This is a genomic window from Paraburkholderia nemoris (assembly GCF_905221015.1).
GTDB lineage: Bacteria > Pseudomonadota > Gammaproteobacteria > Burkholderiales > Burkholderiaceae > Paraburkholderia > Paraburkholderia nemoris.
Window position 1 is genome coordinate 227350 of the sequence record NZ_CAJNBO010000012.1, and the last position, 56564, is coordinate 283913.

The following is a 56564-nucleotide window of genomic DNA, read 5'->3' on the forward strand; positions in this document are numbered from 1 at the left end:
ACCGGACGGTGCTTCAGGTTCGAGTTACGCGCCTTGGCGACCGCGTAGTAATTGATGTCGATCACGTTGTCGAGCATGCGCATCGCGACGCTGACGGTGCGCTTCAGCTTGTCGTGGTCGAGCGCCAGGGTGCCGTCGGCCTGCTCCTTCAGGTGAGCGACGAGGTTCACGGAGCCCAGGTTACAGACGGCGATTTCGGCGTCGCTGGTGTTCAGCGTGATTTCCGTGCACAGGTTCGACGAGTGGACGACACCGACGTGCTGTTGCGGCGAACGCACATTGCACGGATCCTTGAACGTGATCCACGGGTGGCCGGTTTCGAACAGCATGCCCAGCATCTTGCGCCACAGTTGCGCCGCCGGGATCTTCTTGAACAGCTTGATCTCGCCGCGCGCGACCTTGTCTTCGTAAGCCGTGTAAGCCGTTTCGAATTCGGCGCCGAACTTGTCGTGCAGGTCCGGGCAAGTGGACGGCGAGAACAGCGTCCAGTCGCCGCCTTCGTGCACACGCTTCATGAACAGGTCGGGAATCCAGTTCGCCGTGTTCATGTCGTGGGTGCGGCGACGGTCGTCGCCGGTGTTCTTACGCAGCTCGAGGAATTCTTCGATGTCCAGGTGCCACGTTTCCAGGTACGCGCAGACCGCGCCCTTGCGCTTGCCGCCCTGGTTCACAGCGACAGCCGTGTCGTTGACGACCTTCAGGAACGGCACGACGCCTTGCGACTTGCCATTGGTGCCCTTGATGTGCGAACCCAGAGCGCGCACGCGCGTCCAGTCGTTGCCCAGACCGCCGGCGAATTTCGACAGCAGCGCGTTTTCCTTCAGCGCTTCGTAGATGCCGTCGAGGTCGTCGTCGACCGTGGTCAGGTAGCACGACGACAGTTGCGAGCGATGCGTGCCCGAGTTGAACAGCGTCGGCGTGGACGACATGAAGTCGAAGCTCGACAGGATGTTGTAGAACTCGATGGCGCGCGCTTCGCGGTCGATCTCGTTCAGCGACAGGCCCATTGCGACACGCATAAAGAATGCCTGCGGCATTTCGATGCGCACGCCGTCGTGATGCAGGAAGTAGCGGTCATACAGCGTTTGCAGACCGAGGTAGCCGAACTGCAGGTCGCGGCTGTTGTCGAGCGCGGCGCCCAAGCGCTTCAGGTCGAACTGCTGGAGCTTGTCGTCGAGCAGGCCGGCGCCGATGCCGCGCTTGATGAATTGCGGGAAGTACTCGGCATAGCGGTCGGCCATTTCCGTCTGCGTGACTTCCTCTTCGAGGATCTCGCGGCGGATCGTGTGTAGCAGGATGCGTGCGGTGACCTGGCTATAAGCCGGATCCTTTTCGATCATCGTGCGGGCAGCCAGAATTGCCGAGTCGTAGACCTGGCTCATCGGCACGCCGTCGTACAGATTCTTCACCGTTTCCGCGATGATCGGATCGGCATTCACGGCGTCGCCGAGGTTCGAGCAAGCCAGTTCGATGATGCCGCGCAGCGCAGCCATGTCGAGCGGACGCGTCACGCCGTTGTCGGTGACGTTCAGACCCGGCGTGTTGGCGACGATCTGGTCGTCATGACCGCGCGCCTGGGTGCGCTTCTCGCGATACAGCACGTACGCACGCGCGACGTTGTGCTCGCCGCCGCGCATCAGCGCGAGTTCAACCTGATCCTGGATGTCTTCGATATGGAACGTGCCGCCGTTCGGACGGCTGCGCACGAGTGCGCGCACCACGTTCTGCGTGAGTTGCTCGACCAGTTCGCGCACGCGAGCCGACGCCGCGCCTTGACCACCGTTGACGGCCAGAAATGCCTTCGTCACGGCGATGGCGATTTTCGACGGCTCGAACGACACCACGCTGCCGTTACGACGGATCACCTTGTAGTCGGCGTAGGTCACTTGCGGCGCGAGCGCCTGGGCGCCTTGTGTCTGGCCGAAGGTCTGGCCAGCCGGTGAACCCTCGTACCGGGTCGTCGCGTTGTCGGTGGTTTGCATGTGCAAAGCTCCTGGTCTTGGAAATGTTGCGGAGATAGCCGCGGATTAAAACGAACGCTGCGCCGCCGCGTGCGCAAGCGATGGGGTGCAGGAAAAAGGCCGGCTGAGCCGGGTGGCGGGATGCGACAGCGGTGAAGCCTGATTCGAATTGATAACGGTCTTCACCATGTGTGTCGCGATCACTTGCTATGCCCTTTTCCTGAATGTTTCTGGACGCTGCCGCTTCTCTCGACCGGCCACGCCGCAGGAATTTTTATCGCTGCCCGGAATGCTTGCGGCGCCGTGCTCGGGGAGCGGGGCGCCGCAGACTTATGCACTCAGTTATGCACAGAGTTATACACACCGAACACAAGATATAGTGCGAAACTGAATTTCTGGCACCAAGTATAGTGTAGTTTCAAGACAGGTCAAATCGTTTTATTTGCTTTCAAAGGCTTGACTTTTGCATAGCGCGACGCGAAGCCGACTCCCCGGAGAACAAGGCAGCGCCTTGTTCTCCTCGCATCACGCGAGGTTGCGCGAAGGGTCGTTACAGCGTTTTGGAAAACTTGAGATAGGGGAAGTACTGATCCGCCAACGCGGTATCGCGCTGCAGACGCTGCCACTCGAAATGCGGCCCTGGATCGGTCTTGCGACCGGGGGCGATGTCCGAGTGACCGGCGAGGCCCTCGACCGGATAGCGGGCCTTGAGCGCCGTCACAAGTGCACCGAGCGTGCGGTATTGCGCCGCTTCGAAAGCAGTCGTATCACTGCCCTCCAGCTCGATGCCGATCGAGAAATCGTTGCAGCGCTCGCGGCCGAAAAAATTCGACGGTCCGGCGTGCCATGCCCGCTCGTTGCAGGACACAAATTGCTCGAGCGCTCCGTCGCGATGAATCACGAAATGCGCCGACACCCGCACGCCGCGCAGATGCGTGTCGTAGTACGGGTGAGCGTCGCAGTCGAGGGTATTCAGGAACAGTTCGGCGATCGCCGTGCCGCCAAACTCATTGGGCGGCAGGCTGATGTTGTGGACGACGATGAGCGTCGGCACGGCCCCTTCGGGCCGCGCTTCGAAATTCGGCGATGGCAGCTTGTGTGCTGCGGTGACCCAACCGTCGGCGTCGACGGTGAACTCGACGCTCATCGAGCGTCGCGGCCCGAGGGACGCGCGCCATGACGCTGCGCGTGCGCGGTGCTGCAGAAAGGCTGCCCCGCCACCACCACGGAGTCGCTCTTCGGCGCGTGCACGCCGCACTCGGCGCAACGGATCATCGGCTCGGCGAGCTGGGGCTGCGCTTGCGGCGCATCGGGCCCACGCGCGCCGCCATTCGGACCGCTCTGGCCTCTTGCACCGCCGGCGCCCGCGGCGCCAGTGCGTTGCGACGCTTGCGCGTCGTGACGACGCAGCGCCTTGACCAGCCATTGGCCAACGATGAACAACAGGATCAGCAGAAAAATTTGTCGCATAGCAGGACACTCACACTACAGCACGGTGCAACAGCACCTCGAATACGAAACGGCTGCCGACGTACGCCAGCAACAGCGCGACGAACGACGCCAGCACCCAGCGCAATGCCGCACGGCCGCGCCAGCCGGAAACCTTGCGCGCGGTCAGCAGCGCGCCGAACATCACCCAGGAAAGAATCGCGAACACGGTCTTGTGATCGAGCCGCAAGGCGCGGTCCACCAGTTGCTCGCTGAACAGGATGCCCGATACCAGCGTCAGCGTGAGCAGCACGAAGCCGGCGCCGATCAGACGGAACAGCAGCTTTTCAAGTGTCAGCAGCGGCGGCAAGGTGTCGAGCCAGCTCGACAGCCAGCCGTTGCCCGCCGCAGCCGCGTTGCGTTGCGACATGCCGCCGCGCATGGCATGCAGACGCCGCTCGACCAGCAGCATCAGAACCGCGTGCAGCGCCGCGATCGCGAACAGGCCGTACGCGATATTGGCGATCAGGAAGTGCAGCTTGAACATCGGCGCGGCTGAATACGGCAGCACGCGCACGCCATTGAACGCCAGCGGCAATAAAGATGCGACGCAGGCGAGCGGCAACACCAGCAGGCGCAAGCCGTCGAGCGGAAAGAAAAAGCTCTCGATCCAGTAGATGCCGGCGCCGAGCCAGAACATCGCCGACAGCGCGAACGCGAAACCGAACACCATCGCGTTCTGGGGAAAGATGGTGGTGTGCAGCAGCACGCCGTGGGCCAGCAGCGCGACAAACAGCAGCGCGCGGCCCGAGCTGCTCATGCCCGAAGCGGCCGATGAGGCCGGGATGCCCGCGGAGACGGGCACCGGCGGCACACTCTCGAGCATGGGGCGCAAGGCGGCGTGCCGGTGCGAGCGCCAGCCGGCCACGGCTAGACCGCCGTAGAGGAGCGCAGTGAGGGCATACAGTACAATATCCATATTCGAAGTTTACACTAGGCCCCTGCTCCGCGACGTCTCCCGCTTCGCGCCCCGCTCCGGCCGCACAGTTCATCGCTCCCCATGCTCGACAATCTGACTCAACGGATGGCGCGCGTCGTCAAGACGCTGCGCGGCGAAGCCCGGCTCACCGAGGCGAACACCCAGGAAATGCTGCGCGAAGTGCGCCTCGCGCTCCTCGAGGCGGACGTGGCGCTGCCCGTCGTGCGCGAGTTCATCGCCAAGGTGAAGGAAAAAGCGCTCGGCGAGGAGGTGATCAGCAGCCTGTCCCCGGGTCAGGCGCTGGTCGGCGTGGTGCAGCGCGAGCTGACCGCGATCATCGGCGGCGACTATGAGGGCAAGGCGGTCGAGCTGAATCTCGCCGTCACGCCGCCGGCCGTCATCCTGATGGCGGGTCTGCAAGGCGCCGGTAAGACGACCACGGTCGGCAAGCTCGCCAAACTCCTGCGCGAGAAATACAAGAAGAAGGTCCTCACCGTTTCGTGCGACGTCTACCGCCCGGCTGCTATTGCGCAGTTGAAGACGGTGACCGAGCAGGTCGGCGCGGATTTCTTCCCGTCGGAACCGGATCAGAAGCCGGTGGATATCGCGATCGCCGCAGTGGATTGGGCCAAGCGCCACTACCACGACGTGCTGCTGGTCGACACGGCCGGCCGTCTGGGTATCGACGAAGCGATGATGGCCGAAATCGCCGCGCTGCACAGCACGCTGAAACCGGCGGAAACGCTATTCGTCGTCGACGCGATGCTCGGCCAGGATGCGGTCAACACCGCGAAGGCCTTTAGCGACGCATTGCCGCTCACCGGCGTCGTCCTCACCAAGCTCGACGGCGATTCACGCGGCGGCGCGGCGCTCTCCGTGCGTCACGTGACGGGCAAGCCGATCAAGTTCGTCGGCGTCGCCGAAAAGCTCGATGGCCTCGAAATTTTCTACCCGGATCGCATGGCGAACCGGATTCTCGGCATGGGCGACATTCTCGCCCTCGTCGAAGAAGCGCAGCGCGGCGTGGACGTTCAGGCCGCGCAGAAGCTCGCCGACAAGGTCAAGAAAGGCGGCGACTTCGACCTCAACGATTTCCGCGCGCAGCTCACCCAGATGAAGGGCATGGGCGGCCTGTCGTCGCTGATGGACAAACTGCCGGCTCAGTTCCAGCAGGCCGCCGCCGGCGCTGACATGGGCCAGGCCGAAAAGCAGATGCGCCGCATGGAAGGCATCATCAACTCGATGACGCCGCTCGAGCGCGCCAAGCCCGATCTGATCAAGGCCACCCGGAAGCGCCGCATTGCCGCGGGCGCAGGCGTGCAGGTGCAGGAAGTCAACCGCATGCTGAATCAGTACGACCAGATGCGCACGATGATGAAAAAGCTGAAGGGCGGCAATCTGCAAAAGATGATGCGCGGCATGAAGGGCATGATGCCCGGCATGCGCTAAGCTTTAGCAAGACGGCGGCGCGCGTGCTTCCGTGCATAAACAACGGCACGCGCGGCTGACTCGGAATTTGTGCGGGTTTATTCTGTACCGCACGCCGTCGTTCTCACCCACACTATGTATACAGTTACCGTCCGTCAGACGTCATGAACCGCGAAGAAGCTCTCCATATTTTTAGCCACTCCGAAGAAATCGTTTCGGCCGACGACGTCAACGCGTCGATCAGCGGCATGGCTGCCGCCATCCGCAACGAGATGAGCAAGGACTTCCCGCTCGTACTGTCGGTGATGGGCGGCGCGGCGGTGTTCACCGGCATGCTGCTGCCGCACCTCGATTTCCCGCTCGAGTTCGATTACATCCACCTGACCCGCTATCGCAACACCACCAAGGGTGGCAACGAGATGCAGTGGCGCGTAGCGCCGGCTGAGTCGGTGAAGGATCGCGTCGTGCTGGTGCTCGACGACATCCTCGACGAAGGCGAGACGATGGCCGCGATCCGCGACCGCATCCTCGCGATGGGCGCGAAGCGCTTCCTGAGCGCGGTGCTGTGCGAGAAGATCATTCCGAAGGCCAAGCCGCTGCGCCCGGATTACTGTGGTTTCGAAGTGCCGGACCGCTACGTGTTCGGTTGCGGAATGGACGCCAAGGGCTACTGGCGCAACCTGCCGACCATTCGGGCGTTGACCGAAGGGGCTTAACTTAAACCCAGGTTGTTTTGGCGGCGCCATTTACGGCGCGCACCGGCGTAAAAAAAGCGGCCCACGGGCCGCTTTTTGTTTGTCAGGCTGGTGATAGCGCTGCCGCGCTACTGTGCTGAAGCCCGCACCGGACCTCACTCAGAGTTGATGCACAAAAGAGCGGATACCGCCGAGCATCATTTCGACTGAGATCGCCACCAGCACCAATCCCATCAGCCGTTCAAAGGCCATCATCGCGCGCTCGCCGAGCCACGCCTGAATGCGCTCCGCCAGCATCAGCACGATCGCGCAGACGATCATCGTGACGGTCAGCGCACCGATCCACTCGAACATCTTGCCGGGCGCCTGCGACGTCAGCAGCATCACTGTGGCCAGCGCCGACGGGCCCGCCAGTGCCGGAATGGCGAGCGGCACGATGAGCGGCTCACCGCCGCGCGTATCGCCGCCGAACGGGCCGTCAGGATGCGGAAACACCATCCTGAGTGCAATCAGAAACAGCACAATCCCGCCACCGATGCGCAAAGACTGGTCGGTCAGACTCATCATGCGCAGGAAGCGATCGCCGACCACCATGAAGACCAGCAGGATCGCGAAGGCGATCGCCACCTCACGGAGAATGACGATCGTGCGCCGCTTGGGCGATACGCTCCGCAGGCAACTGATAAAGAGCGGAATATTGCCTAGCGGATCAGTGATCAGAATCAGCAGGACGGTCGCAGATACAAAGGTGTACTCCACCGTCCGCTCCGCTTATTGCGCCAATGCTGCGCGAACCTTGCCGATCACCGTTTGGGCGGCGTCTTCGACCGGCAGCAGCGTCGCTTCAGCGTCGCGGCGGCCTTGATACTCGAGCTTGCCGTCCTTGAGACCACGATCGCCGATCACCAGACGATGCGGCACGCCGATCAGTTCCCAGTCGGCGAACATCACGCCAGGACGTTCGCCGCGATCGTCGAGGATCACGTCGATACCGGCTTCGACCAGCTCCGCGTACAGCTTGTCGGCCTGCTCACGCACGGCTTCGCTGCGGTCGTAACCCATCGGGCACAGCACAACCTCGAACGGTGCGATCGACTCCGGCCAGATGATGCCCTTGTCGTCGAAATTCTGTTCGATCGCCGCGCCCAGAATACGCGTGATGCCGATGCCGTAGCAGCCCATTTCCATCGGCTGCGGCTTGCCGTTCTCGTCGAGACAGGTGGCGTTCATCGCTTCCGAGTATTTCTTGCCGAGCTGGAACACGTGGCCGACTTCGATGCCGCGGCAGATATCGATCACGCCCTTGCCGTCCGGCGACGGATCGCCCTTCTTCACATTGCGGATATCGGCGACAACCGGCTCCGGCAGATCGCGGCCCCAGTTCACGCCTGTGGTGTGGTAATCCACTTCGTTCGTGCCCACCACGAAGTCGCTCATGTTGGCGACCGTGCGATCCGCGATGACCTTGATCGGCTTCTTCGTGTTGATCGGACCGAGGTAACCCGGCGGCGTGCCGAAGGTCTCGATAATCTCGGCTTCAGTTGCCATGCGGAAGTCCGCCAGACCCGGCAGCTTGCTTGCCTTGATCTCGTTCAGCTCGTGATCGCCGCGCAGCATCAGCAACCAGATGGTCGGTTCGGCGCCTTCGTTTTCCGTGGCGAGGATGATCGACTTGATGGTGCGCTCGAGCGGGATATTCAGCAGCTCGGCCACGGCCTCGCACTTTGCTTTGCCCGGCGTTGCGGTCTTCTTCATCTCTTCGGTCGGCGCTGCGCGTTCGGCGTACAGCGGCAACGCTTCGGCCGCCTCAACGTTCGCGGCGAACTCCGAGGTCGGGCAATACGCGATCGCGTCTTCACCGGTGTCGGCGATCACGTGGAATTCATGCGAACCGCTGCCGCCGATCGAACCGTTGTCCGCTGCCACTGCGCGGAAATCCAGACCGAGGCGCGTGAAGATGCGCACGTACGCGTCGTACATCTTGCGATACGACTCGCGCAGGCCTTCCGCGTCTTTGTCGAACGAGTACGCGTCTTTCATGATGAATTCGCGGCCACGCATCACGCCGAAACGCGGCCGGATCTCGTCGCGGAACTTCGTCTGGACCTGATAGAAGTTCACCGGCAACTGGCGGTAGCTCTTGATCTGACCGCGCGCGATGTCCGTGACCACTTCTTCATGGGTCGGTCCGAGCACGAAATCGGATTGCTTGCGATCCTTGAAGCGCAGCAGCTCGGGGCCGTATTTTTCCCAACGGCCCGATTCCTGCCACAGTTCAGCCGGCTGCACCGAAGGCATCAACAGTTCGATCGCGCCTGCCCGGTTCATTTCCTCGCGCACGATGGCTTCCACCTTGCGGATCGAACGCAGGCCGATGGGCAGGTAGTTATAGATGCCACCGGCAACGCGGCGGATCATGCCGGCGCGCACCATGAGCTTGTGGCTGACGATCTCGGCGTCGGCGGGCGCTTCTTTCAGTGTGCCGATAAAGAAACGGGAAGCTTTCATTCAGATTTTCCAAAAGCGGCGGCTCCGGAGGGACCGCCCGAAAGGTGAAAACGGTGGGGAAACCGACACAGGCCCGGCCTCGCGCCGGCACAGACTCGCCGCATATCCGGCCAAAGTCTGACCAGAAATCCGGTTCAGACCCGGCAAACGGCCTGCGCATACCAGGCAAAACCCCGGCAAAACCGGCCCGATCGCGGCGCCGAAGCCGCCGCGCAAAGCCTTTGCAGCAAGGGATAAGGCACGGAAAGACTGACAGGCTACCGCAAACGCGGGCCTTTTGCGGCGAATCGTTCCAATCTGGTGCGAATCGGTGCGTCGGGGCCGTTATCTGTTTATAATCAAAGCAATTTTAAAGGATTCGAAGGTGGTTGTATGCTGGATCGTGAAGGCTTTCGCCCGAACGTCGGCATCATCCTCTTGAACGCGCACAACGAGGTGTTTTGGGGCAAACGGCTCCGTGAACATTCCTGGCAGTTTCCGCAAGGGGGCATCAAGTACGGAGAGACCCCCGTGCAAGCGATGTATCGGGAGTTACACGAAGAAACCGGGCTGCTTCCTGAGCACGTCAAGGTGATCGGTCGCACGCGCGACTGGTTGCGTTACGAGGTGCCTGACAAGTTCATCAAGCGCGAAGTACGCGGTCATTACCGCGGCCAGAAACAAATCTGGTTTTTGCTCCGGATGGTTGGACGCGATTGCGACATTTGCTTGCGCGCCACCGACCACCCTGAGTTCGATGCGTGGCGTTGGAACGAGTACTGGGTGCCGCTCGACTGTGTGATCGAGTTCAAGCGGGATGTGTATCAGTTGGCGCTGACGGAACTATCCCGTTTCATGCGCCGGGCTGCGCCGCGTGCGGAAAAACCTGGCGGGCACCATGGGCCGCGTTATCCCCGGATAGCGTCGTCAATGGAAAGTCCGCCGGATTCGACGATGATGACGGTCACCACCTCGGTGACCACACTCACCATCGAAACGTCGATTCACACGACGATCGCGTCTGATTGCGGTCCGGGCTCCGGGTCGGTTGCCGAAGTTGGCTCCGCGTCGGAACACGAAGACGAATCGGAGCGCGAAACCGCCGGCGCGCTGTTCCGCCCTGGCGTGCGCAATTAACAATTCTGTGCGGCTGTCCACGCCGCCTCTGCTGGTGCGGCTCGATGAGCCGCACCAGTGTTTCGAGGAAACCATATTGAAAGCACTTGCTCTCGTCGTGGCGTGCGTCGCCACTGGCGCCCTGCTGGCTGGATGTTCGAGCGCCGGCAAACCTACCAATAAAGACGACAGCGCGTTTGCCTATCTGCTGGACCGGCCGAGCAACTGGGTTGAGAACAAGGTGGACACCTTGCCGCCGCTGCCGCAAGCGTCGAATCTGCTGCCCTTCGATGTTTCCGGCAACACGCCGCTGCAGTTCGCGATCGATAAAAATTCGCTTAGCGTCGGCACCGACGGCGTGGTGCGCTACACCGTCGTCGTAACGAGCCCGAGCGGAGCGCGCAACGTGAACTACGAAGGGATTCGCTGCGATACGTATGAATGGCGCCAGTACGCCGGGCTGAACGCCGATCACGACGGCTGGGATCAAACCGTCGCCAACGACTTCAGGCGCATCGAGAATGGCGCGCTGAACGCCTATCAGGCAGCGCTGTATCAGGATTACCTGTGCGCGAACAAGATACCCACGGGCAACGCCAAGCAGATTGTCGAGAACATCCGCTACAAGCGCACGCAGACCTCACTGGTTCACTAAAGCAGTTTTCGCGAGCGGACTTCTTCGAATGTGGAAGCCGCCGCGAATGTGAAAAAGCCGTTTCAGCTCACGCTGGAACGGCTTTTTTTTGTCGTGCGAATCCTGCTCGGGAGTCAGACCAGCACAAGGTTGTCGCGGTGAATCACCTCAGGCTCCAGCATATAGCCGAGCACCGATTCAATGTCGCCACTCGGACGCCGCTGGATCAACTTGGTTTCCGCGCTGCTATAGTTCGTCAGGCCGCGCGCTACTTCGCGCCCTGCCGCGCTCAGGCAAGCAATCACTTCGCCGCGCGCAAACGCGCCCTGCACGCCGACGATGCCGATCGGCAGCAAGCTCTTGCCGCCTTCGGTCAGTTTTTGGACTGCGCCGTCGTCGATCACCACGTGGCCGCGAACCTGCAAGTGATCGGCCATCCATTGCTTGCGCGCCGCCATGCGTGCCGTGCGCGCGATCAACTGCGTGCCGATCGCCTCACCCGAGGCGAGCCGTGACAACACGTCCGCTTCTCGTCCGCTCGCGATCACCGTATTGGCGCCGCTGTGCGCCGCGCGTTTAGCGGCAAGAATCTTGGTCAGCATGCCGCCGCGGCCCAGGCTCGAACCCGCGCCGCCCGCCATTGCTTCGAGCTCCGGCGCACCGGCGTCGGCCTGCTGAACGAGCGTTGCGTTCGGATCCTTGCGCGGGTCGGCGGTGAAAAGCCCCTGCTGATCGGTGAGGATGATAAGCGCGTCGCCTTCGATCAGATTGGCGACCAGGGCGCCTAGCGTGTCGTTGTCGCCGAACTTGATTTCGTCGGTAACGACGGTGTCGTTCTCGTTGATGATCGGCACAACGCCCAGACGCAGCAGCGTCAGCAACGTGGAACGCGCATTGAGATAGCGTTCGCGGTCGGCCAGATCGGCGTGGGTCAGCAGAATCTGCGCGGTCTGGATCGAATGCTCGGCAAAGCGGCTTTCGTAGACTTGCGCGAGACCCATTTGACCGACAGCTGCGGCCGCCTGCAATTCGTCGATTTCGCGTGGCCGCTTGGTCCAGCCGAGCCGCTGCATCCCTTCGGCAATAGCGCCCGAACTGACCAGCACCACTTCCTTGCCCTGCGAGCGCAGTGCGGCAATCTGCGCGGCCCAGCGGCCGATCGCAGCATGATCGAGGCCCCGCCCGTCATTCGTAACGAGGCTCGAGCCGACTTTCACTACCAATCGCCGTGAATCTGCGATGACGGAACGCATTGTGCGCGGTCTCCCAAGATGACGCGTGATGCATGCCGGCCGCCCGTGCAGGCGCCGGCGCTCAGGCTTGTTATTACTGCGGGTCGACGCTCGAGTCGTCCGGCGCAGCGGCCGGCGCTTCCGGCTTTGCGCGGAAACGCACGTCAGCAGCGAGATCTTCGGCTTCGGCCGCGCGCTGCGCGTCCGAATGCGCGGCGATGTGGTCATACACGGCGTAGCAAAGACTTTCGCAGCCCTGACCGGTCAGCGCCGAGATTTCGAACACCGGGCCCTCCCAACCATAGCCTTCAAGGAATGCCGACACGCGCGCTTCGCGCTCGTCTTCGGGCACCATGTCGAGCTTGTTGAGTACCAGCCAGCGGGGTTTCTCATAGAGCAGCTCGTCATACTTGCGCAGCTCGTTGACAATCGCCTTGGCTTCCGCGACGGGATCAACGGCTTCGTCGAACGGTGCGAGGTCGACGATATGCAACAGCAAGCCGGTGCGCTGCAAGTGGCGCAGGAACTGGTGACCGAGGCCTGCGCCTTCCGCTGCGCCTTCGATCAGGCCAGGAATGTCGGCAATCACGAAGCTGCGGCTCGGCCCGACACGCACCACGCCGAGATTCGGCGCGAGCGTCGTGAACGGGTAATCGGCGATCTTCGGCCGCGCGTTCGACACCGATGAGATGAAGGTGGACTTGCCGGCGTTCGGCATGCCGAGCAGACCGACGTCGGCCAGCACCTTCAATTCGAGGCGCACCATGCGGCGCTCGCCGGGCTTGCCGTCGGTTTTCTGGCGCGGCGCGCGGTTCGTACTGGATTTGAAATGCAGGTTACCGAGACCGCCCGCACCGCCCTGCGCGATTTGCACACTCTGGTTGTGCTCGGTCAGATCGGCGATCATCTCGCCGGTTTCCATATCGGTGATAGTCGTGCCGACCGGCATGCGCAGCGTGATGTCGTCGCCGCCCTTGCCGTAGCAGTCCGCGCCGCGGCCGTTTTCGCCGTTGCGCGCCAAATGTTTTTTCGCGTAGCGGTAGTCGATCAGCGTGTTGATGTTGCGGTCCGCGACCGCGATCACGCTGCCGCCCCGGCCGCCGTCGCCGCCATCCGGGCCGCCGAACGGAACGAATTTCTCGCGGCGCATCGACGCGCTGCCATCCCCTCCGTCGCCGGCGATGACTTCAATCCTCGCTTCGTCAATGAACTTCATGCGTAACTCCGTCCCGTGGTGTGCTGCTACATGGTGCTGCTGGGTTAATGCTTTCAGATGCTGCTATTTTGCCGCGCTCGCCGTACGGTGGGCAATCAGCCGATCGGCTAACCGCGCCGATTTGGCAATGCAATCCGTCAATTCTTCGGACAAAAAGCGCTGCAATAAAAAAAGCCCCGCGAACTTCGCGGGGCCTTTTTCCGGTCCTGAAGCCCGTGCCTGATTAAACTCAGACTGCTGCCGGGACGACGTTGACCATGTGCTTCTTCGCTGCGCCCTTCGTCGAGAAATTGACGTGGCCGTCCGTCAGCGCGAACAAGGTGTGATCCTTGCCGATACCGACGTTTTCGCCCGGGTGCATACGCGTGCCACGTTGGCGAACGATGATGCCGCCAGCGTTGATGGCTTGACCGCCGTAGACCTTGACGCCGAGACGCTTCGATTCAGAGTCGCGGCCGTTGCGGGATGATCCGCCTGCCTTTTTGTGTGCCATTTGATTTGCTCCTTAACCGTTGCGCTTACGCGTTGATCGCGTCGATGCGCAGTTCGGTATAGTTCTGGCGGTGGCCGCCATGCTTCTGGTAGTGCTTCCGGCGACGCATCTTGAAGATGGTCACTTTTGCGTGACGACCTTGCGACACGACGGTAGCCTTGACGGAAGCCCCACTGACCAGCGGCGTACCGAACTTAATCGATTCGCCTTCGCCCACTGCGAGAACCTGGTCGAGCGTGATTTCAGCGTCAATGTCTGCCGGTATCTGTTCTACTTTAAGTTTTTCGCCGACGGCAACTTTATACTGCTTGCCACCGGTTTTTATGACCGCGTACATTGAGAACCTCACTCTGTGTTCATTTTTCCCACGCACCGCGCGCGGAAACCCGTGATTATACATAGAGTTAGCTGCTCGGTCAAAACTCATTGAGAGTCGCCGCGCGCACCGCCCGGCGCCTTGCCGTCCAGCCCCGGCACACGGCCTGGCCGTTGCCTCCGTCGCGCCGTGCCGCAGCCTGCGACCCGGAACTGTCGCGATTCGCCTTATAATTCGCGGCACTACCCAATTCAGCCATCATGTCGTCGACTGCCACCCCCTCCTCCAACGCCGCCAGCCTGCTCGCTCCGATCGCCGAAGACATGCAGCAGGTCAATCGCGTCATACGGCACCGTCTGGCGTCCGACGTGATGCTGATCAATCAGATCTCCGAGTACATCATCAGCGCTGGGGGCAAACGGCTACGGCCCGCGCTCCTGCTGCTGGTGGCGGGCGCGCTGGGCGAAACCACCGGCCATCGGCACGAACTCGCCGCGGTAGTGGAATTCATCCACACGGCCACTCTGCTGCACGACGACGTGGTCGACGAATCCGATCTGCGGCGCGGCCGCCAGACCGCCAATGCGCTGTTCGGCAACGCTGCGAGCGTGCTGGTCGGCGATTTTCTCTACTCCCGCTCGTTCCAGATGATGGTCGGCGTGGGCAAGATGCGCGTGATGGAAATTCTGTCGGAGGCGACCAACATCATCTCCGAGGGCGAAGTGCTGCAGCTGCTGAACATGCACGACGCCGACGTGGACGAAGCGCGCTACATGCAGGTGATCCGCTACAAAACCGCCAAGCTGTTCGAAGCTGCAGCCCAGCTCGGCGCGGTGCTGGCCGGTTCGGACGCGAAGACCGAAGCCGCTGCCGCGGAATTCGGCCGCCGCATCGGCACCGCGTTCCAGATCATGGACGACTGGCTCGACTACACGGGCACGGCTGAATCGATGGGCAAGAACGCCGGCGACGATCTGCGCGAAGGCAAACCCACGCTTCCGCTGATCTATCTGATCGAACGCGGCACGCCCGAGCAGTCGGCACTCGCGCGGGAAGCCATCGAGCAAGGCGGCACCGATCGGTTCGACACCATTTTCGAGGCGATCACGCGTTCCGGCGCACTGGATCACACACTCGAGTGCGCGAAGCAGGAAGCGATGGCCGCAGCTGCAGCAATTTCTTCATTTCCGGATTCCATTTTCAAAGATAGCCTGCTAGAATTATGTTCTTACTCGACGGCAAGACAGTCTTGAACGAGACTGAAACACCGTAAGAGTCCAGCAGTACAGATCGGGGTGTAGCTTAGCCTGGTAGAGCGCTACGTTCGGGACGTAGAGGCCGGAGGTTCGAATCCTCTCACCCCGACCAGATTTGCCTTGTTAGTTCAAGGCTCGAAAAACCGCCCAGCTTGCTTGGCGGTTTTTTGTTTTGGGCCGCGATTTTCTGCACCGCACCGACGCCTTACCGCTCCGTACGATTTGCCCCAAACGTCATAGACCATCCGCGGAGGCGGCTCGCCCAGCCCCTCTGCTATATTCTCTCCATCCCGTCCCCTATCCTTCACAACGCGTGGAACAACTTCCCTTATGGGCGCAGATCGGCGCCGTCTTTCTGCTGCTTATCTGCTCCAGCTTCTTTTCGATTTCCGAAACGGCGATGATGGCGATCAACCGCCATCGCCTGAAACACCTTGCCAATCAGAATGCGCTCGGTGCGAGGACCACTCAAGGCTTACTCGCGCACACCGACCAGTTGTTGAGCGTGGTCCTGATCGGCAACAATCTGTTCAACACGATCATCCCAGTGCTCACCACCTCGATCGCGCTGCACACCTTCGGCCATAACAATGTGGTGCTGTCGATCGCGACCGGCATCGTCGCGTTTCTGATTATCGTGTTCGCGGAAATCACGCCGAAGATCGTCGGCGCGACGTTCCCCGAGAAGATCGCCCTGCCGGCCAGCCTGCTGATCGCGCCGATGATGCGCATCGGCAGGCCGCTCGTCTGGTTCGTCAATCTGTTCGCGAACACGATCTTGCGCGTGCTGCATATCAATACCAAAGGCGCGCACGATCAGCGGCTTTCCACCGAAGAGCTGCGCACCATCGTGCTCGAATCAGGCAGCTTCATGCCGACCAAGCACCGCAGCATTCTGTTAAACCTGTTCGATCTCGAGAACATCTCCGTCGACGACGTGATGATCCCGCGCCGCCGCATCGAAGCGCTCGACTTCGACGCGCCGTTCGAACAGATCCTGCATCAGCTGGAAACCTGTTATCACAACAAGCTGATCGTCTATCAAGGCGACATCGACCGAGTGCTCGGCGTGCTCCACGTGCGCAAGACGCTGGCTGCGCTGCACAACCAGGAACTGGAGCGCGAGACATTGCGCGAGTTGCTGGCCGAGCCGTATTTCGTGCCGAGCGGCACACCGGTATTCCAGCAACTACAGTACTTCCAGGAAAGCCGTCACCGCACGGCGCTGGTCGTGAACGAATACGGCGAGTTGCAAGGGCTGGTCACGCCGGAAGACATCATCGAAGAACTGATCGGCGAATTCACTACATCGATTCCGCGTAGCGCCAATTCGCGCGGCGGCTGGAACGAGAATGGCGAATGTATCGTGGCGGGCAGCATGCCGCTGCGCGAACTGAACCGCTGGCTGCATCTCACGCTGCCGACCGACGGACCGAAAACGCTCAACGGCCTGATCCTCGAGATTCTCGAAGAGATTCCGGACGGCGACGTCTGCGTGCAGATCGGCGAGGTGAAACTCGAAGTGATGCGCAGCGACGACCAGGCGATCCGCACCGTCAAGCTGTTCAAACCGCCCGTTCGCACGGGCGCGAAAGCTATCAAGGCTGCCCGCGGTTAAGCCTTGCACGCCGCACAGCGTCGCACATCGGCGCAACGCGCGCCATTAGCCGATTGGCTGAATGGTGGTGCCCGCGGCCTTACCGGATGATGAAGTCGTCGTGTTCTACAGGCGGCTCATCACCGGTCTCTCATGCAAGATTCTTTTCAACGCACGGCGTCGTTGCGGCCTGTCGTCGTCGATGGCGAAAGCCCAGTCAAACTCAGGCATAACACCTTTGCAGCGAACGCCAATGCCAGTGTTAGTAGCAACCCCAGCGCGAATCTCGCCGACTCTGACAATGCTCCTGCCGTACGCCTGTTAACCGACACGTTGCTGGAGGCAACCCGCCGGAATGCGTCGGACCTGCACGTCGAACCGGCGGAGCATGGCTGGCGCGTGCGCTTGCGCATCGACGGCGTACTGCATGAAATCCCTCAGCCTCCCGCGCATCTGCGCGACGCGTTCATCACGCGTGTGAAAGTGTTGGCGCGCATGGATATCGCCGAGCGGCGCGTACCGCAAGACGGCCGGCTGCGGATTGCCACGTCGCCTGGCCGCGTCGAAGACTATCGTGTCAACTCGCTGCCTACGTTGTTCGGTGAAAAGCTGGTGCTGCGAAGGCTCGACGCGTTACCCACCGATCTGTCGCTCGACTCGCTCGGCCTCGATCCACAGCAACGTGAAGCCGTCGATGCCGCGATTCGCGCTCCGCACGGCCTCGTGCTCGTCACTGGCCCCACCGGCAGCGGCAAGACGCTGTCGCTATATTGCTTCCTGCACATGCTCAACGACGAGGCGCGCAATCTGTGCTCGGTAGAGGATCCGGCGGAGATTCAACTGGCGGGTATCAATCAGGTGAGCGTGCGCGAAAAGGCCGGCCTGACGTTCGCGGTGGCGCTGCGTGCATTTCTCCGTCAGGACCCCGATGTGATCATGGTCGGAGAAATCCGCGACGACGAAACCGCCGATGTTGCCGTGAAGGCAGCGCAAACCGGTCACCTGGTGCTGTCCACCTTGCATACGAACGACGCGCCAGCTGCCGTCGCACGCCTGATCGACATCGGCGTCGAGCCGTACAACCTGGCCGCTGCGCTAAGGATGGTGACGGCGCAACGGCTGGTGCGGCGGCTCTGCGTGGCGTGCCGCGCGCCCGCGCCGCAATCGGCAGCGGCGCTGCGAGCAGCGGGCTTCACTGACGATCACCTCGACAGTTGGCACCCTTTCGCAGCCATCGGATGCGAAGCCTGCCACGGCATCGGCTACCGCGGCCGCGTCGGGGTTCATCAGGTGATGCCTGTATCCGATGCGATGCGCGAGTTGATCGTGGCACGTGCAGGCACCCATGAACTGGCCCGGCTCGCGCAAACCGAACAGGTTGCCACCTTGCGCGACGCGGCCCTGGCGCGTGTATGCGACGGCACGACGAGCCTGGCCGAGGCGCTGGCTGCCACCGAGGTCGCATGAGCACAGCGACGACTAACCCACCGCCCGCGGCCGAGATGCGCTTCAAGTGGCGCGGCGTCGATGCCGACGGCGTACAGAAAACTGGCGCGCTCATTGCGCCGGATGTCAGCACCGCACGAGCCATACTCAAGCGCGAAAAGCTGTTCATTGTCGAACTCGCGGCACGCGGGCCAGCGCCACGCCCTCGAACGCGCACCACCGACGTCACGGTGTTCACCAGGCAGCTCGCCAGTCTGCTGCGTGCCGGCTTACCACTCGCACCCTCGCTGGAACTGCTGGCGCAAGCGGATGGTTCGCGCCGGCAAGGCATGCCGCGGATCGTCGGCGCGCTGGCACGCGATATCACCGGTGGCCTGCGCTTCTCCGCAGCGTTGCAGCGGCATCCGGCGCAGTTCAACGCGCTGTACTGTCAACTTGTCGAAGTCGGCGAAGCAGCCGGCGCGCTGCCGACCGTTCTCGCCCGGATCGCGGACGACCGCGAACGCGCCGCCGCGCAGCGTGCCAAGGTGCGCGCGGCGCTCACCTATCCGGTCGCGATCCTGTTGCTTGCTGTCGCAATAACCGCCGCATTGCTGGTGTGGGTCGTACCGACTTTCAAGCAGATCTTCGACGGCTTCGGCGCGAAACTACCCGCGCCCACGCAGTTCGTGCTGGCTTTGTCGGCGGGTGCCGCGCGCTGGAGCATTCCTCTGATCGTCATGACTTTCGCCGCGAGCTCGGCTATGACGTTTCTGCTACGACGTTCTGAAGCAGCGCGCATTCGTTTCGCGCGCATATCACTGACAATGCCGGTCGCCGGTCCGTTGCTACGCACCTTGTGCGCGGCGCGCTGGAGCCGCGCACTCGGTACCTTGCTGTCGGCCGGCACACCGCTCGCGGACGCGTTCGATTCACTGACTCACGCCACCGGCAACGCTTTCTTCGATCGCGCCACCGTGGAGATTGCCGCGCGGCTGCGGCGCGGCGAACGGCTCGCCGCCGCGATGCGCGCGGCGCACTGCTTTCCACCGGAGGTCGTGCAGCCGGTTGCGGTCGCCGAGGAGTCCGGGGCGCTCGACACGATGCTGATCGATGTGGCGTCGCTCGCCGATCGTCAGGTAGACGAAAAGATCGGCACGCTCTCGAGCCTGTGCGAACCGCTTGTCATCATCGTGCTGGGTACGCTGGTCGGTGGCCTGGTGATCGCGATGTATCTTCCCATTATTCAACTCGGCAACGTGGTGTAGCATCGCAGCCGAATCCCACCCTTTATATGCAGGCTACCCTTCCGCTCGTGTCAGATACTTCTTCCAGCCTGTTTTCGGGCCTGCTGTCCGGCCACGTCACAACCGGTCTCGGCCTCGCGTTCGGCAGCTTGCCCAGCGGCCTGCAGATTGCATTCGCGATCGTGTTCGGTCTGGTGATCGGCAGTTTCCTGAACGTGGTCGTGCATCGGGTGCCGATCATGCTGGAGCGTGCGTGGCGCGAGGAAGTCAGCGAGGCCACCGAACAGGCGCTCGAAGAGGACGGCTTGCCCGCCCGCTACAACCTGTGGGTGCCGCGCAGCGCGTGCCCTCACTGCGGCCATGTGCTCAGCGCGTGGGAGAACCTGCCGGTGCTGAGCTATCTGCTGTTGCGCGGGCGCTGCTCCGCATGCAAGACACACGTAAGCCTGCGCTACCCGCTGCTCGAAATCGCCAGCGCCGCCTTCGCGGCCGGGGCGCTCGCGCTGTATGGGCCGACCGGCATGGCGCTCGCCGCCTTCGGACTATGCGCCGCGCTGCTCGCAATGAGTGCGATCGATATCGACACCCACTTGCTCCCTGACTCCATGACACTGCCGCTCCTGTGGGCCGGCTTGATCGTCAACTTCAACGGCATGTTCGCGAGCCTGCACGATGCCGTGCTGGGCGCGATCTTCGGCTATCTGGTGCTGTGGGTCGTGCATTGGCTGTTCCGGCTGGTACGCGGCGTAGAAGGGATGGGTTATGGCGATTTCAAACTGCTGGCTGCGCTCGGCGCATGGCTCGGCTGGGCAGCGCTGCCGCAGATCGTGTTAATCGCGGCGGTCGCTGGCGCGGTGGTGGGGCTCGCGGCGACGTGGCGCGGCCGCATGCGCTTCTCTGAGCCGCTGCCGTTCGGGCCGTTTCTCGCAGCGGGCGGTGCTGTTACGCTGTTTCTCGGCACACCGCTTTATCTGGCGTTGGGAGGCTGAAGCATGTTTGCTGTGGGACTGACCGGCGGCATCGGCAGCGGCAAATCGACCGTGGCTGACCTGTTCGCCGCGCACGGCGTGCCGCTGGTCGACACGGACCTGATTGCGCACCGCATCACGGCGCCGCACGGCATCGCAATGCCGCAGATCGCCGCCGAGTTCGGCGCTTCGTTCATCGCGGCAGACGGCTCGCTCGACCGCGCCCGCATGCGCACGCTGGTGTTCAGCGACGACGGCGCGCGCAAACGCCTCGAAGGCATCACGCATCCATTGATTCGTGCGGAGACCGAACGCGAGCAGCGCGAGGCGCAAGGGCCGTACGTGATCATCGTGGTACCGCTGCTGGTGGAGTCGGGCAGTTGGAAGACTCGCGTGAATCGTGTGCTGACGGTCGATTGCAGCGTCGAGACGCAAATCTCGCGAGTGATGAGCCGCAACGGCTTTAGCCGCGAACAGGTGCTGGCGATCATCGCCCGCCAGGCAACGCGCGAAGCACGCCTCGCCGCAGCGGACGACATCATCGACAACGACAACGCGCCGGTCAACGCACTCAAGGCGCAGGTCGAAGCGCAACATCGCGTCTATCTGTCCCTAGCGGGCGCGTGAGAATACGCTGAACGTGGCTTGCTGCCAGGTTTGCTCAGCCATGCCGTGACAGGCACACGCAAAGCACGCGCCAAACCGCCTGAAACATGTGAAAAAAGTTGCGAAAGCGCGCTGAAAAAGTGCGTGATTGCTAGGGTAGTCTCACGGCATTAGAATGTTCTGCATTCCCGTCACCGACCACGCCCGAGGCGAGCCCGCTTGATCCTTTACGAGTATCCCTTCAACGAGCGAATCCGGACGCTATTGCGCCTCGAAGATCTGTTCGAGCGCTTCACGTTCTTTCTGACTCAGGAAGACGCCAGGGAACATCACGTCGCACTGACAACGTTGTTCGAAATCTCAGAGGTTGCGGGTCGCGCGGATCTGAAGTCCGATCTGATGAAGGAGCTCGAGCGCCAGCGGCAAACCCTGGCGCCGTTCCGCGGCAATCCGGGGATCGAGCAGAACGCGCTGGAATCCGTGCTAGGGGAAATCGAGCAAACCTTGTCGGGGCTTTCGCAGATGCAGGGCAAGACCGGCCAGCATCTGGCAGACAACGAGTGGCTCGCCAGCATCCGCAGCCGCGCGATCATCCCAGGCGGCACCTGCAAGTTTGATTTGCCCTCGTACTACGCGTGGCAGCAGATCCATCCCGATCAGCGTCGGCAGGATATCGCCAAATGGGTCACGCCGCTGCTGCCGTTGCGCGATGCGGCAACCATCGTGCTGCGCCTCGCGCGCGAATCGGGTCAGGCGTCCAAGGTCATGGCAATGCAGGGCAGCTATCAGCAGATGCTGTCAGGCCGTTCATATCAGTTGATGCAGGTACGGGTGGCGCCTGAATTGCGGGTGATCCCCGAGGCTAGCGCCAACAAGTACATGCTCTGGGTGCGATTCACAGTGCAGGACGGCGATTTGCGTCCGCGCGCGGTGGATGTCGACGTGCCGTTCCAGCTCACGCTTTGCAGCCTGTAACGCCGGCCCTGCAGACCTGAATCGCGGGGCCGCGCCTTTAAAGCGGCGAAAAATGCCCCTATATTCATAACTTGTTCCGTTTCCGATTGACTGCCTGACCGTATGCCTACCGTCGTCAAATGCCCCACTTGCGGCAAGGATGTCCGCTGGACTCCAGAAAGCCGCTTCCGCCCGTTCTGCTCTGACCGCTGCAAGCAGACCGATCTCGGCGCCTGGGCCGCTGAGAAGTACAAGATAGGCGGCACAGAGGAAGAAACGCCGTCAGATGAATCGCCTGGTGGGGATTACAACCCGCATTAAGCGCTGCAAGCTGCAGACGCACACTACGGCGTGCTGCTATCAAAGCAAAACGGCGCTGCTCACGCAGCGCCGTTTAAAACCGCCGATCATTTCTCTAGTTCTTCTCAGCTGCGAGCCATTCCAGCACAGGAATCGTCGCCGGCAACAGTGGCGAGACATCCGCCGGCAGCGCCTGCCACACAAATGCCTGGCCTTCGCGGCCGTGTGGTTCGCCGGACCACTGCGTCACCTTGCAGAAGAACAGCCGCACATACGCGTGCGGGTAATCGTGTTCGAGCGTATGCCAAAGATGGCTCGCCTTGACGTCGATACCCAGCTCCTCGTGCAGCTCGCGGGCTAGCGCGGCCTCGACCGACTCGCCCGCCTCCAGCTTGCCGCCCGGAAACTCCCAGTACCCCTCGTACGGCTTGCCTGCCGGGCGCTGCGCCAGCAGATAGCGTCCGTCCGGCTGAATCAGCACGCCGACGGCGACTTCCGTCACCGGGCGGCCAGCTACGTTCTTCTGCGCATCGCTCATGCCTGGGTCTTCCGTCCTGACCAGTCGCGAGCGAATTGCCACGCGACGCGCCCCGAGCGCGACCCGCGCTCCAGTGCCCACACCAGCGCATCACCGCGCGCCGCTTCGACTTCCGCGTCGTCGCAGCCGAAATGGCGCAGCCAGTGGCCGATGATCGACAGGTAGTCGTCCTGCTTGAACGGATAGAAGCTGACCCACAGCCCGAAACGCTCGGACAGCGAGATCTTTTCTTCGACCAGTTCGCCTGGATGAATCTCGCCGTCGGACGTGTGCTTGTACGTCTCGTTGTCGCTCATGTACTCGGGCAACAGATGGCGGCGATTGGACGTTGCGTAGATCAACACGTTGTCCGACTGCGCAGCGATCGAGCCGTCGAGCGCAACCTTCAGCGCCTTGTAGCCCGACTCCCCATCTTCGAACGACAGGTCGTCGCAGAACACCACGAAGCGCTCCGGCCGCTGCGCGATCAGATCGACGATGTCGCCGAGATCGTGCAGATCGTCTTTATCCACTTCGATCAGGCGCAGGCCGTCTTTCGCATAGGCGTTCAGGCAAGCCTTGATCAGCGACGACTTGCCAGTGCCGCGCGCGCCCGTCAGCAGCACGTTGTTGGCCGGCTGCTTGCGCACGAACTGCAGCGTGTTCTGCTCGATCAACCCTTTCTGGCGATCGATGTTTTGCAGGTCGTCGAGCGTGATCGACGAAATGGCGGGAACCGGCTGCAGGTAGCCGCGCCCCTGGCGCTTGCGCCAGCGAAAGGCGACTGCCGCCGACCAGTCGATCTCCGGTGCAGCGGGCGGAAGCATTGCTTCGAGGCGGACGAGCACGGCTTCGGCCCGGGTCAGAAACTGTTCGAGTTTGTCCATGGCTGTGAGATAAGCGGCCTTAAGCGCCGCGTAATAAACCTGGTTACGAACGATAGTCGGCGTTAATGCTCACGTAATCGTGCGACAGATCGCAAGTCCAGATCGTGGCTTGCGCATTACCGCGGCCGAGTACGACACGAATGCCGATCTCGCTCTTTTTCATGACGCGCTGCCCGTCTTCTTCACGGTAGGCCGGATTGCGGCCACCGGCGGTGGCGACCAGCACGTCGTCCAGATACAGATCGATCTTGCCGACGTCGAGATCGTCCACGCCGGCATAGCCGATAGCCGCGAGAATGCGGCCGAGATTCGGATCCGATGCATAGAAGGCCGTCTTCACGAGCGGCGAGTGGCCGATCGCGTACGCGATCTGGCGGCATTCACCGACGCTCGAGCCGCCTTCAACATGCACGGTCATGAATTTGGTCGCGCCTTCGCCGTCGCGCACGATAAGTTGGGCGAGGGTCTGGGCGACTTCCGTCACCGCGTCGCGCAGCGCTGCATAAGCGGGCGAATCGGTGGACGTGATCGCCGGCAGGCTCGATTTGCCCGAGGCGATCAGGATGAACGAATCGTTGGTCGACGTATCGCCGTCGATCGTGATGCAGTTGAACGAGCGGTCCGCCACGTGCTTGACCAGTGCGTCGAGCACCGGTTGCGCGACGGCGGCGTCGAACGCGAGGAAGCCGAGCATGGTCGCCATGTTCGGCTTGATCATGCCGGCGCCCTTGCTGATGCCGGTGAGCGTAACCGTGTGGCCGTCGATCGTGACCTGGCGCGAGGTGGCTTTCGGCAAGGTATCCGTGGTCATGATCGCCTGGGCGGCGTCGTACCAGTTGGCTTCCTTGCGGTTCGCCAGCGCCGCGGGCAGACCCGCCTTCAGACGATCAACCGGCAGCGGTTCCAGAATCACGCCAGTCGAAAACGGCAACACCTGTTCCGGCGCGATGTCCACGAGGCGCGCGAGCTCGACGCAGGTTTCGCGCGCGGCCACGAGGCCAGGTTCGCCCGTGCCCGCGTTCGCGTTGCCCGTGTTGATCACCAGCGCGCGAATCGGCTTACCGCCCGCGCGCACGCGCTCCAGATTCTCTCGGCACACAGTGACGGGTGCGGCGCAAAAACGGTTCTGCGTGAACACGCCGCCTACTGTCGCGCCTTCGCCGACAGAAATGACCAGCACGTCCTTGCGGTTCGGCTTGCGGATATTCGCCTCCGCCCAGCCCAGCGTGACGCCGGCGACAGGGTGAAGTTGAGCGGGATCGATCGAGGGGAAATTGACAGCCATGGTCGCGACCTGTCGAAGAAAATGCCGGCGTGGCGCCGGCATCGAGGGATCGGTAACTGGTGGCTCGAGCCTGTAGTCGAACCACCGCGAAATCATCAACAAAACATCGTGTAAAACGAAGCGGCGCGCTTAAAGCGCGCCGCTTTTCGGCATTATGCGATCTTGCCGTGACACTGCTTATACTTCTTGCCGCTGCCGCACGGGCACGGGTCGTTACGGCCAACCTTCGGCACGTTGTCCACGCTCACGTCCGACCCAATGGCGTGCGAGGCGCCGTGGCTCATCGCGTCGCCGATCATGGCGGCGGTAGCCGCTTCCGCAGCGGCAGGCGCTGCTGCTGCCGCTTCGGCGAATTCGGCGTGACGGAACTCGACGTTTTCGAGGTGGCTGCCTTGCTCTTCGAGTTGCTCGGCGGCCTGTTCAAGCTGTTCCGGCGACTGGATCTGCACGTTCATCACCACACGGGTGACTTCGAGCTTCACGGCGTCGAGCATCGCGGCGAACAGTTCAAAAGCCTCGCGCTTGTATTCCTGCTTTGGATTCTTCTGCGCATACCCGCGCAGATGGATACCCTGGCGCAGGTGGTCGAGCGCGGCCAGATGTTCGCGCCAGCTACGGTCCAGCGTTTGCAGCATGATCGAGCGTTCGAACGCGCTGAACGATTCGCGTCCGACCTGTTCGACCTTCGATTCGTACGCTTCGTCCGCGGCGGCTTCGACAGCTTCGAGAATCTCGTCCGCGCTGATCGAGTTCGACTCGTTGATCATTTCCTGAATCGCGAGGTCGAGCTGCCATTCGTTGCGCAGCACTTCCTCCAACTCGGGCACGTCCCACTGCTCTTCGATGCTGCCGGCCGGCACGAACTGGTGAACGATATCGGCGATCACGCCGCCGCGCATCGCGCCGATCGTTTCGGTGATGTCATTCGCTTCGAGCAATTCATTGCGCTGCTGGTAGATCACCTTGCGCTGATCGTTCGACACATCGTCGTATTCGAGCAATTGCTTGCGAACGTCGAAGTTACGCGCTTCAACCTTGCGTTGCGCCGATTCGATCGAACGCGACACGATGCCCGCCTCGATCGCCTCGCCTTCCGGCATCTTCAGACGGTCCATGATCGCGCGCACGCGGTCGCCCGCGAAAATGCGCAGCAGCGGATCTTCCAGCGACAGATAGAAGCGCGACGAACCCGGGTCGCCCTGACGGCCGGCACGGCCGCGCAACTGGTTGTCGATCCGGCGCGATTCGTGACGTTCGGTGCCGATGATGTGCAGACCGCCCGCGGCCTTCACCTGATCATGCAGCGCCTGCCATTCATCGTGCAGCTTCTGGATACGGCGTTGTTTCTCTTCATCCGAAAGCGTTTCGTCCTTTTCGATGAAGGACGCCTGCTTTTCAGCATTGCCGCCGAGCACGATGTCGGTACCGCGACCGGCCATGTTCGTGGCGATCGTGACACGCTTCGGACGGCCCGCTTCAGCGACGATCTCAGCTTCACGCGCGTGCTGTTTGGCGTTCAGCACTTCGTGCGGCAACCCGGCCTGCTTCAGCAAATGCGACAGCAGTTCCGAGTTTTCGATCGACGTTGTGCCGACCAGCACCGGCTGACCGCGCTCATGACAATCGCGGATGTCGCGGATCACCGCGTCATAGCGTTCCTTGGCGGTCTTGTAGATCTGATCCTGCTTGTCGATCCGCTTCGGCGGACGGTTGGTCGGGATCACAACCGTTTCGAGACCGTAGATCTCGTTGAATTCGTACGCTTCGGTATCGGCCGTGCCGGTCATGCCGGACAGCTTTGCGTACATACGGAAGTAGTTCTGGAACGTGATCGACGCGAGCGTCTGGTTCTCGCTCTGGATCTTGACGTGTTCCTTCGCCTCGACAGCCTGGTGCAAGCCATCCGACCAGCGGCGGCCCGACATCAGACGGCCGGTGAATTCGTCGACGATCACGACTTCGCCGTTCTGCACGACGTAGTGCTGATCCTTGAAGAACAGCGTGTGCGCGCGCAGTGCGGCGTACACGTGGTGCATCAGCGTGATGTTCTGCGGCGCGTACAGGCTTTCGCCCTCGCCAATCAGGCCCCATTCGGCGAGCAGACGCTCGGCCTTTTCGTGGCCCGATTCCGTCAGGAAGACCTGGCGGCCTTTTTCGTCCAGCGTGTAGTCGCCCGGCTTTTCGACGCCGGTGCCGTCCGCTTTCTCTTCGCCGATCTGGCGTTCGAGCAGCGGCGGCAACGCATTCATGCGCACGTAGAGTTCGGTGTGATCTTCGGCCTGGCCTGAGATGATCAGCGGCGTGCGGGCTTCGTCGATCAGGATCGAGTCGACCTCGTCGACCACCGCGAAATTCAGGGCTCGCTGCACGCGCGCATCGGTCTCGTAGACCATGTTGTCGCGCAGGTAGTCGAAGCCGAATTCGTTGTTGGTGCCGTAGGTAATGTCGGCGGCGTACGCTTCCTGCTTCGCGCCATGATCCATCTGCGACAGGTTGATGCCGACCGAAAGACCCAGGAAGTTGTACAGACGCGCCATCCATTCGGCGTCGCGCTGGGCCAGGTAGTCGTTGACCGTAACAACGTGCACGCCGCGGCCGGACAGCGCGTTCAGGTACACCGGCAGCGTAGCGACGAGCGTCTTGCCTTCGCCGGTGCGCATTTCGCCGATCTTGCCGTAGTGCAGGACCATGCCGCCGATCAGCTGCACGTCGAAGTGGCGCATTTTCAGCGTCCGCTTGCTGGCCTCGCGGCACACCGCGAAGGCCTCCGGCAGGAGCTTGTCGAGCGACTCGCCACTCGCGACGCGCTGGCGGAATTCACCCGTTTTGGCGCGCAGTTGGTCGTCCGTCAATTGCTCGATCTGCGGCTCGAGCGCATTGATCGCCGTGACGGTCTTTTGATATTGCTTGACTAGCCGCTGGTTGCGGCTGCCAAAAATCTTCTGTAGAAAACCGGTGGTCATCGGATCGGTGTCTGCGTCGCGGCTTCGGCTGGTTCGCGGCGTGCGGTTCATGCACGTGCGCTCCGGGGTCGGAAGGGCCTCGGCGGCTTAGTCCAAGAGTGAATTCGAATCGGGCATTTTAGCACGCGCCCCCGGCCGCGCCTGTGTCAGCCGTGCGACGCTGGCAGGGCACAGAAAGCCCGCCGCAGCGACGTCCGACGGTACGCATTGAGGCGGGTCCACGTGCATCCCGCGCGGTACAATCGCGGCGTGAACGCACATAGGGTGCGAACGCGCCGTCACTATCGAACATGAGCCGTATTCCGTCCTTTTCAAGGCCGCCGCCCAAGCAGTTCAAAGCGCGCCGCCCGCAGCCCGTCGCCGAAGTGCTGAATCGCACCGACGCGTTCGTGGCCCTGCGCGCGGGCGTCGAGCAGATTGCGGCGCTGGAAAAGGATCTGCGCGAGCTGCTGCCGGATTATCTGGCCACAAGCGTGGAGCCGAGCTTCATCAAGGAAGGCGTGCTGGCCCTATTTGCCGCGCACAATGCGCTGGCCGCCCGGCTGCGCCAGATCGAACCGAGGTTGCTGTCGGATCTGCAGCAGCGCGGCTGGCCGGTCAATGCGCTGAGAATTCGCGTGCGGCCGCAGCCTTTGAAGGAGCCGCCGCCCGTCAAACAGGCGCGCATGACGCCAGTCGGCGCGGACGCGCTGCACGCGCTCTCCCAATCGCTCGCACCCTCGCCGCTGCAGGAAGCTTTGGCGAAAATGGCGGCGCGGCATCGGAGAAATCGCTGAACAAAAAATAAGCGGCCCAGATGGGCCGCTTATTTTTCATCCATGCATTTCGGACATTTCATCCGAAGGCGCTACGCCGATCAGGCAAATGCCGTCTGCGTTTCGTACGCGAAGCCGCGGGGCGCCTTCTGCGTGTCGTCGAACGTTACGATTTCGTATGCGTCTTCATGCGCCAGCAACTCGCGCAGCAAAGCGTTGTTCAGGCCGTGGCCCGACTTGTACGCCGTGTACGAAGCCAGCAACGGATGGCCGACCACGTACAGATCGCCGATCGCGTCGAGCATCTTGTGCTTCACGAATTCGTCGTCGTAACGCAGGCCGTCGTTGTTCAGAATGCGGTATTCGTCCAGCACGATCGCGTTATCCATGCTGCCACCGCGTGCCAAACCGAGTTCGCGCATCATTTCCACTTCATGCGCAAAGCCGAATGTACGCGCACGAGCGATTTCCCGCACATACGACGTATTGGCAAAATCCACTTCCAGCGCCTGGCCGGTTTTATCCACAGCCGGGTGACGGAAATCGATGGTGAATTTGAGTTTGAAACCGAAATACGGATCGAGACGCGCGAATTTGTCGCCGTCACGAATTTCAACCGGCTTGGTGACCTTGATGAATTTCTTCGGCGCGTTCTGTTCTTCGATACCGGCCGACTGAATCAGAAACACGAACGAACCCGCGCTACCGTCCATGATCGGAATTTCTTCAGCGGTGACGTCGATATAAAGATTGTCGATACCGAGACCTGCGCATGCGGACATCAAATGCTCGATGGTCGACACGCGCGCGCCGTCTTTCTGCAGTACGGAAGCCAGACGCGTATCGCCAATCGCCATCGCCGACGCAGGGATATCCACCGGCGTAGGCAAATCCACCCGCGAAAACACAATGCCGGTGTTCGCCGCCGCCGGGCGGAGCGTCAATTCGACTTTGCGGCCGGAGTGCAGACCGATGCCGACTGTCTTGACGATTGATTTGATAGTGCGCTGCTTCAACATGGTGATCTTCTATTCGATTGAAAATCCCAATCGGGACTTTTTATTCCATAGCGCGAAGTATACTCCAATACCCTAAGGAGCGTCGTTACACGGAACGTATCAATCTGTTTCGCTGCATTACCCAAAGCGCGCCCGTCAGGGAAAGCGTGACGGGCCGATGTCCGGAACGGAGGCGTTTCCGGTCATCGGCCCGAGTAACGGCCCGTCACAAAAGCGTCTTATACGCCGTTGCCCTGATACAACGCGGTAACCGCGCAGATCGAGGCAAAAGCGTCAAACGCCATCGTAACTAGCTCAACGTAGCGAGAATACTCCCTGCATCGCTGACTTCGAATTTGCCGGCAGCCTCGACGTTCAACGTCTTGACCACGCCGTCGTCGACAACCATTGCGTAGCGCTGGGAACGGATTCCCATGCCGCGCGCCGACAAATCCTGCTCAAGACCGAGCGCCCGCGTGAAAGCCGCACTGCCATCCGCCATCATGCGCACCTTGCCCGAGGCGTGCTGATCGCGTCCCCACGCGCCCATTACGAACGCGTCGTTGACGGACACGCACCAGATCTCGTCGATGCCGAGCGCGCGCAACTGCTCGGCGTGCTCGACGTAACCTGGTACATGTTTGGCTGAACAGGTCGGCGTGAACGCACCGGGCAATCCGAAGATCACCACGCGCTTACCCGCCGTCTGCTCGCGCACGTCGAAGCTGTTAGGCCCCAGCGTGCAGCCCGCCCGCGCGTCTTCGACGAACTCGAAGAGCGTCGCGTCGGGCAGCTTTTCACCTACTTGAATCATGCTCAATCCTTTGCATCGATGCGAAGCACACTCGCACGCCATCGTGTCGCAGTGAATTTCAGCGTCTGCCTAACTGCAGGCTCCGCCATCCGGCGACAGTTGCCCCATCCGCTTCGCGAATCCGAAGAGGGCACTTGTCCTTGCCGCGAATCAGACGATACGCGGCTTGTTCGCCGTTCACCCGCCACGCTCATGCATTCGTCCGCCAGTGCTACGCTGCTGTACAACCCGCAGCACCGCAACGAAAGCCTGCTCGTGCGCTCAGTCCGCCTGCTTGCGCAGGAATGCCGGAATATCGTACGTGTCGACGCCCTTTTCCTGCAGCGCCTGCACGTGCGAAGCCGCCGTATCGCGCGACGTGCGCCACACAGCCGGCGTATCCAGCGCGCCGTAATCCGCCGTGCTTGCGTGCGACTGCGACGGTGCGTAAGCAGCGTGCGCGCTGATCGGCTGATTGTCCGTGCCGGTGCGCAGCAGCGTCATCGGTGCCGATTGCTGCTTCTTCGCCGCACGGCCCAGACCCGTTGCCACGACCGTCACGCGCAGCGCGTCGCCCATTGCATCGTCGTACACCGCGCCGAAAATCACGGTTGCGTCTTCAGCAGCATAGCTCTTGATGGTGTTCATCACTTCGCGCGTTTCCGACAGACGCAGCGAACGGCTCGACGTGATGTTGACCAGCACGCCACGCGCGCCCGACAGATCCACACCTTCCAGCAGCGGGCTGGCCACAGCCTGCTCGGCAGCCAGACGTGCGCGATCGACGCCGGCAACCGTCGCCGTGCCCATCATCGCCTTGCCCTGCTCGCCCATCACCGTCTTCACGTCTTCGAAGTCGACGTTCACCAGACCGTCGACATTGATTATTTCCGCGATGCCGGCAACTGCGTTGTTGAGAACGTCGTCTGCGCACTGGAAGCACTTGTCCATCTCGGCGTCATCGCCCATCACCTCGAACAGCTTGTCGTTCAGAACGACGATCAGCGAGTCGACGTGATCCTCCAGTTGCTGCGAACCAGCTTCTGCTACACGCATGCGCTTGCCGCCTTCGAATTCGAACGGCTTGCTGACCACGCCAACAGTCAAGATACCCATTTCCTTGGCGATCTGCGCGACCACCGGTGCTGCGCCCGTGCCCGTGCCGCCGCCCATACCGGCGGTGATGAACACCATATGCGCGCCGCGCAGTGCGTCGGCGATGCGCTCACGTGCTTCTTCCGCTGCCGCGCGGCCCATTTCCGGCTTGGCGCCAGCGCCCAGACCCGTGTTACCGAGCTGGATCACCGCAGATGCGCGCGAACGCGACAGAGCCTGCGCGTCCGTGTTCATCACGATGAAGTCGACGCCTTGCACGCCTTTGTTGATCATGTGCTGAACGGCATTGCCGCCAGCGCCACCTACTCCGATCACCTTGATGATGGTGCCGTTCGTTTCGGTTTCCAGCATCTGGAATTCCATGTTGCCTCCGTCAAGATAAAAAATTGCAGCCACTTCGGCCGTTATTCGGCAGGAGATCGGGCAACCTCCTGTCGCGCGCCAGCCGCCGGCACCAGCGCGTGTTTACGTAAAACCGTTCAAACCCAGAATTCGTTAGAAGTTGCCGAGGAACCAGTCTTTCATTCGCGTGAAGACCTGGCCCATCGACCCCGACTGCACCGCGACCTTGCGACCGCGCATTCTTTGCGAGCGTCCTTCGACGAGCAGGCCCATCGCCGTCGAATAACGCGGGTTACGCACGACGTCCGCAAGACCGCCCGCGTATTCCGGCACGCCAATGCGCACCGGCTTCAGAAAAATGTCCTCGCCGAGTTCGACCATGCCGAGCATCATCGACGCGCCGCCGGTCAGCACCACGCCGGAGCTCAGCAGTTCCTCATAACCTGACTCGCGCACCACCTGCTGCACGAGCGAAAACAGTTCTTCGACGCGCGGCTCGACCACCGCCGCCAATGCCTGACGCGACAGCGTGCGCGGACCGCGCTCGCCGAGACCCGGCACTTCGATCATTTCGTCCGGATCGGCGAGAGCCTGCTTTGCAATGCCGTAGTCGACCTTGATGTCTTCCGCGTCCGGCGTCGGCGTGCGCAAGGCCATCGCGATGTCGCTCGTGATCTGGTCGCCGGCGATCGGAATCACCGCCGTGTGACGAATCGCGCCTTCGCTGAAAATCGCGATATCTGTCGTGCCGCCGCCGATATCGACCAGCACCACGCCGAGTTCTTTTTCGTCTTCCGTCAGCACCGCCAGCGACGAAGCGAGCGGCTGCAGAATCAGATCGTTCACTTCGAGCCCGCAGCGGCGCACGCACTTCACAATGTTCTGCGCCGCGCTCACCGCGCCGGTGACGATATGCACCTTCACTTCCAGGCGGATGCCGCTCATGCCGATCGGCTCGCGCACATCTTCCTGACCGTCGATGATGAATTCCTGCGTCAGGATGTGCAGCACCTGCTGATCGGTCGGAATGTTGATCGCTTTCGCCGTCTCGATCACGCGCGCGACGTCCGTCTGCGTGACTTCCTTTTCCTTGATCGCCACCATGCCGCTCGAATTGAAGCTGCGGATATGGCTGCCGGCGATCCCGGTAAATACGTTCGTGATCTTGCAATCGGCCATCAGTTCGGCTTCCTCGAGCGCGCGCTGAATGGACTGCACGGTGGCTTCGATGTTCACCACCACGCCCTTCTTGAGCCCCTTCGATTCGCTCTGGCCGAGGCCGATCACCTCGTAGTGACCCTCGCCCTTCAACTCGGCGACGATAGCCACTACCTTCGACGTCCCAATGTCGAGGGCGACCAGCAGATCTTTATAGTCTTTACTCATAGCGTGCTCATTGCGTGTGATGTCCGTTTACTTCTTGCCCTTGTCGGGTTCGCTGATAAAGCGCATGCCAGCGGCACGAATCGCGAAACCGTTCGGATAGCGCAAGTCCGCATACTCGATATCCTTTCCCCAACGTTGCGTCACCGCGTTCCACGCCGCGGTCAGGCGCTTGCTCCGATCGAGCAATGTGTCCTGATTGCGTTCGCGCCCAAGTTCCACCTGCATGCCGTTCGACAGCTTCACCGTCCACGCGTAACGCGGCGACAGCGTGACTTCTTCGGGCGTCGCGCCCAAGGGCGCAAACCACTTCTTGAAATCGCTATAACGCGCGACGACTTCTTTGGCCGTTCCGTCCGGACCGTCGAACGCGGGCAACTCCTCTTCGAGCTCGCCCTGGTTCGCGGTGAACAGTTCGCCGTCCACGCTCACCAGTTGATCGCTGCCCCACGTTCCAAGCGGTTTGTACTCTTCAAGCGTGACAGCCAATGCATTCGGCCAAACCCGCCGCACACTCGCGTGACGCACCCATGGCATCTGCTCGAACGCCTGGCGTGCGACGTCGAGATCCACCGTAAAAAAGTTGCCCTTCAGGCGCCCTACTACACCCGCGCGCACCGTCGGCGAATTGATGTGCTCGGTGTCGCCGTCGATCTGGATTTCGCGCAACGCGAAATTCGGACGCTGGATGAGCCAGTAACCGCCTGCCGCCAGCAGCACGAGCACCAGCAACGCATGCAATGCGTTGGCGGCGAGATTGAGCTGGCGAACGTTGTTCCACATGGAGTTGCTTTCGGGTTGCCCCGCTTAGTCCTTTGTTAATCCTTGAGCGTCAGCGCCAACACGCCGACCACCAGTTCCTGATAGCTGATACCCACCGCACGCGCCGCTTTCGGCGGCAGCGAGTGATCGGTCATTCCAGGCGCCGTGTTCACTTCCAGGAAGTACGGATTGCCGTCTGCGTCGAGCATGAAATCGGCGCGACCCCAATCGGTGCAGCCAAGTACGTCGAACGCACGGCGCGCCAGCACTTTCAGGCGTGACTCTTCGTCAGCCGCCAGACCGCACGGAATCAGATACTGCGTGTCGTTCGCGATGTACTTCGCGTGGTAGTCGTAAAACTCGCCGGCCGGAATGATGCGGATCACCGGCAGATCCAGATCGCCGGCGATGCAAGCCGTAAATTCGCCGCCGCCCTCGATGCTCTTTTCCACCACGACGATCTTGTCGTACTTGACCGCTTCGAGCAGCGCTGCCGGCAAAGCGTCGGCGCTTTTCACCTTGATCACGGCGACGCTCGAGCCTTCGCTGGCCGGCTTCACGAACAGCGGCAAGCCGAGCTTTGCGACGATGTCTTTTGCGCGTGCTTCGTAGTCGTCGCCGCGCAGCACAGCCTCGAACGGCGGCGTCGGAATGCCGAGTTGCTGCCACACGAGCTTGGTGCGGAACTTGTCCAGACCGAGCGCAGAGCCGAGCACGCCGCTACCCGTGTAGCGAATGCCGTAGAAATCGAGCGCGCCCTGTATCTGGCCGTTCTCGCCATAACCGCCGTGCAGCGCGTTGAACGCGCGCACGAAGCCTTCGTCCTTCAATGCGGCGAGCGGACGCTCGGCCGGATCGAACGGATGGGCGTCGATACCGGCGTCGCGCAGACCTTGCAGCACGAGGCGGCCGGAATTAAGCGACACCTCGCGCTCGGCGGAATCTCCACCGAGCAGCACTGCTACTTTGCCGAACTGTTTAGGGTCGATGCTGCTCATTTCACTCACACCTTCGTTTCTTGCGCGAGGCGTCCCGGCACACCGCCGATCGAACCCGCGCCCATCGTGATCACCACATCGCCGTCGCGCACCACTGCTGAGAGCGCGTCCGGCACTTCATCCACCGTATCGACAAACACCGGCTCGACCTTGCCCGCCACGCGCAGTGCGCGCGCGAGAGCGCGGCCATCCGCGGCGACGATCGGCGCTTCGCCGGCCGAATACACTTCGGTCAGCACAAGCGCGTCGACGGTCGACAACACCTTTACAAAATCTTCGAAGCAATCGCGCGTACGCGTAAAGCGGTGCGGCTGGAAGGCCAGCACCAGACGCCGCCCCGGAAACGCGCCACGCGCCGCCGCCACCGTTGCCGCCATTTCAACCGGGTGATGGCCGTAATCGTCGACCAGCGTGTATGTGCCGGCCGTTTTACCTTCCGACACGACCGGCACTTCGCCGTAGCGCTGGAAGCGTCGGCCCACGCCGTTGAAATCCGCCAGCGCTCGCTGGATATCGGCATCTTTCACTTCAAGTTCAGTCGCAATTGCAATTGCGGCCAAAGCGTTCTGCACGTTGTGCTCGCCCGGCAGGTTCAAAACGATGTCGATCGGCGCCGCGTCTTCACGCAGTGCCGTGAAATGCATCTTGCCGCCGCGCGCTTCTACATTGACCGCGCGCACTTGCGCGTCCGGCGCAAAACCGTAGCGAATGATCGGCTTCGACACGAACGGCAGGATCTCCTTCACGTTCGGATCGTCGACGCACAGCACCGCTATCCCATAGAACGGCAGACGGTGCGTGAATTCAATGAACGCCTGCTTGAGCCGCGCGAAGTCGTGCCCGTAGGTGTCCATGTGATCAGCGTCGATGTTCGTGATGACTTCGATCACCGGGAACAGATTCAGGAACGACGCATCCGACTCATCCGCTTCGGCGACGATGAAATCACCCGTACCCAGACGCGCATTCGCGCCCGCACTGATCAGACGACCACCGATCACGAACGTCGGATCAAGCCCGCCCGCCGCCAGCACGCTCGCCACCAGCGAGGTGGTCGTAGTCTTGCCGTGCGTGCCGGCAATCGCAATGCCCTGCTTCAGGCGCATCAGTTCCGCGAGCATCACGGCGCGCGGCACGATCGGAATGCGGCGATGACGCGCGGCCAGCACTTCCGGGTTGTCGCTGCGCACTGCTGTGGAAACAACCACGGCGTTCGCACCTTCGATGTTCTCCGCCGCGTGACCGATCGCGATGCGCGCGCCGAGTGCGGCGAGGCGATCGGTGATCGCGTTGCTCGACAGATCCGAGCCGCTCACCTGATAGCCGAGGTTGACCAGCACCTCCGCGATGCCGCTCATGCCGACACCGCCGATGCCGACAAAGTGAATATGTTTGACGATGTGTTTCATTGCTTTCCTTCTGGGCTCGCGCCCGAAATCGAACCCGCCACAGTCGCGCAAATCTGCGCGACCTGTTCCGTGGCGTCGGGTTTCGCGAGCGAGCGCGAACGCTCTGCCATCTCTGCGAGGGTCTCTCGCGTCTGGCTGCGCAACCAGTCGGCGAGCATTTCCGCCGACAGATCGCGTTGCTGCACGACCAGCGCCGCGCCGTTGTCGGCGAGGAACGCTGCATTAGTGGTTTGGTGATCGTCTACTGCAAACGGGAACGGCACGAAGAATGCCGCCACGCCTACTGCTGATATCTCCGACACCGTCATCGCGCCCGAACGGCAGATCACCAGATCCGCGTTCGCGTACGCGCTCGTCATGTCGTCGATGAAAGGCACGAGTTCGACATCGGCGCCGGCCTGCAGGCCCGCTGCCGCATAATTCTCACGCAGTGCTTCAATATGCTTCGCGCCCGCCTGATGCACGATGCGCGGACGTTCATTCGGCGCCAGCAGCGCAACCGCGCGCGGCACCACTTCGTTCAATGCCGCCGCGCCCAGACTGCCGCCCACCACCAGCACATTCAATGGACCGCTGCGCGCTGCGTAGCGTGCTTTGGGTGCAATTGCGCCCGCAAGTTCCGCACGAATCGGGTTGCCGGTCCATTCGCCGTGCGGCAACGCATTCGGAAATGCAACCAGCACGCGTTTCGCGACTTTCGCGAGCACCTTGTTGGCGAGACCCGCAATCGAATTCTGTTCGTGCAGCACCAGCGGACGGCCGCTCAAAGCGGTCATCAAACCCGCCGGGAACGTGATGTAGCCGCCCATGCCGAGCACAACGTCCGGCTTCACGCGACGCAGCACGCTCAAACTCTGCGAGCAGGCGCGCAGCAGATTCAGCGGCAACATCAGCTTGGTCTTCAGGCCCTTGCCGCGCAGTCCGCCGAAGCGCACGTATTCCATCGGGATGCCGTGCTTCGGCACCAGCGTGGCTTCCATGCCCGCGGGATTGCCGAGCCATACGACCTTCCAGCCCCACGCCTGCATCAGGTGCGCGACCGCGAGCCCCGGGAACACGTGTCCCCCGGTGCCACCGGCCATCACCATCAGCGTGCGTTGCGGGAGAGCGGTCATACTTTGCCCCCACGCATCAGCACCCGGTTCTCATAATCCACACGCATCAACACGGCCACCGCCACGCAGTTCAGCACGATGCCCGAACCGCCGTAGCTCACGAGCGGCAACGTGAGACCTTTAGTCGGCAGCAGGCCGAGGTTCACGCCCATATTGATAAAGGTCTGCGCGCCGAACCAGATGCCGATGCCCTTCGCGACCAGCCCGGCAAACGTCCGATCAAGTGCGAGTGCCTGACGACCGATCTCGAATGAGCGGCGCACGATCCAGTAGAACATCAGGATCACGACGAGCACACCGACAAAACCTAGCTCCTCGCCGATCACCGCGAGAATGAAGTCGGTATGCGCTTCCGGCAGATAGTTGAGCTTCTCGACACTGCCGCCCAAACCCACACCAAACCATTCGCCGCGCCCGAAAGCGATCAGCGAGTGCGTCAATTGATAAGCCTTGCCTTGCGCGTAACGGTCGTCCCACGGATCGAGATAAGCGAAGATCCGCTCGCGACGCCATGGCGACGCCCACACGAGCAAGCTGAACGTGCCGACCGCAGTCGCCACCAGACCGCCGAACAGCTTGCCGTTCACGCCCCCGAGGAACAGCACGCCCATCGCGATCGCGGCGATCACCATGAATGCGCCCATGTCCGGTTCGAGCAGCAGCAATGCGCCGACGAGACCCACTGCAACCGCCATCGGCAGAAAGCCTTTGGCGAAGCTGTGCATGTATTCCTGTTTGCGTACCGTGTAGTTCGCCGCGTAAATCGTCACGGCGAGCTTCATGATTTCCGACGGCTGCATGTTCGTGATGCCGAGCGGAATCCAGCGACGCGCGCCGTTCACGCCCTTACCGACGTGCGGGATCAGCACGATCACCAGCGCGGCCAGCGAAATCAGGAACAGCTTCGGCGCGTACTTATCCCACGTCGAGATCGGAATGCGGAACGACACGACACCGATCACCGAGCCCATCACCACGAAAATGATCTGGCGCACGAGGAAGGCGTAGTCGCGGTACGACGCGTACTTCGGCGAATCGGGCATTGCGATCGACGCCGAATACACCATCACGACGCCGAGCCCCAGCAACGCGACGACCACCCACAGCAGCGAGTGATCGTAGTCGAGCATCCGCGAGCGCAGCGGACGCACGCCGTTCACGGCACTCGCGAGACCACTGCCGCCCGAGCGGCCTGAGGCGCGGCCCGTGCTACCCGTATCGCCATTGCCGGCGCGCGAGCCGGCCAGGCGCGAACCGAAGCGTTCCGACCAGCTCATATCATCGTCCCCCGTTCTGCCGCGATGTCTTCCACCGTGCTGCGGAACACCTGCGCGCGGTGGGCGTAACCCTTGAACATGTCAAAGCTCGCGCAAGCCGGCGACAGCAACACGGCGTCGCCGGGTTGCGCCAATGCGGTCGCGGCCCGCGTCGCTTCTTCGAGCGTCGCGTGGTCGGTCATCGCGATGCCGGTGTCTTCCAGCGCCGCGCGAATCTGCGGTGCGTCGCGACCGATCAGCATCACGGCGCGGCACCAGCGCATCACCGGTTCGGCGAGCGGCTCGAAATCCTGGCCCTTGCCGTCACCGCCGGCAATCAGGACTGCGCGCTGTGCGAGGCCGTCGAGCGCGGCAACCGTCGCGCCGACATTGGTGCCCTTGCTATCGTCGACATAATCGACGCCTTCGATCGACGCGATCAATTCCACCCGATGCGGCTCGCCACGGTATTCGCGCAGGCCGTGCAGAAGCGGCGCGCCAGGTAGACCGATCGCGCGCGCCAAGGCATACGCGGCCAATGCGTTGGCGGCATTGTGCAGGCCGCGGATACGCAATGCGTCCGCCGGCATCAGCCGTTTGAGCGCGATGTTCTTCGGTGCCGCCACTTCGTTCTTGCGACGGCGCGTCGGCGCGGGTTCGTCGCTGACGTCGCGATCGTGCGCTTCGACCAGCCAGATCATGCCGTTGTCGCGCAGCAGACCATAGTCGCCGTCGTTCTTCGGCTCGGTCACGCCGAACGTGACCATCGCGGCATCGCTATCGGCCGAAGGTGCGAGCGCCATCACGCGGGCGTCGTCGCGATTCAGCACGCGCACGGTTTGTGTACCGAAGATGCGGCCCTTCGCGGCAGCGTATGCGTCGAGCCCACCATGCCAATCCAGGTGATCCTGCGTGATGTTCAGAACGACCGCTGCATCGGGCGTAAACGTATGCGCTGTTTCCAGCTGGAAGCTCGACAGCTCCAACACCCACACGTCGGGCAACGCGGTGTTGTCGATCGCTTCGCTGAGCTTGTCGAGCGCGGCCGGGCTGATGTTGCCCGCCACTGCGACCTTCTTGCCGGCGCGTTCGCACAGCAGGCCGGTAAGGCTCGTCGTCGTGGTCTTGCCGTTGGTGCCGGTGATCGCAATCACCTTCGGCACGTAACCGCTTTCGCCAAGCGTCTTCAAGGCTTGCGCGAAGAATTCGAGTTCGCCCCAGACAGGGATGTCCCGCTCACGCGCCGCGGTGATGAGCGGCAGCAAGTCAGCGGCGAGCGGCGACAAGCCCGGACTGATCGCCACGAGCTCAACACCTTCGAGCAAGGAGAGCGAGAACGGGCCGCCGACGAACTCGGCATCGACGCTGTGCGCTTCCAACGCGGACAGGTTCGGCGGCACCTCGCGCGTATCGGCCACACGCAGCCGACAGCCGTGCCGCGCGCACCAGCGCGCCATCGCGAGACCGGATTCACCGAGTCCCAGCACGAGCACCATCGGCTTTTGCCGATCCCGAAACTTCTCGCCAAACATCGCCTGCTTCCCCTAAATACGACTTAACGCAACTTGAGCGTGGACAAACCGAACAGACACAACATCAGGGTGATGATCCAGAAGCGCACGACCACCTGCGTTTCCTTCCAACCCGACAATTCAAAATGGTGATGCAGCGGCGCCATCTTGAAGAGACGCCGGCCTTCGCCGTAGCGGCGCTTGGTAAATTTGAACCACGTCACCTGCAACATCACGGAGAGCGTCTCCGCGACGAAAATGCCGCCCATGATGAAGAGCACGATTTCCTGACGCACGATCACGGCGACCGTACCAAGTGCGCCGCCGAGCGCGAGCGCCCCGACGTCGCCCATGAACATCTGCGCCGGGTGCGTGTTGAACCAGAGGAACGCGAGCCCTGCCCCGCCCATCGCCGAACAGAAGATCAGCAACTCGCCGGCACCGGCGATATGTGGAAACAGCAGGTACTTCGAATAGACCGAACTGCCCATCACATAAGCGAACACGCCGAGCGATGCGCCGACCAGCACGACCGGCATGATCACGAGGCCGTCGAGACCATCGGTGAGATTGACCGCGTTACTCGCGCCGACGATCACCAGATACGTCAGTACGATGAAGCCCCACACGCCGAGCGGATAGCTGATCGATTTGACGAACGGCAGCATCAGGTCGGCGCGCGCCGGCAAGCCCATCGACAAACCGCTGCGCACCCACGCCATGAACAGGTCGAACACGCGCACGTTGCTCGCTTCGGACACGCTGAACGCGAGATACACCGCCGCGAACAGGCCGATCACCGACTGCCAGAAATACTTTTCGCGCGACGACATGCCGCGCGGGTCCTTGTAGACCACCTTGCGGTAATCGTCGACCCAGCCGATCACGCCGAAACCGAACGTGACGAGAATCACGATCCAGATGAAACGGTTGGTCAGATCGGCCCACAGCAACGTCGCCACGGCGATGCCGAGCAGAATCAACACGCCGCCCATCGTCGGCGTACCGGATTTGACGAGGTGCGTTTGCGGACCGTCTTTACGAACGGCCTGACCGACCTTCATCGCGGTCAGCTTGCGGATCACCGCCGGGCCACAGACGAGCCCGATCAGCAGCGCGGTGATGGTGGCCATCACCGCACGGAAAGTCAGATAACTGAACACGCGCAAGAAGCTTGCGTCATTCTGCAGCCATTGCGCCAGCGCCAGTAGCATGCTTCGGTCCTTCTATTTCAATGTGCCGCGGGCGTATTGCCCGCTGCGTTGGGTTGTGGACTCGTTACGGCGTCCACCACGCGTTCCATTTGCATGAACCGCGAGCCTTTCACGAGAAGCGTTGCAGCCGCGCCAAAACCCGCCTGCTGCAATTGCGCGACCAGCGTGCCGACATCGGCGACGTGATGCGCGTCCGCGCCATACGCAGTGCAGGCGTCACGCGAGGCGTCGCCCATGGCGTACAGCACGTCGATACCGCGTTCTTTGGCGTAGGCACCGATTTCACGGTGAAACGCCGGGCCGTTGTCGCCGACTTCGCCCATGTCGCCCATCACCAGCACACGCGGCGATTCGCGCGACGCGAGCACGTCGATCGCCGCACGCATCGAATCGGGGTTTGCGTTGTAGGTGTCATCGATCACAGTTGCGCCGGCGAGTGTGCCGAGCGCGGCGCGCTTCACCTGCAGACGGCCCTTCACGGCGCCGAACGATTCGAGGCCGCGCTTGATCGCGTCGAGCGACACGCCTGCAGCGAGCGCAGCCGAAGTCGCGGCCAACGCGTTGTGCGCGTTGTGATCGCCCAGCACTTGCAGCGTGACGTCGACGTGGCCTTCCGGTGTGTGGATGCTTAGAACATTGCCGGTGAACGTGCCGGTTACGGCGGCTTCGGTCACGCGATCGGCGGTGTTCAAGGCGAAGTCGATGATGCGATTGCCGGTTGCGGCGACGCGCCAGATGCTCGCGTAGGCATCATCGGCCGGGAACACGGCGACGCCTTCCGGCGAGAGCGCGTGAATCACGCTGGCGTGTTCGAGCGCGACGGCTTCGACCGTCGCCATGAATTCCTGGTGCTCGCGCTGTGCGTTGTTCACCACCGAGACCGTCGGCTCGGCGATCTTCGCGAGCAGCGAGGTCTCGCCCGGATGGTTCATGCCGAGTTCGACCACCGCCAGTTGATGCCCCGGGTGCAGACGGAACAGCGTGAGCGGCAAGCCGATATCGTTGTTGAAGTTGCCAGCCGTTGCGAGGCGTGCGTCCACGCCGACCGCAGCGGCGAATATCGACGCGATCATTTCCTTGACCGTCGTCTTGCCGTTGCTGCCCGTCACAGCAACGAGCGGCATGCTGAATTTGCGCCGCCAGCCGCGTGCAAGCGCGCCGAGCGCGACACGCGTATCGGCTACGCGCAATGCGGGCACGCGCCAGTCTTGCGGCGTGCGCGTCACCAGTGCCGCAGTGACGTTGCGCGATGCGACTTCCGGCAGGAAATCATGCGCGTCGAAACGCTCACCCTTGATCGCGACGAAAAGATCGCCCGGACCGACACTGCGGCTGTCGGTCGAAACGCGTTCGAACGTGACGCTGTCATCACCGAGCACGGTGGCGCCGGGAATCAGCGCGGCGGCTTCACGCAGCGAGAACATGGTCATTCACCACCTCCGCGTGCGTGCGTCGCCCGTGCGGCAAGCGCAAGGCGGGCGTGGTCCTGATCGGAGAAAGCGCGCTTCTTACCCATGATTTCCTGTGTTGCTTCATGCCCCTTGCCGGCCAGCACGATGACGTCTTCGCGCGCGGCGCCGCGGATCGCTTGCAGAATCGCACTCGCGCGGTCCTCGATACGGCGCGCCTTCGACGCGTCTTTCATGCCCGCGGCGATCTGCTCGATGATCGACTGCGGATCTTCGCTGCGCGGGTTGTCGCTGGTTACAACCACGCCGTCGGCGAGCTTCTCGGCGATCGCGCCCATCAACGGACGCTTAGTCGCGTCGCGGTCGCCACCACAGCCGAACATGCAGATCAGTTCGCCACCGCGTGCGGCCGCCATCGGGCGCAGTGCTTCCAGGGTCTTTTCCAGCGCGTCCGGGGTGTGCGCGTAATCGATCACGACGAGCGGCTCGTCGTTCTGCAAGCGGCCGCCGAGACGTTGCATGCGGCCATTTACCGGTTCGAGCTTCGCCAGTTCGGCAAGCGCTGCGTCGAACGGCACGTCGGCTGCAAGCAATGCACCGAGTACGCCGAGCAGATTGCTGACGTTGAAAGCGCCGAGTGTTTGCACTTCGACGTCGGCGCTGCCCCAGTCGGATGTGGTCAGATGAAACGCGGTGCCGGTGGCAGTTGCGCGCACATTCGAGGCGAGCAGCAACGCATCGGCTTGCGGCGCGTCTTTGAGCGTTTCGTCGAGACCGTAGGCGATCGTGCGAGCATGGCCCTTCGTGCTCGCGAGCAGACGGCGACCGGCAGCGTCGTCACGGTTGATCACCGCGGCACGCAATTCCGGCCATGCGAACAGGCGTGCCTTGGCAGTTTCGTAGGCTTCGAACGTACCGTGATAGTCGAGGTGGTCTTGCGTGAGATTCGTGAACACAGCGATGTCGAACGCTGTGCCATTCACGCGGCCCTGATGCAGCGCGTGCGACGACACTTCCATCGCCACCGCTTGAGCGCCGGCATCGCGCAATTGCGCGAGACTGCGTTGCAGTTGCGGCGCGTCGGGCGTTGTGAAACCGGTATGCACGAGTTGACCCGGCAGACCGGTGCCGAGCGTGCCGATGATCGCGCAACGCTTGCCGCGCGCGGTCATGGCCGCCGAGATCCATTGGCTGCAGGAGGTCTTGCCGTTCGTGCCGGTGATGCCGACCGTCAGCATGCCGTCGCTCGGATCGTTATACCAGGCGCTCGCAATCGAACCGGCGAGTTCGTCCAACGCCGGCACGGCCAGCGTGGTGGACGAGTCGATCGCACCGCTAAAATCTTCGGGCTGCACCAGCACGGCCGCCGCGCCACGCTCGATCGCGCCGTCGATGAACGGACGGTTGTCCGCGCCGTCGACCGCATAGGCGAAAAATGCGTCACCCGCCGCAAGCGAACGCGTGTCGGCGTGCAGATGCGCGCCTGGCTGCACGCGAGCGTGCAGCCAGTTGAGTGCGTCGGCAATTTGCCGGTGCGCTGGGTGCTTCTTACGCAGCGCGCTCATCGCACAACTCCGGGATGGCTTTTTGCGTTGGCGGCAATCGTCATTTTCTTCGCGCCGGCGCTAGTGGAAAGTTTCTTGACCGTTGCGGGCGAAGGCGGTGCGCTTGGCGCGGCAGGCGCCGAGTCGTCCGACACGACCATCTGTTTGACCGGCATATCCGGCGGCACATTCAGCGACCGCAGCGTGTCGCCGACAATCGACGAGAACACCGGACCGGACACCTGACCGCCGAAGTGGCTGCCCGCCGTCGGTTCGTCGACCGACACGGCGACGACGATGCGCGGATTCGGCATCGGCGCCATGCCGACGAACGAAGCGCGGTACTTGGAGTGGTCGTAGCCGTGAGCGCCGTGCTTGTACGCGGTACCGCTCTTGCCGCCGACGCGATAACCCGGCACGGCCGCATCCGGCGACGTGCCGCCAGGCGCCGTGACGGTTTCGAGCATCGCGCGCACTTCGCGAGCGGTGGTGGGCGCGAAAATTTGCGGCCCCGTGGCCGGCTGATCGCCAGGCGTGCGGAAAATCGACACCGGCATGATCTCGCCGTCATGCGCGATCGCAGTGTAAGCACGGCCCAACTGGAACAGCGACACCGACAAGCCGTAGCCGTACGACATGGTTGCCTGTTCGATGCGGCGCCAGCTCTTCCACGGACGCAGACGGCCCGCCGCCGCGCCCGGAAAGCCGACCTTCGGCGCCTGGCCGAGACCGATGCTGGTGTACATGTTCCACATCTCTTCGGGCTTGAGCTGCATGGCGATCTTTGTCGCGCCGATGTTGCTCGACTTCTGGATCACGCCGCCTACAGTCAGCACGCCGAACGCGCTGTCGTCGGTAATCGGCGCACCGTCGAGCACAAAGCGGCCCGGCCCCGTATCTACCAGTGTAGTCGGCGTCACGCGGTGCAGGTCGAGCGCGAGCGACACCGTGAACGGCTTCATGATCGAGCCCGGTTCGAAGGTGTCCGTGAGAATGCGGTTGCGCAACTGGTCGCCCGTGAGGTGTGAACGGTCGTTCGGGTTGTACGTCGGGTAGTTAACCAGTGCGAGCACTTCGCCGGTTCGCACGTCGATCACCATCGCCGCGCCGGCCTTCGCCTTGAATTTCTCGACGGCGGCTTTCAGGTTCGTATAGGCGATGTACTGGATCTTGCTGTCGATCGAAAGATCGACGTCCTGGCCGTTGTGCGGCACGACCTGCTCGTCCACGTCCTCGATGATGTGGCCCATGCGGTCTTTAATGACGCGGCGGCTGCCCGACATGCCGGCCAGCAACTTCTGGTCGCCGAGTTCGACGCCTTCCTGGCCTTCGTCTTCCACATTGGTGAAGCCGATCAGGTGAGCCGTGATCTCGCCTTCCGGATAGAAGCGCTTGTACTCGTCGCGCGCGTAAATGCCGGGGATGTCCAGCGTGGTGACTTTCTCGGCGACGTCGACCGGCACCTGCCGCTTCACATAAACGAAGTTCTTGTCCTCGGACAACTTGGCGCGCAACTCCTTGTTCGTCATGCCGAGCAGCTTGCCGAGCTGGTTCAGCTTGTCGGCGCCGAGGTCGTCCGGCACCGAATCGGGAATCGCCCAGATCGCGCGCACCGGCAGACTCGTGGCGAGCACGAGGCCGTTGCGGTCGAGAATCTTGCCGCGCGTGGCCGGCAGTTCGAGCCGGCGCTGATAACGGATTTCACCCTGCTTCAGATAGAAGGCGTTGCCCGGCCCCTGAATCCAGAAGGCGCGCGCGGTCAGCGCGACAAACGCCATGAACAGCATGAACACGACGAGTTTCGAGCGCCACATGGGCAGGCGCACCGACAGGATCGGGTTCGCCGAAAAAGCGACGCTTTTGCGAGTCGACGATTTTTTCATCGCACGCCTCCGCGACGGCTTGCAAGCGGCGCCGACGCCGGCCCGGAAGTCGGGATCGGTGCGTCCTCAGCCTTGGCGGCGCCTGAGTCGAGCGTCAGGTACTGGGTGCGCCCGGTCGTGACCGATTGCATCTTCAGGGAATCAGTGGCGATCTGCTCGATGCGCGACGTCTTCGACAACGCGCTCTGCTGATATTGAAGCTGTGAATAATCCTGCTGCAACTGGCGCTCCTGCGATTGCGCGCGTTGCAACTGGATAAAGATCTGACGCTGCTGATTGGTAGCGTTGACGACCGACAAAGCGCAGCCCATCACGATCATCAGCAGGAAGATATTGAGGCGGCTCATGGCGCGATCCGCTCCGCCACACGCATCACGGCAGAACGGGCGCGCGGGTTCGCGGCGACTTCAGCGTCGCTGGCGAACACGCGGCCAATGATTTTGAGCGGAGGGCTCGGCAGATCGACTGCACGAATCGGCAGACGGCGGTCTACCGCAGGCGTACTGGCGTGCGCCTGCATGAATCGTTTGACGATCCGGTCCTCGAGCGAATGAAAGCTGATGACCACCAGCCGCCCCCCTTGCTCCAACAGCGACAACGCTGCTTCTAAAACGACTTGCAGCTCCGCAAGCTCTTGATTGATGTGAATCCGTATAGCTTGAAAGGTGCGGGTTGCCGGATCCTTGCCCTTCTCACGGGTTTTGACGACGTTAGCCACGATTTGGGCAAGCTCGCCCGTGCTGACGAGAGGCCCAAGACGGTCGGACTCTGCCCGGCGAGCAACAAGCGCCTTTGCAATCTGAAAAGCAAACCGTTCTTCCCCATAATCTCGTATCACCTCCGTCAGTTCCTGCACCGTGGCCCGCGCCAGCCAGTCAGCCGCTGACTCGCCGCGCGTCGGGTCCATCCGCATGTCGAGCGGGCCGTCGGCGCGGAAACTGAAACCCCGCTCCGGATCGTCGACTTGCGGCGACGACACGCCCAGATCCAGCAAAACACCCGACACCCGCCCTACCCCGCGCTCCGCAATCGCGTCACGCAGTGAAGCAAAACTCTCGTGCACGATGCCAAAGCGCGAATCCGCAATCTGCTGAGCCGTGGTGATGGCGAGCGGGTCTTTGTCGAACGCAATCAGGCGCCCGGCTTCACCCAGCTTCTCCAGCACCAGGCGGCTATGACCGCCGCGCCCAAACGTACCGTCCACATAAACGCCGTCCGCGCGTGTGACCAGCGCATCAACCGCCTCTTCCAGCAGCACCGTGCGATGCTGCAATTCGTTTCTCATCGCAGGTGCCATATATGTAGTCCGCGATCAGAACGTGAAATTCTTTAACGCTTCGGGCATGCCCTCGGCGATCGCTGCCTGTTCCTTTGCTGCGTAAATTTGTGCGTCCCACAACTCGAAGTGGCGACCCATGCCGAGCAGGTTCACTTCCTTTTCCAGCGAGCCGGCCGCGCGCAATTCCGGCGACACGAGCACGCGGCCCGCGCCGTCCATATCGACGTCCATGGCGTTGCCGAGAAAAATGCGTTTCCACCAGGCTGCGTTCATAGGCAGCTTGTCGACCTTGTCGCGGAAGATCTCCCACTCCGGGCGCGGAAAGAGCAACAGGCAGCCGTCCGGGTGCTTGGTGATCGTCACCCGGCCCTCTGCCTGTGTTTGCAGCGCATCCCGATAGCGAGAGGGAATCGACATCCGCCCTTTCGCATCGAGCGTCAGCGCCGACGCCCCTTGGAACACTTCGCTCTCCCCTGAACGGCGTTTTTTGCGCCGGCTGACCGATTCGTGAAAATCTACCCGAAACCGCCTGTGAGATCACACAAAAATACACTTTCTCACACTGTCTCCCACTTTAGAGTAACGCTAAACAGGGGTCAAGGGAGATACACGCTTTTCGAGCGAATTTTGTTTGTTAGAACAAGGACTTAGCGCGACTCCTTCACGTCAGACATAAAACGGAAAACCGTTATAAATGAATGAGCTAGTGAAACTTGTGAAGGTGATACGTGAAAAGTGCGAGGGAAAGGCGCGGAATGTAAGAGATCGTGAAGCGGGATCGGGAGGTGTTTGCTGGCGTTCCGGGTATTTCGTGCGGACGACGCGCGAGGCGTCGTCCCACTCTCAGGCGGTGCGTGAGCAGAAGTCTCGAACTTATAGGTAATAGGCAGTGCGGGTCATGACTTTCGATACTGCGCGCATCAGTGCGCGTGCGGGGAATGGCAACTCGACGCCGCCTGCATCCATAGCGGATTTACCGTGCTCCGCTTCATCTACGCGCATCTGTTCGACGATCGCGCGCGACTCGCGGTCGGCTGCGGGCAACTGATCCAGATGGCTATCCAGATGCTGTTCGACCTGGCGCTCGGTTTCGGCCATGAAGCCTAGACTCACGCGATCACCCATGCGGCCCGCTGCGAGGCCGATTGCCAGCGCGCCTGTATACCAGAGCGGGTTCAACAGACTTGGTCGCGAATCAAGCGCTTCGAGGCGTTTGGCGGTCCACGCCAGATGATCCTCTTCTTCTATGGCAGCGTGATTAAACACAGCTCGCAACGACGGCGACCTGGTTGCGAGTTTCTGAGCCTGGTAAAGCGCTTGGGCGCACACCTCGCCGACGTGGTTCACACGCATCAAACCGGCCGCATGGGCGCGTTCCGCCGGGGAGAGCTCGGTGGGCTCCGCCGCCGATTCTTGCGGAACCGGCAATGGACGACTCATCCGCGACACGCCGGTCATTGAGCGTAAACCCCTATCAAACTCGCTAATCAACTCGTCCAGAAACATTCAGCACTCCCTGATTCGACAACCGCCCCGCCGCGTTGACAGGTCCCCGCGACAAGGCTTTGCGGGGTAAACCCGGCTACGCGAAGACCTTGAATTCAAACGATTCCGACGGCCAATTTCAGATTTTAGACCATGTTGCGTAAACGAAACAGGACCGGTCCTGGCCGTCTCCTTTTGCTTTGTGCCATGTAGGCCTTTTGTTACATTACGTGCAACTTCTCGCGAAGTTGGACAAGCAAGGCCTCAACGCTAGACAAATATTCGCCTTGTACAAAAGATTCGTAATCCTTGGAGATCATTCGATGAAAAAGTCGCTTCTCGCTCTCGCAGCACTGGGCGCATTCGCAGGCGTCGCACATGCTCAGAGCAGCGTGACCCTGTACGGCATTATTGATGAAGGCTTCAACATCAACACCAACTCGGGTGGCAAGCACCTGTACAACCTGTCCAGCGGCGTCATGCAAGGCTCGCGTTTCGGCCTGCGCGGCACGGAAGATCTGGGCGGCGGTCTGAAGGCAATCTTCGTGTTGGAAAACGGCTTTGACGTGAACAACGGCAAGCTGGGTCAAGGCGGCCTGATGTTCGGTCGTCAAGCTTACGTCGGCCTGTCGAGCCAATTCGGTACGGTCACGCTGGGTCGTCAATACGACTCCGTCGTCGACTACGTTGGTCCGCTGGAAGCCGGTGACCAGTGGGGCGGCTACATCGCTGCTCACCCGGGTGACATCGACAACTTCAACAACGCGTACCGCACCAACAACACGGTCAAGTACACGAGCGCAAACTACGGCGGCCTGACGTTCGGCGGCACGTACAGCTTCGGCGGTGTTGCTGGCAACGTTACGTCGAACCAGATCTGGTCGTTGGGCGCTGGCTACAACAACGGTCCGTTGGTCTTGGGCGTTGGCTATTTGAACGCGCGTACCCCGGCAGCTTCGGGCGGCCTGTTCAACAACGGCGGCACGACTACGGCAGCGAACGCAGCTGTGACGTCGCCGGTCTACGCAGGCTTCACGTCGGCTAACACCTACCAGGTGATCGGTGCAGGCGGCGCGTACACGTTCGGCGCAGCAACGATCGGTGCGACGTACTCGAACATCCGCTTCGGCAACCTGGGCGCTTCGTTCACGTCGCCGTTCAAGGGCCAATCGGCTACGTTCAACAACGCAGAACTCAACTTCAAGTATCAGTTGACCCCGGCGTTGCTGGTCGGCGCAGCGTATGACTACACGCGCGGCGCGGAAATCAACGGCGCATCGCGCGCTCAGTACCACCAAGGTTCGGTTGGCGTGGACTACTTCCTGTCCAAGCGTACCGACGTGTACGTGATTGGTGTGTACCAACACGCTCTGGGCGAAACGCTGAACGCAGCGGGTGCTACGGTCGACGCAACGGCAGGCATCAACGGCCTGTCGGGTTCGTCGAACCAGAATCAACTCGCAGCTCGCGTTGGTATCCGTCACAAGTTCTAATAAGTCGTAATAAAGCAGTTTGCCTCAAAGGCGCCTTCGGGCGCCTTTTTTTATGGCTGCGCGCCGCATCGCAGCGCCCGCTGTTTTTGCGTGAATACGACGACTCAAAGAGAAAGGCCCGGCAGACTTTCGTCTGCCGGGCCTTTCTCTTTCTTTCGTGCAAAGCCGTTACTTCGTGTCGGAGTTGACCGGGACGATACGCCTGACGGGCCTGATGCGCGTGACGCGCTTACGCCCGGCCGTCGCGCAACTCGCGACGCAGAATCTTGCCGACATTGCTCTTGGGCAGTTCCGTCCGGAATTCGACGATCTTCGGCCGTTTGTAGCCCGTCAATTGCTGTTTGCAATACGCAAAGATGTCCGCATCGGTAAGCGCCTGGTCCTTCTTCACGACAAACAGCTTTACCGCTTCGCCTGAATGCTGATCGGGCACGCCGACCGCGGCGACTTCGAACACGCCCGGCAGCTTGGCAACCACGTCTTCGATCTCGTTCGGATAGACGTTGAAGCCGGAGACCAGAATCATGTCTTTCTTCCGATCCACGATCTTGACGAAGCCATTTTCGTTCATCAAGCCGACATCTCCCGATTTAAAGAAGCCATCTGGTGTCATAACCTTGGCGGTTTCGTCCGGACGATTCCAGTACCCCGCCATCACCTGCGGTCCGCGGATGCAGATTTCTCCCGGCTGGCCGAGCGGTACCTCATTGCCTTCGTCGTCGCGAATCGAGATTTCCGTCGACGGCAGCGGCAAACCGATCGTGCCGCTATATTCCGTGACGGTGACCGGATTGCAGGTGACGCACGGGGAGGTCTCCGACAGACCGTAGCCCTCGATGATCGGCGTATGCGTGTGCTCGAACCAGCGCTTGGCGACCGCTTCCTGCACCGCCATACCACCGCCATTTGCGGCGATCAGCTTCGAAAAATCGAGTTTATGGAAGTCCGGGCTGTTCAACATCGCGTTGTACAGCGTGTTGACGGCGGGAATCGTCGTGATCGGATAGCCTTCCAGCGCCTTGATCATGCCGGGGATATCGCGTGGATTCGGAATCAGCACACCAAGGCCGCCGGTACGGATCGTCAACAGCCCGCAGACCGTCAGCGCAAAGACGTGATAAAGCGGCAACGCAACAACCGTGACGAACTGATCGATGTCCTTGCGGTTAGCACGCACCGGATCGAGCCAGATTTCCGACTGCAGCACGTTGGCGATCAGGTTCCGATGCAGGAGCGTCGCGCCCTTGGCCACGCCGGTCGTGCCGCCCGTGTACTGGAGAAACGCGACGTCGTCCGGACCTTGCTGGATCGGCTTGAAACTCTGGCGGCCGCCCTCGGCGATCGCTGTGTTGAATTTGACGTGACCCGGCAGGCTCCACGCCGGCACCATCTTCTTCACGCGCCGCACGACAAAGTTCACCAGCGTGCCCTTCACGCCCATCAGATCGCCCATTGCGGCGACGACGACGTGCTTGATCGACGTATTGCGCACGATCGCCTGCAGCGTGACAGCGAAGTTCTCGAGCAGGATGATCGCTTGCGCGCCGCTGTCCTTGAGCTGATGCTCGAGCTCACGCGGAGTGTAGAGCGGGTTCACATTCACCACCACGTAGCCCGCGCGCAAAATCGCCGCAATCGCGACTGGATATTGCAGCACGTTCGGCATCATGATCGCGATGCGCGCGCCGCGCGCAAGGCCCTTCGACTGAAACCACGCGGCCAGCTTGCGCGAGAGCTCGTCGAGTTCGCCGTAGCTGATCTCCTTACCCATGCAGACAAACGCCGGTTTGGCGCGGTGGTCGCGGAAGGCTTCTTCGAGCAGTTCGGCGACGGACGAATAGCGAGTCGGGTCAATCTCTGCGGGAACGCCGGGTGGATAAGATTTCAGCCAGATTTTGTCCATGCAGCGTCTCCTCCTTTATTTTCGAATGGTCGTGCTAAAAACGCATCGTAGCATGGGCATCCCTGTGCTATTCGTGAAAAGCGGCCAGGTTAGACTGCAACCTCGAACCCGTTGAGAGCTTCTGCCGCGAGATTTTTGAACGTGTTTTAGGCGCGTTCGACTTCGACGAGGCAGTCGTAGAACGTGGCCGATCCGCCCAGATCGGTGAGCGCCTGGCTGGTGACCTGATTGGCGTTACAGCCGTCGGGCGCGAGCTTCTTCCACCAGATCGACAGGCCGACCACGAGCCCTTTACGTGTCTTGTCGGTGACACGGGCGCGCGCCCGCATCGCGCCACGATCGTTGAATATGCGCACCTGGTCACCGTCGGCGATGTTTCGCTGCTGCGCGTCGGATGGGTGGATGTCCAGGTGCGGCTCGCCCTCTGTCGAGCGCAGGCTTTCGATGTTCACGAAGGTGCTGTTCAGGAAGTTACGGGCAGGCGGCGAGATCATCGCAAGCGGGTAACGGGCAGCGAGCTCGGGCGCACCGTCTTCGGATTCGTAAGGCGGCAGGTAGTCGGGCAACGGATCGAGCCCTTGCTGCGCGAGTCGCTCGCTGAAGAACTCGCACTTACCGGACGGCGTGCGAAAGCCGCCCTCGGCGAATGGTGCGTCAGGCAGGTTCAACGCGGCCCAGCCGGTTTTCTTTAGCGAGTCCCAGTTCACGCCTTCCAGCGTTTTGTCGTTCCAGTGAAATGCCGACTGCGCGATAGCGTCGTCGCTCTCGTAAAGCGCCGGTTCCTGCAGGCCCATGTGGCGCGCCAAGCCGCGGAAGATCTCCGTATTCGGGCGTGCATCGCCGACCGGCGCGATTGCCGGCAAGTTGACCATCACGTGCGTGTGTCCGTACGACTTGTGCACGTCGAGATGCTCCAACTGCGTCGTGGCAGGCAGAAGCAGATCGGCGTAGTCCGCGGTGTCGGTCTGAAAGTGCTCGAGGACGATCGTGAACAGATCTTCGCGTGCAAAACCTGCGGCAACCCGTTCCGAGTCCGGCGCGACCGCCACCGGATTCGAGTTATAGACGATGATCGCCTCGACTTTCGGGCCGAACATGGCATCGCCGGGATGCAGCAACGCGTCGCCGATCGCGTTCATATTGATGACGCGCGAAGTCCTGGCGGGCCAGCCCGGCATCAGGTCCGGGCGCTGCAACGCGTGCGAATCCACCGGCGCCCATCCGCCCGAAGACAGCAACACACCACCCGCCCGCTCGCGCCATGCGCCTGTCAGCGAAGGCAAGCAGGCGATTGCGCGCACCGCGTTACCGCCGCCACGCACCCGTTGCAGGCCATAGTTCATCCGGATCGCGGCCTTTTTTGTGCTGCCGTAAAGGCGCGCAAGATCGACGATCACCTGCTCGTCGACACCGCAGATTTGAGCTGCACGTGACGGCGGATAACTGAGTGCGCGATCCTTCAGTTCTGCAAAGCCCAAGGTGTGAGCCGCGATGTAGGCGTGATCGAGCAGATTTTCCGTGATCAACACGTTGATCATGCCGAGAGCCAAAGCGCCGTCAGTTCCCGGCTTCAGTGCAATGTGCTGGTGGCATTTTTCCGCCGTCAGCGACCGGTACGGATCGATCGCGATCAGCCTTGCACCGCGACGCTTCGCTTCCTGGGCGCGTGTCCAGAAGTGCAGGTTCGAAGCGATAGGGTTCGAACCCCAGATCAGGATGACCTCGCTTTCGCCGAAAAACTCGGTGAGCATGCCAATGCCCGCGCCGTAGGTGTATTTCAGCCCCGCCGCACCGGCGGCTGCACAAATCGTGCGGTCTAACTGCGATGCGCCGAGTTTGTGAAAGAACCGTTGCGCAATGCTGTCGCCTTGAACCAGGCCCATCGTGCCGGCGTAGCTGTAGGGCATGATGGCTTCGGGCGCACGGCTCGCGATCTCCGACAGACGTGCTGCGGCGAACTCAAGCGCCTCGTCCCAACTAACCGGCTCAAAACGGCCTTCGCCTTTGCAGCCGACGCGCTTCATCGGAGTCGTCAACCGATGCGGATGGTGCACCCGCTCGGCATAGCGGCTGACCTTGGTACACAGCGCGCCTTGCGTCGGCGGGTGATCGGGGTCGCCGACGACCTTGATCGCCCGCCCGCCTTCGACGGTTACGCGCATCGCGCAGGTATCAGGGCAATCGTGCGGACACACCGCGCGGGCGAATTCAGTCGGAGCATTCATCGGCGGTCCGTCCAGGAGAGCAGTAAGCGGCGGGGCAATCCCTAATTTTATTACTTCCGTGGCCCGTTGACCTGCATGGTGCCGCCAAAAACGCCTTCGGCGTAGAATCGGTTATCAACGTGCCCGGGCAATATGGCCCCGAGCGATTCCACGCAAAGCAAAGCACAAGCGCACCATCATGAAACTGATCCCAGAAATTCAGGCCGCTCACGGCGAAATTCAAACCCTTCGACGAACCATTCATGCCCACCCCGAGTTGCGTTACGAAGAAACAGCAACTGCGGATCTGGTTGCCAGGACACTTGAGTCCTGGGGTATCGAGACTCATCGAGGATTGGGCAAAACGGGCGTAGTCGGCGTACTGAAGCGTGGCAACGGATCGCGCTCGATCGGACTGCGCGCCGACATGGATGCATTGCCGATTCAGGAGCTAAACAGCTTCGACCATCGCTCGCAGAACGACGGCAAAATGCACGCGTGCGGCCATGACGGACATACCGCGATGCTGCTTGGCGCTGCGCGGCATCTGGTCAAATATGGCGAGTTTGACGGCACGATCGTATTCATCTTTCAACCGGCAGAAGAAGGCGGCGCCGGCGCGCAGGCAATGATCGACGATGGCCTGTTCACGAAATTTCCAGTCGATGCGGTCTTCGGCATTCACAACTGGCCGGGCATGCCGTCAGGCCACTTCGGTGTGACCGAAGGTCCGATCATGGCGTCCAGCAACGAATTTCGCATTGAAATCAAAGGCGTGGGCTCACACGCGGCGCTGCCGCACAACGGCCGCGACCCGGTGTTCACCGCGGTTCAGATTGCGAGCGGACTGCAGAGCATCATCACTCGAAACAAGAAACCGCTCGATACCGCCGTATTGTCGATCACCCAGATTCACGCCGGCGACGCCCTCAATGTCGTCCCGGACGATGCGTGGATCGCAGGGACCGTGCGGACGTTTACCACCGAAACGCTCGATCTGATCGAAACACGCATGCGCAAGATCGCCCAGAGCACGGCCGAGGCTTACGATTGCTCGGTCGATATCCACTTCCATCGAAACTACCCGCCGACCATCAACAGTAGCGAAGAGACTCGCTTCGCGACGTCGGTCATGAAGGAAGTTGTCGGTGCGGAAAATGTCGATGACTCAGTAGAACCGACAATGGGCGCCGAGGATTTTTCGTTCATGCTGCTGGCGAAGCCGGGCTGCTACGCATTTCTCGGTAACGGCGACGGTGGTCATCGGGAATCAGGACATGGTGCCGGGCCTTGCATGCTGCACAACGCGAGCTATGACTTCAACGACGAGCTATTGCCAATCGGCTCGACATATTGGGTTCGGCTGGCGCAGCGATTTCTGGCACAGGAGAAATAAGGCAGCTGAATGGATCTGGTCGACGGCTTGTGCTTCGGCCGTCGCTGCAGCTGCGCGTATGTCGACGCGCGGCGCTCTGACGTCGGACGTGCTTGTTGGAACTGACGCGGTACGCGGACGCGCTGCGGATCGGGAAGGAGTGAGCGGCGCTCCTGACCAAATTTTCAGGGCCGTAAACGCAGAAACCCCACCTTTTCGGGGTGGGGTTTCTGGTGTTGCTGGGGAGCCTGACGATTACCTACTTTCACACGGGAATCCGCACTATCATCGGCGTGGAGTCGTTTCACGGTCCTGTTCGGGATGGGAAGGGGTGGGACCGACTCGCT

At 61.9% G+C, this 56564-nt stretch carries 49 protein-coding genes, 1 tRNA gene and 1 rRNA gene (1 of these 51 running past the window's edge); 16 read left to right on the forward strand and 35 right to left on the reverse strand.

The window, feature by feature from the left end:
- The 4 genes from KHO33_RS20435 to KHO33_RS20450 form a co-directional block, all read right to left on the reverse strand.
- A protein-coding gene (locus KHO33_RS20435; protein WP_200567367.1) for a ribonucleoside-diphosphate reductase subunit alpha crosses the window boundary here: on the reverse strand, positions 1-1982 show its 5' portion. It extends 1021 nt beyond the left edge of the window; the window shows 1982 of its 3003 coding nt (coding positions 1-1982); the start codon lies at positions 1980-1982; its stop codon lies beyond the left edge, outside the window.
- A gap of 529 nt (positions 1983-2511) precedes the next feature.
- Complete coding sequence (ampD, locus tag KHO33_RS20440; RefSeq protein ID WP_200567366.1) at positions 2512-3108, reverse strand: 1,6-anhydro-N-acetylmuramyl-L-alanine amidase AmpD; 597 nt, start codon at positions 3106-3108, stop codon at positions 2512-2514.
- The gene (locus tag KHO33_RS20445; protein WP_054040743.1) at positions 3105-3431 is read right to left on the reverse strand and encodes a PP0621 family protein; all 327 of its coding nucleotides are present in this window, start codon (positions 3429-3431) and stop codon (positions 3105-3107) included. Before KHO33_RS20445 ends, ampD begins: the two co-directional genes overlap by 4 nt.
- A 10-nt stretch (positions 3432-3441) precedes the next feature.
- Positions 3442-4368 carry a cytochrome C assembly family protein gene (locus tag KHO33_RS20450; RefSeq protein WP_054040745.1) on the reverse strand — a complete coding sequence of 309 codons (927 nt, stop codon included), beginning with the start codon at positions 4366-4368 and terminating at the stop codon, positions 3442-3444.
- A gap of 81 nt (positions 4369-4449) precedes the next feature.
- Here KHO33_RS20450 and ffh point away from each other — a divergent pair, with 81 nt between their 5' ends.
- Positions 4450-5817 carry a signal recognition particle protein gene (gene ffh, locus KHO33_RS20455; protein WP_200567365.1) on the forward strand — a complete coding sequence of 456 codons (1368 nt, stop codon included), beginning with the start codon at positions 4450-4452 and terminating at the stop codon, positions 5815-5817.
- A gap of 143 nt (positions 5818-5960) precedes the next feature.
- A complete protein-coding gene (locus KHO33_RS20460; protein ID WP_200567364.1) occupies positions 5961-6512 on the forward strand; it encodes a hypoxanthine-guanine phosphoribosyltransferase in 552 nt (183 codons plus the stop codon).
- A 138-nt stretch (positions 6513-6650) separates the two neighbouring features.
- Here the strand turns inward: KHO33_RS20460 and KHO33_RS20465 are convergent, their stop codons facing one another.
- Both KHO33_RS20465 and KHO33_RS20470 read right to left on the reverse strand, forming a co-directional pair.
- Positions 6651-7250, reverse strand: a complete 600-nt coding sequence (locus tag KHO33_RS20465) for a MarC family protein (RefSeq protein ID WP_054040747.1) — start codon at positions 7248-7250, stop codon at positions 6651-6653.
- Between the two features lie 12 nt (positions 7251-7262).
- Positions 7263-8999 (reverse strand): proline--tRNA ligase, encoded by a 1737-nt coding sequence (locus KHO33_RS20470; protein WP_200567363.1) that lies wholly within the window; start codon positions 8997-8999, stop codon positions 7263-7265.
- A 372-nt stretch (positions 9000-9371) separates the two neighbouring features.
- On the opposite strand from KHO33_RS20470, the gene KHO33_RS20475 reads away from it, so the two are divergent.
- Together KHO33_RS20475 and KHO33_RS20480 are read left to right on the forward strand one after the other, a co-directional pair.
- Positions 9372-10115 (forward strand): RNA pyrophosphohydrolase, encoded by a 744-nt coding sequence (locus KHO33_RS20475; protein ID WP_054040751.1) that lies wholly within the window; start codon positions 9372-9374, stop codon positions 10113-10115.
- Positions 10116-10191: 76 nt separating this feature from the next.
- On the forward strand, positions 10192-10749 hold the full coding sequence (locus KHO33_RS20480; RefSeq protein WP_054040809.1) for a CNP1-like family protein: 558 nt from the start codon (positions 10192-10194) through the stop codon (positions 10747-10749).
- Positions 10750-10862: 113 nt separating this feature from the next.
- Here the strand turns inward: KHO33_RS20480 and proB are convergent, their stop codons facing one another.
- From proB to rplU, 4 genes are all read right to left on the reverse strand, one after another.
- Positions 10863-11981 carry a glutamate 5-kinase gene (proB, locus tag KHO33_RS20485; protein WP_200567362.1) on the reverse strand — a complete coding sequence of 373 codons (1119 nt, stop codon included), beginning with the start codon at positions 11979-11981 and terminating at the stop codon, positions 10863-10865.
- A gap of 73 nt (positions 11982-12054) precedes the next feature.
- Positions 12055-13176, reverse strand: coding sequence for an Obg family GTPase CgtA (cgtA, locus tag KHO33_RS20490; protein ID WP_200567361.1), 1122 nt, complete (start codon positions 13174-13176; stop codon positions 12055-12057).
- Between the two features lie 229 nt (positions 13177-13405).
- Entirely contained in the window at positions 13406-13669 is a 264-nt protein-coding gene (gene rpmA, locus KHO33_RS20495; protein WP_007180330.1) for a 50S ribosomal protein L27, read from the reverse strand.
- A 25-nt stretch (positions 13670-13694) separates the two neighbouring features.
- A complete protein-coding gene (gene rplU / locus KHO33_RS20500) occupies positions 13695-14006 on the reverse strand; it encodes a 50S ribosomal protein L21 (RefSeq protein WP_007180329.1) in 312 nt (103 codons plus the stop codon).
- Between the two features lie 239 nt (positions 14007-14245).
- Here rplU and KHO33_RS20505 point away from each other — a divergent pair, with 239 nt between their 5' ends.
- The 9 genes from KHO33_RS20505 to KHO33_RS20545 all read left to right on the forward strand — a co-directional run bounded on the left by KHO33_RS20505 (position 14246) and on the right by KHO33_RS20545 (position 22359).
- Positions 14246-15238: a polyprenyl synthetase family protein gene (locus KHO33_RS20505; protein ID WP_054040757.1), complete on the forward strand. Its 993-nt coding sequence runs from the start codon at positions 14246-14248 to the stop codon at positions 15236-15238.
- Positions 15239-15276: 38 nt separating this feature from the next.
- Positions 15277-15353 (forward strand) — tRNA-Pro (locus tag KHO33_RS20510).
- Between the two features lie 201 nt (positions 15354-15554).
- Positions 15555-16859 carry an HlyC/CorC family transporter gene (locus KHO33_RS20515; protein WP_200567360.1) on the forward strand — a complete coding sequence of 435 codons (1305 nt, stop codon included), beginning with the start codon at positions 15555-15557 and terminating at the stop codon, positions 16857-16859.
- A 132-nt stretch (positions 16860-16991) separates the two neighbouring features.
- A complete protein-coding gene (locus KHO33_RS20520; RefSeq protein ID WP_200567359.1) occupies positions 16992-18305 on the forward strand; it encodes a GspE/PulE family protein in 1314 nt (437 codons plus the stop codon).
- Positions 18302-19531 (forward strand): type II secretion system F family protein, encoded by a 1230-nt coding sequence (locus KHO33_RS20525; protein ID WP_200567358.1) that lies wholly within the window; start codon positions 18302-18304, stop codon positions 19529-19531. The genes KHO33_RS20520 and KHO33_RS20525 overlap by 4 nt, the downstream gene beginning before the upstream one ends.
- A 26-nt stretch (positions 19532-19557) precedes the next feature.
- On the forward strand, positions 19558-20499 hold the full coding sequence (locus KHO33_RS20530) for a prepilin peptidase (protein WP_054040760.1): 942 nt from the start codon (positions 19558-19560) through the stop codon (positions 20497-20499).
- 3 nt (positions 20500-20502) lie between these two features.
- Entirely contained in the window at positions 20503-21105 is a 603-nt protein-coding gene (gene coaE / locus KHO33_RS20535; protein WP_054040763.1) for a dephospho-CoA kinase, read from the forward strand.
- Positions 21106-21303: 198 nt separating this feature from the next.
- Positions 21304-22059 carry a cell division protein ZapD gene (zapD, locus tag KHO33_RS20540; RefSeq protein ID WP_054040764.1) on the forward strand — a complete coding sequence of 252 codons (756 nt, stop codon included), beginning with the start codon at positions 21304-21306 and terminating at the stop codon, positions 22057-22059.
- A gap of 102 nt (positions 22060-22161) precedes the next feature.
- A complete protein-coding gene (locus KHO33_RS20545) occupies positions 22162-22359 on the forward strand; it encodes a DNA gyrase inhibitor YacG (protein ID WP_093645243.1) in 198 nt (65 codons plus the stop codon).
- 94 nt (positions 22360-22453) lie between these two features.
- Here KHO33_RS20545 and KHO33_RS20550 read toward each other — a convergent pair whose 3' ends face one another.
- The 4 genes from KHO33_RS20550 to secA form a co-directional block, all read right to left on the reverse strand.
- Positions 22454-22876: an NUDIX domain-containing protein gene (locus tag KHO33_RS20550; RefSeq protein WP_054040765.1), complete on the reverse strand. Its 423-nt coding sequence runs from the start codon at positions 22874-22876 to the stop codon at positions 22454-22456.
- Entirely contained in the window at positions 22873-23742 is an 870-nt protein-coding gene (locus KHO33_RS20555) for an ATP-binding protein (protein WP_200567357.1), read from the reverse strand. Before KHO33_RS20555 ends, KHO33_RS20550 begins: the two co-directional genes overlap by 4 nt.
- A gap of 43 nt (positions 23743-23785) precedes the next feature.
- A complete protein-coding gene (argJ, locus tag KHO33_RS20560; RefSeq protein ID WP_200567356.1) occupies positions 23786-25027 on the reverse strand; it encodes a bifunctional glutamate N-acetyltransferase/amino-acid acetyltransferase ArgJ in 1242 nt (413 codons plus the stop codon).
- Between the two features lie 152 nt (positions 25028-25179).
- The gene (gene secA, locus KHO33_RS20565) at positions 25180-27990 is read right to left on the reverse strand and encodes a preprotein translocase subunit SecA (protein WP_200567374.1); all 2811 of its coding nucleotides are present in this window, start codon (positions 27988-27990) and stop codon (positions 25180-25182) included.
- A 290-nt stretch (positions 27991-28280) separates the two neighbouring features.
- On the opposite strand from secA, the gene KHO33_RS20570 reads away from it, so the two are divergent.
- On the forward strand, positions 28281-28766 hold the full coding sequence (locus KHO33_RS20570) for a DciA family protein (RefSeq protein ID WP_054040773.1): 486 nt from the start codon (positions 28281-28283) through the stop codon (positions 28764-28766).
- Positions 28767-28846: 80 nt separating this feature from the next.
- Here the strand turns inward: KHO33_RS20570 and lpxC are convergent, their stop codons facing one another.
- The 18 genes from lpxC to coq7 form a co-directional block, all read right to left on the reverse strand.
- Positions 28847-29764, reverse strand: a complete 918-nt coding sequence (gene lpxC, locus KHO33_RS20575; RefSeq protein ID WP_097390468.1) for a UDP-3-O-acyl-N-acetylglucosamine deacetylase — start codon at positions 29762-29764, stop codon at positions 28847-28849.
- Positions 29765-30053: 289 nt separating this feature from the next.
- Positions 30054-30557, reverse strand: a complete 504-nt coding sequence (locus KHO33_RS20580) for a peroxiredoxin (RefSeq protein WP_054040776.1) — start codon at positions 30555-30557, stop codon at positions 30054-30056.
- A 261-nt stretch (positions 30558-30818) separates the two neighbouring features.
- On the reverse strand, positions 30819-32015 hold the full coding sequence (gene ftsZ / locus KHO33_RS20585) for a cell division protein FtsZ (protein ID WP_054040778.1): 1197 nt from the start codon (positions 32013-32015) through the stop codon (positions 30819-30821).
- A gap of 132 nt (positions 32016-32147) precedes the next feature.
- Complete coding sequence (ftsA, locus tag KHO33_RS20590; RefSeq protein ID WP_007180311.1) at positions 32148-33380, reverse strand: cell division protein FtsA; 1233 nt, start codon at positions 33378-33380, stop codon at positions 32148-32150.
- Between the two features lie 27 nt (positions 33381-33407).
- Positions 33408-34160 (reverse strand): cell division protein FtsQ/DivIB, encoded by a 753-nt coding sequence (locus KHO33_RS20595; protein ID WP_054040781.1) that lies wholly within the window; start codon positions 34158-34160, stop codon positions 33408-33410.
- Between the two features lie 35 nt (positions 34161-34195).
- Positions 34196-35137 carry a D-alanine--D-alanine ligase gene (locus KHO33_RS20600; protein ID WP_054040783.1) on the reverse strand — a complete coding sequence of 314 codons (942 nt, stop codon included), beginning with the start codon at positions 35135-35137 and terminating at the stop codon, positions 34196-34198.
- A 5-nt stretch (positions 35138-35142) separates the two neighbouring features.
- Positions 35143-36546, reverse strand: coding sequence for a UDP-N-acetylmuramate--L-alanine ligase (gene murC / locus KHO33_RS20605; RefSeq protein WP_200567355.1), 1404 nt, complete (start codon positions 36544-36546; stop codon positions 35143-35145).
- Complete coding sequence (murG, locus tag KHO33_RS20610; RefSeq protein WP_054040787.1) at positions 36543-37661, reverse strand: undecaprenyldiphospho-muramoylpentapeptide beta-N-acetylglucosaminyltransferase; 1119 nt, start codon at positions 37659-37661, stop codon at positions 36543-36545. The genes murC and murG overlap by 4 nt, the downstream gene beginning before the upstream one ends.
- Complete coding sequence (gene ftsW, locus KHO33_RS20615) at positions 37658-38938, reverse strand: putative lipid II flippase FtsW (RefSeq protein ID WP_054040789.1); 1281 nt, start codon at positions 38936-38938, stop codon at positions 37658-37660. Before ftsW ends, murG begins: the two co-directional genes overlap by 4 nt.
- Positions 38935-40449 carry a UDP-N-acetylmuramoyl-L-alanine--D-glutamate ligase gene (murD, locus tag KHO33_RS20620; protein WP_054040790.1) on the reverse strand — a complete coding sequence of 505 codons (1515 nt, stop codon included), beginning with the start codon at positions 40447-40449 and terminating at the stop codon, positions 38935-38937. The genes ftsW and murD overlap by 4 nt, the downstream gene beginning before the upstream one ends.
- Positions 40450-40472: 23 nt before the next feature.
- Positions 40473-41642, reverse strand: coding sequence for a phospho-N-acetylmuramoyl-pentapeptide-transferase (gene mraY, locus KHO33_RS20625; protein ID WP_093645262.1), 1170 nt, complete (start codon positions 41640-41642; stop codon positions 40473-40475).
- A 17-nt stretch (positions 41643-41659) separates the two neighbouring features.
- Positions 41660-43072 carry a UDP-N-acetylmuramoyl-tripeptide--D-alanyl-D-alanine ligase gene (locus tag KHO33_RS20630; RefSeq protein WP_200567354.1) on the reverse strand — a complete coding sequence of 471 codons (1413 nt, stop codon included), beginning with the start codon at positions 43070-43072 and terminating at the stop codon, positions 41660-41662.
- Positions 43069-44616, reverse strand: coding sequence for a UDP-N-acetylmuramoyl-L-alanyl-D-glutamate--2,6-diaminopimelate ligase (locus tag KHO33_RS20635; RefSeq protein ID WP_200567353.1), 1548 nt, complete (start codon positions 44614-44616; stop codon positions 43069-43071). The genes KHO33_RS20630 and KHO33_RS20635 overlap by 4 nt, the downstream gene beginning before the upstream one ends.
- The gene (locus tag KHO33_RS20640; RefSeq protein WP_054040793.1) at positions 44613-46478 is read right to left on the reverse strand and encodes a peptidoglycan D,D-transpeptidase FtsI family protein; all 1866 of its coding nucleotides are present in this window, start codon (positions 46476-46478) and stop codon (positions 44613-44615) included. The genes KHO33_RS20635 and KHO33_RS20640 overlap by 4 nt, the downstream gene beginning before the upstream one ends.
- On the reverse strand, positions 46475-46825 hold the full coding sequence (gene ftsL, locus KHO33_RS20645) for a cell division protein FtsL (RefSeq protein ID WP_200567352.1): 351 nt from the start codon (positions 46823-46825) through the stop codon (positions 46475-46477). The genes KHO33_RS20640 and ftsL overlap by 4 nt, the downstream gene beginning before the upstream one ends.
- Positions 46822-47775, reverse strand: coding sequence for a 16S rRNA (cytosine(1402)-N(4))-methyltransferase RsmH (gene rsmH / locus KHO33_RS20650; protein ID WP_200567351.1), 954 nt, complete (start codon positions 47773-47775; stop codon positions 46822-46824). The genes ftsL and rsmH overlap by 4 nt, the downstream gene beginning before the upstream one ends.
- 15 nt (positions 47776-47790) lie before the next feature.
- On the reverse strand, positions 47791-48219 hold the full coding sequence (gene mraZ / locus KHO33_RS20655; protein ID WP_025647927.1) for a division/cell wall cluster transcriptional repressor MraZ: 429 nt from the start codon (positions 48217-48219) through the stop codon (positions 47791-47793).
- 411 nt (positions 48220-48630) lie between these two features.
- The gene (gene coq7 / locus KHO33_RS20660; protein WP_054040797.1) at positions 48631-49263 is read right to left on the reverse strand and encodes a 2-polyprenyl-3-methyl-6-methoxy-1,4-benzoquinone monooxygenase; all 633 of its coding nucleotides are present in this window, start codon (positions 49261-49263) and stop codon (positions 48631-48633) included.
- A gap of 302 nt (positions 49264-49565) precedes the next feature.
- On the opposite strand from coq7, the gene KHO33_RS20665 reads away from it, so the two are divergent.
- Positions 49566-50735, forward strand: a complete 1170-nt coding sequence (locus KHO33_RS20665; protein WP_054040799.1) for a porin — start codon at positions 49566-49568, stop codon at positions 50733-50735.
- 229 nt (positions 50736-50964) lie between these two features.
- Here the strand turns inward: KHO33_RS20665 and KHO33_RS20670 are convergent, their stop codons facing one another.
- Both KHO33_RS20670 and KHO33_RS20675 read right to left on the reverse strand, forming a co-directional pair.
- Positions 50965-52638: a long-chain fatty acid--CoA ligase gene (locus KHO33_RS20670; RefSeq protein WP_200567350.1), complete on the reverse strand. Its 1674-nt coding sequence runs from the start codon at positions 52636-52638 to the stop codon at positions 50965-50967.
- Between the two features lie 146 nt (positions 52639-52784).
- Positions 52785-54863 (reverse strand): molybdopterin-containing oxidoreductase family protein, encoded by a 2079-nt coding sequence (locus KHO33_RS20675; RefSeq protein ID WP_200567349.1) that lies wholly within the window; start codon positions 54861-54863, stop codon positions 52785-52787.
- A 178-nt stretch (positions 54864-55041) separates the two neighbouring features.
- Here KHO33_RS20675 and KHO33_RS20680 point away from each other — a divergent pair, with 178 nt between their 5' ends.
- Positions 55042-56238: a M20 aminoacylase family protein gene (locus tag KHO33_RS20680; RefSeq protein ID WP_200567348.1), complete on the forward strand. Its 1197-nt coding sequence runs from the start codon at positions 55042-55044 to the stop codon at positions 56236-56238.
- A 225-nt stretch (positions 56239-56463) separates the two neighbouring features.
- On the opposite strand, the gene rrf is transcribed toward KHO33_RS20680, so the two are convergent.
- Positions 56464-56564 (reverse strand): 5S ribosomal RNA (gene rrf, locus KHO33_RS20685); the annotation flags it as partial.

What these genes read in the sequence shown, in the direction of transcription:
- KHO33_RS20530 (WP_054040760.1), top strand. Translation starts at nt 19,558, where the DNA reads ATGCAGGCTACCCTTCCGCTCGTGTCAGATACTTCTTCCAGCCTGTTT.
- coq7 (WP_054040797.1), bottom strand. Translation starts at nt 49,263, where the DNA reads ATGTTTCTGGACGAGTTGATTAGCGAGTTTGATAGGGGTTTACGCTCA.
- ffh (WP_200567365.1), top strand. Translation starts at nt 4,450, where the DNA reads ATGCTCGACAATCTGACTCAACGGATGGCGCGCGTCGTCAAGACGCTG.
- KHO33_RS20675 (WP_200567349.1), bottom strand. Translation starts at nt 54,863, where the DNA reads ATGAATGCTCCGACTGAATTCGCCCGCGCGGTGTGTCCGCACGATTGC.
- KHO33_RS20665 (WP_054040799.1), top strand. Translation starts at nt 49,566, where the DNA reads ATGAAAAAGTCGCTTCTCGCTCTCGCAGCACTGGGCGCATTCGCAGGC.
- murD (WP_054040790.1), bottom strand. Translation starts at nt 40,449, where the DNA reads ATGTTTGGCGAGAAGTTTCGGGATCGGCAAAAGCCGATGGTGCTCGTG.
- KHO33_RS20630 (WP_200567354.1), bottom strand. Translation starts at nt 43,072, where the DNA reads ATGACCATGTTCTCGCTGCGTGAAGCCGCCGCGCTGATTCCCGGCGCC.
- argJ (WP_200567356.1), bottom strand. Translation starts at nt 25,027, where the DNA reads ATGGCTGTCAATTTCCCCTCGATCGATCCCGCTCAACTTCACCCTGTC.
- KHO33_RS20550 (WP_054040765.1), bottom strand. Translation starts at nt 22,876, where the DNA reads ATGAGCGATGCGCAGAAGAACGTAGCTGGCCGCCCGGTGACGGAAGTC.
- KHO33_RS20470 (WP_200567363.1), bottom strand. Translation starts at nt 8,999, where the DNA reads ATGAAAGCTTCCCGTTTCTTTATCGGCACACTGAAAGAAGCGCCCGCC.
- cgtA (WP_200567361.1), bottom strand. Translation starts at nt 13,176, where the DNA reads ATGAAGTTCATTGACGAAGCGAGGATTGAAGTCATCGCCGGCGACGGA.
- KHO33_RS20525 (WP_200567358.1), top strand. Translation starts at nt 18,302, where the DNA reads ATGAGCACAGCGACGACTAACCCACCGCCCGCGGCCGAGATGCGCTTC.
- murC (WP_200567355.1), bottom strand. Translation starts at nt 36,546, where the DNA reads ATGAAACACATCGTCAAACATATTCACTTTGTCGGCATCGGCGGTGTC.
- lpxC (WP_097390468.1), bottom strand. Translation starts at nt 29,764, where the DNA reads ATGTTGAAGCAGCGCACTATCAAATCAATCGTCAAGACAGTCGGCATC.
- KHO33_RS20555 (WP_200567357.1), bottom strand. Translation starts at nt 23,742, where the DNA reads ATGGACAAACTCGAACAGTTTCTGACCCGGGCCGAAGCCGTGCTCGTC.
- mraY (WP_093645262.1), bottom strand. Translation starts at nt 41,642, where the DNA reads ATGCTACTGGCGCTGGCGCAATGGCTGCAGAATGACGCAAGCTTCTTG.
- KHO33_RS20570 (WP_054040773.1), top strand. Translation starts at nt 28,281, where the DNA reads ATGAGCCGTATTCCGTCCTTTTCAAGGCCGCCGCCCAAGCAGTTCAAA.
- ftsA (WP_007180311.1), bottom strand. Translation starts at nt 33,380, where the DNA reads ATGAGTAAAGACTATAAAGATCTGCTGGTCGCCCTCGACATTGGGACG.
- rpmA (WP_007180330.1), bottom strand. Translation starts at nt 13,669, where the DNA reads ATGGCACACAAAAAGGCAGGCGGATCATCCCGCAACGGCCGCGACTCT.
- KHO33_RS20635 (WP_200567353.1), bottom strand. Translation starts at nt 44,616, where the DNA reads ATGAGCGCGCTGCGTAAGAAGCACCCAGCGCACCGGCAAATTGCCGAC.
- proB (WP_200567362.1), bottom strand. Translation starts at nt 11,981, where the DNA reads ATGCGTTCCGTCATCGCAGATTCACGGCGATTGGTAGTGAAAGTCGGC.
- KHO33_RS20640 (WP_054040793.1), bottom strand. Translation starts at nt 46,478, where the DNA reads ATGAAAAAATCGTCGACTCGCAAAAGCGTCGCTTTTTCGGCGAACCCG.
- ftsW (WP_054040789.1), bottom strand. Translation starts at nt 38,938, where the DNA reads ATGAGCTGGTCGGAACGCTTCGGTTCGCGCCTGGCCGGCTCGCGCGCC.
- coaE (WP_054040763.1), top strand. Translation starts at nt 20,503, where the DNA reads ATGTTTGCTGTGGGACTGACCGGCGGCATCGGCAGCGGCAAATCGACC.
- secA (WP_200567374.1), bottom strand. Translation starts at nt 27,990, where the DNA reads ATGACCACCGGTTTTCTACAGAAGATTTTTGGCAGCCGCAACCAGCGG.
- KHO33_RS20475 (WP_054040751.1), top strand. Translation starts at nt 9,372, where the DNA reads ATGCTGGATCGTGAAGGCTTTCGCCCGAACGTCGGCATCATCCTCTTG.
- ftsZ (WP_054040778.1), bottom strand. Translation starts at nt 32,015, where the DNA reads ATGGAATTCCAGATGCTGGAAACCGAAACGAACGGCACCATCATCAAG.
- KHO33_RS20505 (WP_054040757.1), top strand. Translation starts at nt 14,246, where the DNA reads ATGTCGTCGACTGCCACCCCCTCCTCCAACGCCGCCAGCCTGCTCGCT.
- rsmH (WP_200567351.1), bottom strand. Translation starts at nt 47,775, where the DNA reads ATGGCACCTGCGATGAGAAACGAATTGCAGCATCGCACGGTGCTGCTG.
- KHO33_RS20545 (WP_093645243.1), top strand. Translation starts at nt 22,162, where the DNA reads ATGCCTACCGTCGTCAAATGCCCCACTTGCGGCAAGGATGTCCGCTGG.
- ftsL (WP_200567352.1), bottom strand. Translation starts at nt 46,825, where the DNA reads ATGAGCCGCCTCAATATCTTCCTGCTGATGATCGTGATGGGCTGCGCT.
- rplU (WP_007180329.1), bottom strand. Translation starts at nt 14,006, where the DNA reads ATGTACGCGGTCATAAAAACCGGTGGCAAGCAGTATAAAGTTGCCGTC.
- KHO33_RS20600 (WP_054040783.1), bottom strand. Translation starts at nt 35,137, where the DNA reads ATGAGCAGCATCGACCCTAAACAGTTCGGCAAAGTAGCAGTGCTGCTC.
- KHO33_RS20680 (WP_200567348.1), top strand. Translation starts at nt 55,042, where the DNA reads ATGAAACTGATCCCAGAAATTCAGGCCGCTCACGGCGAAATTCAAACC.
- KHO33_RS20445 (WP_054040743.1), bottom strand. Translation starts at nt 3,431, where the DNA reads ATGCGACAAATTTTTCTGCTGATCCTGTTGTTCATCGTTGGCCAATGG.
- KHO33_RS20580 (WP_054040776.1), bottom strand. Translation starts at nt 30,557, where the DNA reads ATGATTCAAGTAGGTGAAAAGCTGCCCGACGCGACGCTCTTCGAGTTC.
- KHO33_RS20460 (WP_200567364.1), top strand. Translation starts at nt 5,961, where the DNA reads ATGAACCGCGAAGAAGCTCTCCATATTTTTAGCCACTCCGAAGAAATC.
- KHO33_RS20595 (WP_054040781.1), bottom strand. Translation starts at nt 34,160, where the DNA reads ATGTGGAACAACGTTCGCCAGCTCAATCTCGCCGCCAACGCATTGCAT.
- KHO33_RS20670 (WP_200567350.1), bottom strand. Translation starts at nt 52,638, where the DNA reads ATGGACAAAATCTGGCTGAAATCTTATCCACCCGGCGTTCCCGCAGAG.
- KHO33_RS20520 (WP_200567359.1), top strand. Translation starts at nt 16,992, where the DNA reads ATGCAAGATTCTTTTCAACGCACGGCGTCGTTGCGGCCTGTCGTCGTC.
- ampD (WP_200567366.1), bottom strand. Translation starts at nt 3,108, where the DNA reads ATGAGCGTCGAGTTCACCGTCGACGCCGACGGTTGGGTCACCGCAGCA.
- KHO33_RS20450 (WP_054040745.1), bottom strand. Translation starts at nt 4,368, where the DNA reads ATGGATATTGTACTGTATGCCCTCACTGCGCTCCTCTACGGCGGTCTA.
- murG (WP_054040787.1), bottom strand. Translation starts at nt 37,661, where the DNA reads ATGACCGCTCTCCCGCAACGCACGCTGATGGTGATGGCCGGTGGCACC.